The sequence below is a fragment of the Georgenia sp. TF02-10 genome (assembly GCF_022759505.1).
GTDB lineage: Bacteria > Actinomycetota > Actinomycetes > Actinomycetales > Actinomycetaceae > TF02-10.
In genome coordinates, this window is record NZ_CP094289.1 from 1,942,970 (window position 1) to 2,000,640 (window position 57,671).

Annotated in this window: 51 protein-coding genes (1 of these 51 cut by a window edge); 29 read left to right on the forward strand and 22 right to left on the reverse strand. The window is 74.2% G+C overall.

The genetic code is table 11. The features are described from left to right. From MF406_RS08760 to MF406_RS08795, 8 genes are all read left to right on the forward strand, one after another. Positions 1–812 carry the 3' portion of a hypothetical protein gene (locus MF406_RS08760; RefSeq protein WP_242897634.1) on the forward strand. Its footprint begins 106 nt before the window's first position, so only the last 812 of its 918 coding nucleotides appear in the window; its start codon lies beyond the left edge, outside the window; the stop codon is at positions 810–812. Continuing rightward, positions 809–1,525: an aspartate/glutamate racemase family protein gene (locus MF406_RS08765; RefSeq protein WP_242897635.1), complete on the forward strand. Its 717-nt coding sequence runs from the start codon at positions 809–811 to the stop codon at positions 1,523–1,525. The genes MF406_RS08760 and MF406_RS08765 overlap by 4 nt, the downstream gene beginning before the upstream one ends. Before the next feature lie 345 nt (positions 1,526–1,870). Further along, positions 1,871–3,262: an extracellular solute-binding protein gene (locus MF406_RS08770; protein ID WP_242897636.1), complete on the forward strand. Its 1,392-nt coding sequence runs from the start codon at positions 1,871–1,873 to the stop codon at positions 3,260–3,262. A 3-nt stretch (positions 3,263–3,265) separates the two neighbouring features. Beyond that, positions 3,266–4,228 carry a carbohydrate ABC transporter permease gene (locus tag MF406_RS08775; protein ID WP_242897637.1) on the forward strand — a complete coding sequence of 321 codons (963 nt, stop codon included), beginning with the start codon at positions 3,266–3,268 and terminating at the stop codon, positions 4,226–4,228. Beyond that, the gene (locus MF406_RS08780; RefSeq protein ID WP_242897638.1) at positions 4,225–5,145 is read left to right on the forward strand and encodes a carbohydrate ABC transporter permease; all 921 of its coding nucleotides are present in this window, start codon (positions 4,225–4,227) and stop codon (positions 5,143–5,145) included. The genes MF406_RS08775 and MF406_RS08780 overlap by 4 nt, the downstream gene beginning before the upstream one ends. 82 nt (positions 5,146–5,227) lie before the next feature. After that, complete coding sequence (locus MF406_RS08785; RefSeq protein WP_242897639.1) at positions 5,228–6,607, forward strand: GH1 family beta-glucosidase; 1,380 nt, start codon at positions 5,228–5,230, stop codon at positions 6,605–6,607. 160 nt (positions 6,608–6,767) lie between these two features. Next, entirely contained in the window at positions 6,768–8,630 is a 1,863-nt protein-coding gene (locus MF406_RS08790; RefSeq protein WP_242897640.1) for a hypothetical protein, read from the forward strand. Positions 8,631–8,815: 185 nt separating this feature from the next. Continuing rightward, positions 8,816–10,333 carry an FAD-dependent oxidoreductase gene (locus MF406_RS08795; protein WP_305853002.1) on the forward strand — a complete coding sequence of 506 codons (1,518 nt, stop codon included), beginning with the start codon at positions 8,816–8,818 and terminating at the stop codon, positions 10,331–10,333. A 102-nt stretch (positions 10,334–10,435) separates the two neighbouring features. On the opposite strand, the gene MF406_RS08800 is transcribed toward MF406_RS08795, so the two are convergent. Continuing rightward, positions 10,436–13,252, reverse strand: coding sequence for a beta-N-acetylglucosaminidase domain-containing protein (locus MF406_RS08800; protein WP_242897642.1), 2,817 nt, complete (start codon positions 13,250–13,252; stop codon positions 10,436–10,438). A 56-nt stretch (positions 13,253–13,308) separates the two neighbouring features. On the opposite strand from MF406_RS08800, the gene MF406_RS08805 reads away from it, so the two are divergent. Together MF406_RS08805 and MF406_RS08810 are read left to right on the forward strand one after the other, a co-directional pair. Further along, positions 13,309–15,222 carry an MBL fold metallo-hydrolase gene (locus MF406_RS08805; protein WP_242897643.1) on the forward strand — a complete coding sequence of 638 codons (1,914 nt, stop codon included), beginning with the start codon at positions 13,309–13,311 and terminating at the stop codon, positions 15,220–15,222. A 15-nt stretch (positions 15,223–15,237) separates the two neighbouring features. Further along, entirely contained in the window at positions 15,238–16,272 is a 1,035-nt protein-coding gene (locus tag MF406_RS08810; RefSeq protein WP_242897644.1) for a LacI family DNA-binding transcriptional regulator, read from the forward strand. Between the two features lie 160 nt (positions 16,273–16,432). Here MF406_RS08810 and MF406_RS18715 read toward each other — a convergent pair whose 3' ends face one another. Next, entirely contained in the window at positions 16,433–16,555 is a 123-nt protein-coding gene (locus tag MF406_RS18715; RefSeq protein ID WP_256463950.1) for a hypothetical protein, read from the reverse strand. Between the two features lie 196 nt (positions 16,556–16,751). On the opposite strand from MF406_RS18715, the gene MF406_RS08815 reads away from it, so the two are divergent. The 5 genes from MF406_RS08815 (at position 16,752) to MF406_RS08830 (ending at position 26,307) form a co-directional block, all read left to right on the forward strand. Next, positions 16,752–19,979 carry a glycoside hydrolase family 38 C-terminal domain-containing protein gene (locus MF406_RS08815; protein WP_242897645.1) on the forward strand — a complete coding sequence of 1,076 codons (3,228 nt, stop codon included), beginning with the start codon at positions 16,752–16,754 and terminating at the stop codon, positions 19,977–19,979. Between the two features lie 232 nt (positions 19,980–20,211). Further along, the gene (locus MF406_RS08820) at positions 20,212–23,004 is read left to right on the forward strand and encodes an alpha-mannosidase (RefSeq protein ID WP_305852997.1); all 2,793 of its coding nucleotides are present in this window, start codon (positions 20,212–20,214) and stop codon (positions 23,002–23,004) included. Beyond that, positions 22,997–25,192, forward strand: coding sequence for a hypothetical protein (locus MF406_RS08825; RefSeq protein ID WP_242897646.1), 2,196 nt, complete (start codon positions 22,997–22,999; stop codon positions 25,190–25,192). Before MF406_RS08820 ends, MF406_RS08825 begins: the two co-directional genes overlap by 8 nt. 228 nt (positions 25,193–25,420) lie before the next feature. After that, on the forward strand, positions 25,421–25,651 hold the full coding sequence (locus MF406_RS19085; RefSeq protein ID WP_371744646.1) for an Arc family DNA-binding protein: 231 nt from the start codon (positions 25,421–25,423) through the stop codon (positions 25,649–25,651). Positions 25,652–26,028: 377 nt separating this feature from the next. Then, positions 26,029–26,307, forward strand: a complete 279-nt coding sequence (locus MF406_RS08830) for a hypothetical protein (protein WP_242897647.1) — start codon at positions 26,029–26,031, stop codon at positions 26,305–26,307. A 112-nt stretch (positions 26,308–26,419) separates the two neighbouring features. Here MF406_RS08830 and MF406_RS08835 read toward each other — a convergent pair whose 3' ends face one another. Continuing rightward, entirely contained in the window at positions 26,420–27,025 is a 606-nt protein-coding gene (locus MF406_RS08835) for a DUF2867 domain-containing protein (protein ID WP_242897648.1), read from the reverse strand. Between the two features lie 503 nt (positions 27,026–27,528). Next, entirely contained in the window at positions 27,529–28,455 is a 927-nt protein-coding gene (locus MF406_RS08840) for a universal stress protein (RefSeq protein ID WP_242897649.1), read from the reverse strand. 332 nt (positions 28,456–28,787) lie between these two features. Here MF406_RS08840 and MF406_RS08845 point away from each other — a divergent pair, with 332 nt between their 5' ends. The 4 genes from MF406_RS08845 to MF406_RS08860 all read left to right on the forward strand — a co-directional run bounded on the left by MF406_RS08845 (position 28,788) and on the right by MF406_RS08860 (position 32,720). After that, positions 28,788–30,020 carry a glucose-1-phosphate adenylyltransferase family protein gene (locus tag MF406_RS08845; RefSeq protein WP_242897650.1) on the forward strand — a complete coding sequence of 411 codons (1,233 nt, stop codon included), beginning with the start codon at positions 28,788–28,790 and terminating at the stop codon, positions 30,018–30,020. Positions 30,021–30,068: 48 nt separating this feature from the next. Continuing rightward, complete coding sequence (locus tag MF406_RS08850; protein WP_242897651.1) at positions 30,069–30,917, forward strand: ribonuclease H; 849 nt, start codon at positions 30,069–30,071, stop codon at positions 30,915–30,917. 372 nt (positions 30,918–31,289) lie between these two features. Continuing rightward, on the forward strand, positions 31,290–31,727 hold the full coding sequence (locus MF406_RS08855; RefSeq protein WP_242897652.1) for a DUF6318 family protein: 438 nt from the start codon (positions 31,290–31,292) through the stop codon (positions 31,725–31,727). A gap of 477 nt (positions 31,728–32,204) precedes the next feature. After that, complete coding sequence (locus MF406_RS08860) at positions 32,205–32,720, forward strand: PKD domain-containing protein (protein ID WP_242897653.1); 516 nt, start codon at positions 32,205–32,207, stop codon at positions 32,718–32,720. 207 nt (positions 32,721–32,927) lie between these two features. Here MF406_RS08860 and MF406_RS08865 read toward each other — a convergent pair whose 3' ends face one another. The 3 genes from MF406_RS08865 to MF406_RS08875 all read right to left on the reverse strand — a co-directional run bounded on the left by MF406_RS08865 (position 32,928) and on the right by MF406_RS08875 (position 34,749). Next, the gene (locus MF406_RS08865) at positions 32,928–33,236 is read right to left on the reverse strand and encodes a hypothetical protein (RefSeq protein WP_242897654.1); all 309 of its coding nucleotides are present in this window, start codon (positions 33,234–33,236) and stop codon (positions 32,928–32,930) included. Positions 33,237–33,589: 353 nt separating this feature from the next. Further along, positions 33,590–33,739 carry a hypothetical protein gene (locus MF406_RS08870; RefSeq protein ID WP_242897655.1) on the reverse strand — a complete coding sequence of 50 codons (150 nt, stop codon included), beginning with the start codon at positions 33,737–33,739 and terminating at the stop codon, positions 33,590–33,592. Positions 33,740–33,759: 20 nt separating this feature from the next. Continuing rightward, positions 33,760–34,749 (reverse strand): LLM class F420-dependent oxidoreductase, encoded by a 990-nt coding sequence (locus MF406_RS08875; RefSeq protein ID WP_242897656.1) that lies wholly within the window; start codon positions 34,747–34,749, stop codon positions 33,760–33,762. Between the two features lie 225 nt (positions 34,750–34,974). On the opposite strand from MF406_RS08875, the gene MF406_RS08880 reads away from it, so the two are divergent. The 9 genes from MF406_RS08880 to MF406_RS08920 all read left to right on the forward strand — a co-directional run bounded on the left by MF406_RS08880 (position 34,975) and on the right by MF406_RS08920 (position 41,590). Beyond that, complete coding sequence (locus MF406_RS08880) at positions 34,975–35,577, forward strand: CDP-alcohol phosphatidyltransferase family protein (protein WP_242892038.1); 603 nt, start codon at positions 34,975–34,977, stop codon at positions 35,575–35,577. Then, positions 35,574–36,524, forward strand: coding sequence for a DUF881 domain-containing protein (locus MF406_RS08885; protein WP_242892041.1), 951 nt, complete (start codon positions 35,574–35,576; stop codon positions 36,522–36,524). The genes MF406_RS08880 and MF406_RS08885 overlap by 4 nt, the downstream gene beginning before the upstream one ends. Beyond that, positions 36,525–36,857: a small basic family protein gene (locus tag MF406_RS08890; RefSeq protein WP_242892044.1), complete on the forward strand. Its 333-nt coding sequence runs from the start codon at positions 36,525–36,527 to the stop codon at positions 36,855–36,857. Beyond that, positions 36,854–37,666 (forward strand): DUF881 domain-containing protein, encoded by an 813-nt coding sequence (locus MF406_RS08895; protein ID WP_242892047.1) that lies wholly within the window; start codon positions 36,854–36,856, stop codon positions 37,664–37,666. The genes MF406_RS08890 and MF406_RS08895 overlap by 4 nt, the downstream gene beginning before the upstream one ends. Before the next feature lie 98 nt (positions 37,667–37,764). Continuing rightward, positions 37,765–38,262, forward strand: coding sequence for an FHA domain-containing protein (locus MF406_RS08900; protein ID WP_242892049.1), 498 nt, complete (start codon positions 37,765–37,767; stop codon positions 38,260–38,262). Beyond that, complete coding sequence (locus tag MF406_RS08905) at positions 38,259–39,140, forward strand: MerR family transcriptional regulator (protein ID WP_242892050.1); 882 nt, start codon at positions 38,259–38,261, stop codon at positions 39,138–39,140. Before MF406_RS08900 ends, MF406_RS08905 begins: the two co-directional genes overlap by 4 nt. Before the next feature lie 60 nt (positions 39,141–39,200). Then, complete coding sequence (locus tag MF406_RS08910) at positions 39,201–39,761, forward strand: bifunctional nuclease family protein (RefSeq protein WP_242892053.1); 561 nt, start codon at positions 39,201–39,203, stop codon at positions 39,759–39,761. Positions 39,762–40,012: 251 nt separating this feature from the next. Then, entirely contained in the window at positions 40,013–40,534 is a 522-nt protein-coding gene (locus MF406_RS08915; RefSeq protein ID WP_242897744.1) for a MerR family transcriptional regulator, read from the forward strand. Between the two features lie 156 nt (positions 40,535–40,690). Continuing rightward, a complete protein-coding gene (locus MF406_RS08920) occupies positions 40,691–41,590 on the forward strand; it encodes an ornithine carbamoyltransferase (RefSeq protein ID WP_242892056.1) in 900 nt (299 codons plus the stop codon). A gap of 125 nt (positions 41,591–41,715) precedes the next feature. Here the strand turns inward: MF406_RS08920 and MF406_RS08925 are convergent, their stop codons facing one another. The 12 genes from MF406_RS08925 to MF406_RS08980 all read right to left on the reverse strand — a co-directional run bounded on the left by MF406_RS08925 (position 41,716) and on the right by MF406_RS08980 (position 53,516). Continuing rightward, positions 41,716–42,480: an ABC transporter permease gene (locus MF406_RS08925; protein ID WP_242892059.1), complete on the reverse strand. Its 765-nt coding sequence runs from the start codon at positions 42,478–42,480 to the stop codon at positions 41,716–41,718. Continuing rightward, on the reverse strand, positions 42,477–43,364 hold the full coding sequence (locus MF406_RS08930) for an ABC transporter ATP-binding protein (RefSeq protein ID WP_242892061.1): 888 nt from the start codon (positions 43,362–43,364) through the stop codon (positions 42,477–42,479). The genes MF406_RS08925 and MF406_RS08930 overlap by 4 nt, the downstream gene beginning before the upstream one ends. A 176-nt stretch (positions 43,365–43,540) precedes the next feature. Beyond that, a complete protein-coding gene (locus MF406_RS08935) occupies positions 43,541–44,383 on the reverse strand; it encodes a DUF4097 family beta strand repeat-containing protein (RefSeq protein WP_242892063.1) in 843 nt (280 codons plus the stop codon). Between the two features lie 95 nt (positions 44,384–44,478). Continuing rightward, on the reverse strand, positions 44,479–45,060 hold the full coding sequence (locus MF406_RS08940) for a toxin-antitoxin system HicB family antitoxin (protein WP_242892065.1): 582 nt from the start codon (positions 45,058–45,060) through the stop codon (positions 44,479–44,481). A 41-nt stretch (positions 45,061–45,101) separates the two neighbouring features. After that, positions 45,102–45,956 carry an AraC family transcriptional regulator gene (locus MF406_RS08945; RefSeq protein ID WP_242892067.1) on the reverse strand — a complete coding sequence of 285 codons (855 nt, stop codon included), beginning with the start codon at positions 45,954–45,956 and terminating at the stop codon, positions 45,102–45,104. 217 nt (positions 45,957–46,173) lie between these two features. Beyond that, on the reverse strand, positions 46,174–46,791 hold the full coding sequence (locus MF406_RS08950) for a LysE family translocator (protein ID WP_242897745.1): 618 nt from the start codon (positions 46,789–46,791) through the stop codon (positions 46,174–46,176). Positions 46,792–46,804: 13 nt separating this feature from the next. Beyond that, positions 46,805–47,674 (reverse strand): NAD(P)-dependent oxidoreductase, encoded by an 870-nt coding sequence (locus tag MF406_RS08955; RefSeq protein WP_242892069.1) that lies wholly within the window; start codon positions 47,672–47,674, stop codon positions 46,805–46,807. A 244-nt stretch (positions 47,675–47,918) separates the two neighbouring features. Then, complete coding sequence (locus MF406_RS08960) at positions 47,919–48,227, reverse strand: hypothetical protein (protein ID WP_242892072.1); 309 nt, start codon at positions 48,225–48,227, stop codon at positions 47,919–47,921. Positions 48,228–48,383: 156 nt separating this feature from the next. Next, positions 48,384–48,728 carry a hypothetical protein gene (locus MF406_RS08965; RefSeq protein ID WP_242892074.1) on the reverse strand — a complete coding sequence of 115 codons (345 nt, stop codon included), beginning with the start codon at positions 48,726–48,728 and terminating at the stop codon, positions 48,384–48,386. 234 nt (positions 48,729–48,962) lie between these two features. Next, positions 48,963–49,958 carry a sulfite exporter TauE/SafE family protein gene (locus tag MF406_RS08970; protein WP_242892081.1) on the reverse strand — a complete coding sequence of 332 codons (996 nt, stop codon included), beginning with the start codon at positions 49,956–49,958 and terminating at the stop codon, positions 48,963–48,965. Between the two features lie 436 nt (positions 49,959–50,394). Then, positions 50,395–51,930 (reverse strand): alpha-N-arabinofuranosidase, encoded by a 1,536-nt coding sequence (locus tag MF406_RS08975; protein ID WP_242892084.1) that lies wholly within the window; start codon positions 51,928–51,930, stop codon positions 50,395–50,397. A gap of 266 nt (positions 51,931–52,196) precedes the next feature. Next, positions 52,197–53,516 carry a YfcC family protein gene (locus MF406_RS08980; RefSeq protein ID WP_242892087.1) on the reverse strand — a complete coding sequence of 440 codons (1,320 nt, stop codon included), beginning with the start codon at positions 53,514–53,516 and terminating at the stop codon, positions 52,197–52,199. 71 nt (positions 53,517–53,587) lie between these two features. Here MF406_RS08980 and MF406_RS08985 point away from each other — a divergent pair, with 71 nt between their 5' ends. Beyond that, a complete protein-coding gene (locus tag MF406_RS08985) occupies positions 53,588–54,628 on the forward strand; it encodes an IS630 family transposase (RefSeq protein ID WP_242892089.1) in 1,041 nt (346 codons plus the stop codon). A gap of 563 nt (positions 54,629–55,191) precedes the next feature. Here MF406_RS08985 and MF406_RS08990 read toward each other — a convergent pair. From MF406_RS08990 to MF406_RS09000, 3 genes are all read right to left on the reverse strand, one after another. Beyond that, on the reverse strand, positions 55,192–55,857 hold the full coding sequence (locus tag MF406_RS08990; protein WP_242892092.1) for an RES family NAD+ phosphorylase: 666 nt from the start codon (positions 55,855–55,857) through the stop codon (positions 55,192–55,194). Continuing rightward, positions 55,854–56,600 (reverse strand): putative quinol monooxygenase, encoded by a 747-nt coding sequence (locus MF406_RS08995; protein WP_242892094.1) that lies wholly within the window; start codon positions 56,598–56,600, stop codon positions 55,854–55,856. Before MF406_RS08995 ends, MF406_RS08990 begins: the two co-directional genes overlap by 4 nt. A 131-nt stretch (positions 56,601–56,731) precedes the next feature. After that, entirely contained in the window at positions 56,732–57,670 is a 939-nt protein-coding gene (locus MF406_RS09000; RefSeq protein ID WP_242892096.1) for a zeta toxin family protein, read from the reverse strand. Position 57,671: the final 1 nt, after the last annotated feature.

Consider the following 57,671-nt stretch of genomic DNA (forward strand, 5'->3'; position numbering starts at 1 on the left):
TGCGGACCATGTTCGCCGAGGCCGGTGTGGGGAGGGTGCCCGACGCCCGCCTGGTCGAGTTCAAGCTCGCCGTCGCCGCGCTCCTCGGCTCACGGGCCTCCGGCTTCCTCATCGACCGGCACTACGGCTTCGACCAGGTCCGGGCGACCGGCCTGCTCCCGCCGACCACCGGGCTCGTCCTGGCCGCCGACGCCCTGACCCAGGAGCCGGGCGGGCCGGTGGAGGAGACCGACCTGGACGACGTCGTCCTGGCCCCCGAGCTGGACCTCACCGGTGTGGTCGCGGTGAAGCTGCTGGTGGTCTGGCGGCGCGACCGCCGGCGCGCGCAGCGGGCGGAGATGGCCGACCAGTTCGTCCGGGCCGCGCGGCGGCTGGGCGTGCTCTCCGTCCTGGAGCCGGTGGTCCGGGCCACCCCCGAGGAGCTGGCGGCCGGCACCTGGGACGCCGACGCCGCCATCGGCGAGGCCGCCGAGGAGCTCTCCGGCCTGGGCCAGAGCCTGTACAAGGTCCAGGTGCCCCGCGCCGGCCAGGGGCCGCCGGCGGAGCTGCGCGCAGCCTGCGCCCGGCTCGACGCGCGGATCACCGGGCCCTGGGTGGTGCTCTCCCAGGGCGTGGACCCCGGCGACTACCTCGGCGCGGTCACCGCCGCCTGCCAGGCCGGGGCGAGCGGCTTCCTCGCCGGCCGAGCCCTGTGGCGCGACGTCGTCGGCGCCGACGACGTCCCCGCCCGGCTCCGGGAGGTCGCGGTTCCGCGCCTGGACCGTCTCGTCGAGGTCGTCGACACCTACGCCCGCCCCTGGGGGCAGTCATGACCGCGCGCCTGGGCATGGTGCACACCGTCCCTGCCCTGGCGGAGCGCTTCGAGCGCCTGGCCGCCCGGCTCGGCGGGCCGGTGGAGGTGCTGCACGTCGTCGACCCCGCGCTGCTCGCCCAGGTGGTCAGGGACGGGGAGGTCACGGCGACCGTGCGGGACCGGGCCGTGGCCCACGCCCGGTACCTGGCCGGGCAGGGCGTCGGCGCGGTGCTGGTGACCTGCTCCTCGATCGGGGAGTGCGCGGACCTGGCCGACGACGGCAGCAAGGTACCCGTGCTCCGGGTGGACCGGCCGATGGCGGCGCAGGCCGTCGCTCGCGCCGCGGCCCCCGGTGCGCGCGGCCGCGTCGCCGTGCTGGCGACCGTGGCGGCCACCCTGGGCCCCACCCGCCGCCTCCTCCAGGCCGAGGCTGCCCGCGCGGGTGCCGTGGTCGACGTGGCGGCGAACGTCGTCCCGGACGCGGCGGAGGCGCGCGCCCGGGGCGACCAGGCCGGCCACGACGCGCGGGTCCGGGCGGCGGTCGAGCGGGCCGTCGCCGACGCCGACGTCCTGGTCCTGGCCCAGGCGTCGATGGCCGACGCGCTCGCCTCCGGCGGGGCAGGTGGGCTGGTGACTGGCGGCTCGGGCGACGGGTACGGCGGCCGGGTGCTCAGCTCCCCGGTCAGCGGGCTGCGGGCGGTGCTCGCCGCCGTCGGCGTGCCGGCCCGGTGACGCCAGCGTGTCTACCGCCGTCGGCGTGCCGGCCCGGACACCAGGCCGTCACCGCCGGGGCCGCGGTGCCCGCCCACCCGCCCGGAATGACCCCTTTACCACAAACGGGAGAACTGTGCCCGGATCGTAACCAGCAGGAGCGTTGACACTTCTTCTCGGGCGTGGGTACGTTCTCACGACCAGGTGACGGTCGACGAGGGACCACCGCCGTCGACGGGCGCAGGGAGGCGCCCGAAGTGCACGCCGGTCCGCCGCACTGGTAGAACCAGCAGTGCTGACGCCCGCCGAGCCCCGGGCGGTGGATGTGGTGCCCCGCAACGGCACCCCTAGCTCGAGGGAGAAGCGATGAGAGTACGAACCGCACGAGGCGTCGCGGTCACGGTCGCGGCCGGCCTCGCCCTTGCCGCCTGCGCCCAGGGCACCTCCGACCCCGGCGGCGGCGGTGAGGCCGCCGAGGACCTCGCGTTCGACTCCGGGTCCGAGCTGTCCGGGGAGATGGAGATCATGGGCTTCGCCCTCGGCGACGACGTCGCGGAGTCCCGCTTCGAGCGCGCCGAGGAGGCGCTCGGCGACGTCACCATCAACCACGTCGAGGGCGCGCTGGACATCCAGCAGTTCCTGACCTCGGTGGCCTCGGGCAACCCGCCGGACGTCATCTACGCCGCCCGCGACCAGATCGGCTCCTTCGCCTCGCGCGGCGCGATCATGCCGCTGACCCAGTGCATCGAGGGCGAGGGCATCGAGATCGACGACTACCGGGACAACACGATCGAGCAGGTGACCTTCAACGACGAGGTCTACGGCATCCCCGAGTTCAACACGGTGCAGATCACCATGGCGAACCAGGACCTGCTGGGCGCCGCCGGGCTGACCATCGAGGACGTCAACGGCAAGGACTGGGACGCCATCACCGCGGCCAACCAGGCGCTCATGAAGACCTCCGGCGGAAAGCTGAGCGTCATCGGCTACGACTCCAAGCTGCCCGAGTTCTTCCCGCTCTGGGCCAAGGCCAACGGCGTGGACATCCTGTCCGAGGACGCCCGGACCGCGCACATCAACGACCCGGCCGCGCTGGAGGCGCTGGAGTTCGCCTTCGGCATCTACCAGGCCCAGGGCGGGTTCGGCAACGTCAAGGCCTTCCGCGACTCCGCGGACTTCTTCGGCGAGGGCAACCAGTACGCCAGCAACACCCTCGGTGCCATGCCGATGGAGCAGTGGTACATCAACATCCTCAACGACGTCTCCCCGGACGCGCCGGTGGCCTTCGACGCCTTCTACGGTCTCGACGGCGAGCCGCTGAGCTACGCCGGCGGCAGCGCGTGGGCCATCACCGCCGACGCCGCCAACCCCGAGGCGGCCTGCCGGTACGCGCGGGTGATGACCGAGGTGGACACCTGGATCGCCGCCGCCGAGAACCGGATCGCGCTGCGGGAGCAGGAGGGCGGCATCTTCACCGGGCTGCTCACCGGCAACGAGCGGGCCGACGAGATGATCCGGGAGATGGTGCCCGACGCCGGCGAGCCCTGGAACACCGCCATCGACGCGATGTACCAGGCCAACGACAACGCCGTCAGCGCGCCGGCGAGCCCCGCCGACGCCGAGGTCAAGACCGCCTGGGAGGACGCGATCAACCGGGTCCTGAACGGGCAGCAGGAGCCGAAGGCGGCGCTGGACCAGGCCCAGGAGGAAGCGCAGGCGGCCCTGGACAAGGCCTGGGCCGCCGTGGACGAGGGCTGACCGGTGGCCACCGCCACCGTCCCGGCCGCGCGCCGGCCGGGCGCGCCCGCCAGCGGGCGGGCGCGCCCGGGGCTGCGGAAGCAGCGCCGCCGCAACACCCTCGCCGCCCTGCTCTTCATCAGCCCGTGGATCGTCGGCGCGCTGATCTTCACGGTCTGGCCGATCCTCTACAGCGGCTACCTGTCGCTGACCGACTACGACGTCATCAACGCGCCGACCTTCATCGGGCTGGACAACTACCGCCAGCTCGTCAACGACCCGAAGGTCGCCGACGCCCTGTGGAACACCACCTTCTACACGGTCCTCGTCGTGCCGCTGCAGATCATCTTCTCGTTGTTCCTGGCGATGCTGCTCAACGAGGCGGGCCGGGCCTCCGGGTTCTTCCGCACCACCTTCTACCTGCCGAACATGACCCCGCCGGTCGCCGTCGGGATCCTGCTGCTGCTCCTCTTCAACGGGGAGCGCGGCCTGATCAACAAGGCGCTCGGGTGGCTGGGCGTCAACGGCCCGAACTGGACCACCGACCCCAACTGGGTCAAGCCCGCGCTGGTCCTGATGGCGCTGTGGTCGGTCGGGTCCACGGTGATCATCCTGCTGGCCGCGCTGCGGAACGTGCCGGCCGAGATGTACGACTCGGCGAAGGTGGACGGCGCGAACTTCTGGCAGCGCACCACCAAGATCACCATCCCGATGATCAGCGGGACGATCTTCTTCCTGGTCATCGTCAACACGATCGCCAGCTTCCAGACGTTCACCGAGGCGTACACGGCCTTCTTCGGGTCGAACTACTCCAACGACGCGGCCCTGTTCTACGCGATCTACCTCTTCCAGCAGGCGTTCGAGTTCCTGCACATGGGGTACGCCTCGGCGCTGGCCTGGCTGCTGTTCCTCATCATCATGATCATCACCGGCGTGCAGTTCATCTTCAGCCGGCGGCTCGTCTACTACGAGGGGGAGCAGCGATGACCTCGACCGAGGCGGGCGCCCGGCTGGAGGTGGCCGAGCGCGCGGTGACGAACGAGCCCCGCCCGCACTACCGGCGCGACCGGTCCAAGCGGCCGCTGCCGGTGAAGATCATCGTCGGGGTGCTGCTGGTCGCCTTCACCGCCCTGTTCATCTATCCGTTCATCTGGCTGATCAGCGCCTCCTTCAAGCCACGCGGGGAGGTCTTCGACAACAAGATCATCCCGGACACCTTCACCCTCGAGAACTACGTGCGGGTGTGGCAGGAGGCCCCGCTCGCGCTGTGGATCTTCAACACGGTCCTGGTGACCGTGCTGGCGGCCACCGCGGTGACGATCTCCAGCGCCATGGTGGCCTGGGGCTTCGCGTACTTCCGGTTCAAGGGCCGCGGCCCGCTCTTCGGGGTGGTGCTGGCCACCATGATGCTGCCCGGGGCGGTCACCATGGTCCCGGTCTTCCTGATCTGGAACCAGCTGGGCCAGGTGGGCACGCTGACGCCCCTGTGGGCGCAGAACATCTTCGGCAGCGCCTTCTACATCTTCCTGCTCCGGCAGTTCTTCCTCGGGCTGCCGCGCGACATCTTCGAGGCCGCCCGGGTGGACGGGGCGAGCAACTGGCGGATGTTCAGCAGGATCGCGGTCCCGCTGTGCCGGCCGGCGCTCATCGTCACCCTGATCTTCGAGTTCCAGGCGTCCTGGACCAACCTCATGGCACCGCTGATCTACCTGCGGGACTCGGACACCTTCACCGTGCCCCGCGGCCTGAAGGCGATGCTCGACCAGTTCGGCTTCGGCGGGAACTGGAACTGGGAGATCGTCGTCACCGCGAGCGTCATCACCACCATCCCGATGATCATCCTGTTCTTCCTGGCCCAGCGGCACTTCGTCGAGGGCATCGCGACCACGGGCGTCAAGGGCTGACCCACCCGCCGCCGTCGGCGGCCGCCCCCCGGCCGGCGGCGCGACCGGCACGAGAAGCACCAGTGATGACGAAGCACCCGCGATGACCCTGCCCCTCCCGCCCGGCTTCCTGTGGGGCGCGGCCACCTCGGCCTTCCAGACCGAGGGCAGCCTGGCCGTGGACGGGCGCGGGGAGTCGGTCTGGGACGTCTTCGCCCGCCGGCCGGGCGCCATCGAGGGCGGCGCCGACGGGTCCGTCGCATGCGGGTCCTACCGGCGGTGGCCCGAGGACCTGGCGCTGCTGACCGAGCTCGGGCTGGGCGCCTACCGGTTCTCCGTCGCCTGGTCCCGGGTGATGCCGGCGGGAACCGGCCGGGTCGAGCCCCGGGGCCTGGACCACTACGAGCGGGTCGTCGACGCGCTGCTCGCCCGCGGGATCGTCCCGGTGCTCACCCTGAACCACTGGGACATGCCGCAGGCCCTGATGGCCGACGGCGGCTGGGCCGGGCGGGGCAGCGTCGCCGCCTTCGCCGAGTACACCCGGGCGGTGGCCGACCGGCTGGCGGACCGGGTGGAGTGGTGGATCACCCAGAACGAGCCGTGGGTGGTCGCGCTCCTCGGCTACCAGCTCGGGCTGCACGCCCCGGGGGTGGCGGACCTGCGGGCCTCGCTGGCCGCGGGGCACCACCTGCTCCTCGCGCACGCCGCCGGCGCCCAGGTCCTGCACGGCTTCCCCCGGACGCGGGTCGGCGCCGCGCTGAACCTGCTGCCCTGCGTCCCGGCCACCGACAGCCCGGCGGATGCGGCCGCGGCCCGGGGCTCGGACGGCTACTGCAACCGCTGGTACCTCGACCCGCTCCTCCGGGGCGGCTACCCGGCCGACATGCGGGCGCACTGGGAGCGGGCGGTCGGGGACCTCGACGTCGTCCACGACGGCGACGAGGCGGCGATCGCCGGGTGCACCGACTTCCTGGGCGTGAACTACTACACCCGCCGGGTGGTGGCCGCCGCCGAGCCCGGCCCCGGCCGCCCGTTCCCGTGGCGGGTGGTCGGGCCGGCCGGGGACCTGACCCGCACCGACGACGGCACCGAGGTGCACCCCGGCGCGTTCGGCGACCTGCTGGTCCGGCTGGCCCGGGACTACCCGGGCACCCCGTTGCTGGTGACCGAGAACGGCGGCGCCTTCGGGGAGACCCCGACCCACGACGGCCGGGTGCACGACACCCGCCGCATCGACCAGATCCGCAGCCACGTGGCGGCGATGGCCGCCGCCGTCGCGGCCGGCGCCGACGTCCAGGGGTACCTGTACTGGTCCCTGCTGGACAACCTGGAGTGGGCCATGGGGTACCGCCCCCGCTACGGCCTGACCTACGTGGACTACCCCACCGGCCGCCGGACCATCAAGGACTCCGGGCGCTACTACGCCGAGCTCGTCCGGACCGGGGACCTGCCCGAGCCCCCCGCCGTCGCCCCGTTCGGCTGACCGGCGCCGAGGAGCCAACGACCACCGCGCGACCAGCGACCCAACCGAGAATCCTCGCCGACTGACCGACCGACCGACCGACCGACCGCCGACCGACCCACTGCCCGCCAACTGCCCGCCGACCGACCACCACCCGCCCGACCACCCGAACCGGAGAACCGTGCAGCTGCAGACCCGCCCCGGAGCCTGGACGATCACCGCCGAGACCTACCGGCTGGAGGTACGCGCAGACCCGCCCAAGGCGGTGCTCGCCGACCCGGACGGCCGCATCTGGTCCCACCTGAGCCTGCTGGCCTCGGCGGACTGCACCGACGGCGCCGACGAGTCCTTCCCGGCCGGCCCGCCGGTCGTGACCCCGACCGCCGACGGCGACGGCATCGTGGTCACGGCCGCCGCCCGCTCCAGCCGGTGGGAGCACAAGGAGGTCCGGCTGCTCTGCCGGCCCACCGCCGTCGAGATCGGCGTCCGCGTCCGCGGCCGCGGGACCCTCACCGACGTGACCCTGCTCGGCGGCCGGGCGGTGCGGGCCAGCGGCGCCGCGGGCGCCTTCCGCTCCTCCATCGACTTCCGGACCGTGTTCAGCCCCGGCCCCACCGAGCCGGTCCAGGTGGTCCGCCCGGCGCACACCGCCACCGTCCTGGGCGTCGTCGGGGACGCCCACGCCGGGCGGCTGCACGCGCTGTTCTCCCCGCCCCCGCTGTGCCTGGCGCTGGGCCGGCGGGAGCCCGCGCATGCCACCGACGTCCCGGCCGGCGGCTGGCTGTCCCTGGCCGTGCGCGCCGGCGCCGCGCAGATGCGCTTCACCGAGGTGCGCTACGAGCCCGTCGACGGCGGCTTCCACCTCGTCCTGGACTACGACGGGCACACCGTGGTCGCCGGGGAGTTCACCAGCCCCACGCTGGTCCTGGCGCCCACCGCCGACCCGCTCACCGCCGTCGCCGAGCACCGGGCGGACCTGGTCGCGCACGGCCTGGCCCCGGCCGGACCCGCGCACGAGCCCGCGCCGTGGTGGACCGAGCCGATCTTCTGCGGCTGGGGCGCGCAGTGCGCCCGCGCCCCGCTGCCCGGCACCCCGGCCAGCCACCCGTACTACCTCGCCGACCTCGCCCCGCCGCAGCTCCCCGCCGGGGTGCCGGTGGCCGCCGACCTCGCCCGCCAGGACGTCTACGACGAGCTGCTGGCCGGCCTCGCCGCGCACGACGTCGTGCCGGGCACGATCGTTCTGGACGACCGGTGGCAGGCCGCGTACGGCACCGCCGACCCGGACCCCGACCGCTGGCCGGACCTGCCGGGCTGGATCGCGCGGCGGCACGCGGCCGGCCAGCGGGTGCTGCTGTGGTGGAAGGCCTGGGACCCCGGCGGCGTCCCGGCGGCGGAGTGCGTGCGCGACCCCTGGGGGCGGCCGGTGGCGGTGGACCCGGGCAACCCGGCGTACCTGGCCCGGCTGCGGGCCATGGTGACGGCGATGGTCGGTCCCGCCGGCCTGGACGCCGACGGCGTCAAGGTCGACTTCACCCAGCGGGCCCCGGCCGGCCGGTCGCTGCGCGGGCACGCGCCCGAGGGGGAGCCGGGCGCTTGGGGCATCAGCGCCCTGCACACCCTGCTCGGCACCATGTACGCGGCGCTGAAGGCCGCCAAGCCGGACGCGCTGATGATCACGCACACCCCGCACCCGGCCTTCGCCGACGTCTGCGACATGGTCCGCCTCAACGACGTCCTCGAGCGGGACCCGGCGACGGCGGTCGTCCCGGTGACCGACCAGGTGTGGTCCCGGCACGCGGTCGTCACCGCGGCCCTGCCGCACCACCTGGTCGACACCGACCAGTGGCCGATGCCGGACCGGGAGCAGTGGCGCGCCTACACCCGCGCCCAGCCGGCCCTGGGCGTGCCGGCGCTGTACTACGCCGAGGCGCTCGACCGCTCCGGCGAGACGCTCCGCCCGGCGGACCTGCGGCTGGTCGCCGAGACCTGGCGCGCCTACCGCGACCGGCGGGCCGCCACAACCACCGGGGCTGCCCGATGACCGCCGAGGCGATGCCGCCGGACCGGCCGTGCTCGGCGGAGCCAGTGGCCCCGGACCGGCCGCCGACTGCCGGACCGGCGGATCGGGGCCGGCCGCCGACTGCCGGACCGGCGGATCGGGACCGGCCGCCGGCTGCCGAACCGGCGGCCTCGGGCCGGCCGCCGTCGGGCGGCGCCGCGGAGGTCCTGGTCTACGCCGCCACCGCGGCCGGGGTGTGCGCGGCCGTCGCGGCCGCCGAGCACGGCGCGCAGGTGCTGCTCCTGGAGCCGGGCCGGCACGTGGGCGGGATGACCAGCGGGGGCCTGGGCTACACCGACCTCGGCGACGTCCGGGCGGTCGGCGGGATAGCCGCCCGGTTCCACCGGGCGGTCGCCGACCACTACGGCGTCCCGCCCGGCCGCTACGCGGGCCCCGAGCCGCACGTGGCCGAGGCGATCCTCCACCGCTGGCTGGCCGCGGCCGGGGTGGAGGTGCTGCTAGACCACCGGCTCACCGCCGTCGAGCGCACCGCCGACGGGCGGATCGTCGCGGTCACGGCTGGCGGGCGGCGGTTCACCGCGGGAGCCTTCGTCGACGCCAGCTACGAGGGCGACCTCCTGGCCGCCGCCGGGGTGCCCTACGCGGTGGGGCGGGAGGACCGGTCGCGCTACGGCGAGCCGCACGCCGGCCGCCAGGAGCTCCTCCCCGGCCGGCACGCCATGCCGCCGTGGATCTCCCCGTTCGCCGACGACCCGAGCGGGGAGCACGCGGGCCCCCTGCTCGCCCAGGTCCGGCCCGGGCCGCTCGCCCCGGTCGGCGCCGGCGACGGCGGGGTGATGTCCTACGGCTACCGGGTCTGCCTGACCACCGCCCCGGACCGCATCCCCGTCCCCCGCCGGGACGGGTACGACGAGAGCCGCTGGGAGCTCGGCCGGCGGCTGTTCGACCACTGGCGCCGCACCGGCACCGACGTCCCGGCCGGCCGGCTCGTCGGCCTGGAGCCGAACCTGCCCGGCGGCAAGTGCGACGGCAACTCCCTCGGCCCGTTCTCGCTCAGCGTCCTGGACGGGGCGGCCTGGGAGTACCCCGACGCCGATGCCGCCCGCCGCGAGGAGCTGCGCCTGCACCACCTGCACCACGCCCAGGACTTCCTGTGGTTCCTCACCCACGACCCGGCCGTCCCCGCCGCCGTGCGTACCGAGATGCGCCGGTGGGGCCTGCCGCCGGACGAGTTCGCCGACACCGGCCACCTTCCGCACCAGCTGTACGTGCGGGAGGCCCGGCGGATGCGCGGGGAGCTGGTGCTCACCGAGCACGACCTGGTCGCCGGCCGCCACCCCTGGGACACCGTGGCGCTGGGCTCCTACCACCTGGACGTCCGGGAGGTGCAGCGGACGTGGCGGTGGGTGCCCGAGCACCCGCGGCCGGTCGGCATGGTCTTCACCGAGGGGTACCTCTCGGTCCCCGTGCCGGTCTACGGGATCCCGTACCGGGCGCTGGTCCCGCGGCACGAGGACTGCCCCAACCTGGTGGTGCCGGTGTGCCTGTCCGCCTCCCACGTCGCGTTCTCCTCGGTCCGGATGGAGCCGCAGTACCAGATGCTCGGGCACGCCGCCGGGCTGGCCGCCGCCGCCGCCGTCCGCACCGGCCGGGACGTCCAGGCCGTCGACGTCGCCGCGCTGCAGGAGCAGCTCACCGCCGAGGGGCAGGTGCTGCGGGTCTGACCGGAGGGTGGCCGGCACTGTCGGTCCGGCGGTCGCCGCCCCGGTCGGGCACGCCGGTCGGCCGGCCCCGGTCCGGGATCCCGGTCGTCCGGCTCCGGTTCTTCAGTCCGGTCGCGCGGCACCCGCGCCGGCGAGCGGCGCCGGCAGGTGGGCGGTGACCTCGTCGACGGCGGCCGCCACCATCGCCCGGCCGTCCTCGGTGAGCAGCCCGGGGGCCAGCGCCGCGGGGCCGAGGAAGACCGCGACCCGCGGCGCCGGGGCCGGCGAGCCGTCGGCGAGCGCGGCGCCGGCCGGGTACCGGAACAGCGCCGGGTGGGCGCCCGGCAGGGTGCGGGCCACCACCGTGGCCGCGGCCGTCGGCGCGCCCCAGGCCACCGTGGCCGGGCCGCGGTAGACCGCCAGGTGGCCCGACCGGCCGGCCGCCAGCGGGTCCTCGGGCGCGACGACGTCCAGCAGGTCCTGGCCCAGGAGGTCCCCCGACGTCGTGGCCAGGCCGAGGTCGACCAGGTGCCCGCACGCCAGCATCGGCACGGCCGCGCCGGCCGCGGCCTGGGCAGCGGCCGGGGAGGCGGTGTGCGTGACGACGAGGAGGCTCGGCGGAGCGGGGTCGTCGACGCCGACCTCGACGGTGGTGCCGAACCGCACCACCAGGCCGCGCCCGCGGAGCAGGTCCGCGAGGTGCTTCTCCCCGGCCCGCGGCTGGTCGGCGGTCACCACGAGCGCCCACGGGGCGGGCGCCCCGGACGCCGGCTGGTCCGCACCGTCGCTGTCACCCGCCGGGGCCGCCGCCGCGTCGTTGCCCAGGGCCGACACCGGGTCGTTGCCCAGGGCCTCCGCCGGGTCGTCGCCCGGGGCCTCCGCCCCGCCATCGGCGGCCGGAGCCGCCGCGGCGTTGCCGCCCAGCCGGGCGTCCATCGCCGAACCGCCCGCCTCTGCAGGGGCGCCGCCCGCCCGGGCCTGCGCTGTGCCGTCGGGAGGCAGGCCGCGCCCACCCGCCGGGCCCGCCGCGGCGGCGGGCCTGATCCCCAGCAGCACCGCCCGCACGAAGGGCGGCACGATGCCGCGGAGCACGTCCGGGTAGTGCTCCTCCGCGGCCCGGAGGGCCGCCTCGACCTCGGGGACCAGGGCGTCCCGGCGCTCGTCGTCGCCACCCAGCTGGGCCAGCCGCAGCCTGGCCGCGAGCCGGCCGGCGCGCGCCATGTCCGCCCCCGCGGCGAGCCACGGACCGAGCTGGCGCACCAGGGCGCCGGCGCCGACCACCGACCGCGGCCCGGCCTCGAGTGCGGCGAGGTCGTCGTCGAGCTGGTGCAGCGCGGCGGTCGCGCGTGGCCTGTCAGGGCTCTCGGCTGCCTCGACCAGCCCGCGCAGGTGCGCGCTCTGCAGGGCCGAGGGGGGCCAGGCGGTGCAGGCCTGGACGAGCGGGGCGAGCGCGGCGGCGTCGGGCCCGGCGACGGCGTGCAGCGCCCGGGCGGCCGCGGCCGCCGGGTCGTAGCCGGCGGGGTTCCAGGCGTACTCGGCAACGGTGGCCAGCGGCAGCTGGGACGGGGCGGCCGCGACCATGGGGTTGGCGCTGATGCCCGAGAGCGCCGTCCCCGCCGTCGCCGCGGGCCGGCCGGTGAGCGGGCCGAGGAAGAGGCGGGTCGGGTCGAAGTCGTTGACCGGGAAGTTGTCCCACAGCAGCAGCCGGTGGCGGTAGGTGGCGGCCGCGGCCGCCACGTCCTCGTCGGTCACCTCCCGGGTCACGATGTCCGCCCCGGTCCACCACACCAGCACCTCGGCGGGCAGGGTGGCGGCCAGGTACTCGCGGTAGGGCGACGGCGCCGTCCCCGCGTAGTCCGTCGGCACCATCAGCAGCGGGTCCGTCACGCCGCGCGGCGCGAGGAAGCCGCGGACGAACTCCGCGCAGGCATGGCCGTGGGCGGCGCCGGCCGCACCGGGGCCCTCGCCGAACGCGTCGCGGTCCGCCGCCTGGGTGAGCTCGAGGGGGATGTCGTCGAAGAGCAGCGCGAAGTCCCGCACACCGATCTCCCACAGCTGGGCGGCCTTGGCGCGCAGCTGCTCGTGCTCGGCCGGGTCGGCGTAGCGCATCGTCAGCCCGGGGGACACCGCCCAGACGAACCGTACGTGTTGGGCCCGGGCGGCGGCCACCAGCTCGGCCAGGCGCGCGAGGTGCCCGGGCGGGTACGGCTCGCGCCACCGGTCGCGGTGGAAGGGGTCGTCCTTGGGGGCGTAGACGTAGTGGTTGAGCTTGTGCCGCCCGGCGAAGCGCAGGTGCTCCAGGCGGTCCTCGTGCGACCACGGCGGGCCGTAGAAGCCCTCGACCGTGCCGCGCCAGCCGAGCTGGGGCCAGTCCCGCACCTCTCCGTCCGGGACGAGACCGAAAGCGGACTCACCATCCCCGGGTGCCTCGCTGACGGGGAACCCAGCGCCGGCAGGGGCCTCGTTGACGGCGAGCCCACCGCGGGCGGGGACGTCATGGCCGGCGGGGGCCTGCCGGAGCAGCGCGAGCAACGTCTGCGCGCCGTAGAACGCCCCGGCCGGGTCCGCCCCCCGGACCACCGCCGTCGGGCGGCCCCTGCTCTGCGCGACCCGCAGGGTGTACCCCTCCGGCGGGAGGCCGGCCGCCCCGCACTCGACGTCCACCACCAGGGCGGGCGGGGCCGGGGCCGCTGCGGGTCGCGCGGCCGACGGGCCGGTTCCGGCGCTCGCCGCTCCGGCGGCCCCGCCGTCGTCGGCGCCGAGGCCCTGGGCCAGCAGCCGGCCGGCCGTCTCGGTGCGCGCGTCCCACCGCACCTCGGCGCCGGCAAAGGCCAGCTCGGCACCGGTGAACCGGAGCTCGCGGGGGAGCGGCGTCAATTCGGTGGGCGACCGCGCCGAGAAGGAGGAGGAATGGACGGCCGACGACGGCTTTCGTGCCATGCGGGAACGTTACCCAGAATCTTGTAGCGGCTCTATGGGATCGATACCATTCCCGGGTGAGCGGACCGGTGCAGGAGCTGGCGCCGGGCGTGTTCCGCGTCCGGGACACGTGCAACGTCTACGTGGTGCGGGCGGCCGGGGAGCGCACCGGCGTGGCCATCGACTTCGGGTCGGGGCTGGTGCTGGACCACCTCGCCGAGATGGGCATTGACGCGCTCACCGACGTGCTGATGACGCACCACCACCGGGACCAGGGGCAGGGGCTGCCGCGGGCCGTCGCCGCCGGCATCAACGTCCACGTCCCGCCGACCGAGCGCGATCTCTTCGACCGGGTGGACGAGATGTGGTCGGCGCGGCCGGTCTACCTGGACTACAACCTGCGCGAGGACCGCTTCTCCCTCCTCGAGCCCGTCCCGGTGGCCGGCGTCGTGCCGGAGTACCGCACCGGGACCTGGGGCGGGGTGCGGCTGGCCGTGCGCCCCACCCCCGGCCACACCACCGGCTCGGTGACCTACCTGCTGGACCGCGACGGCGCCCGCCTGGCGTTCTCCGGCGACCTCATCTACGCGCCCGGCAAGGTCTGCTCCCTCGCCGCGACCCAGTGGAGCTACACCGAGAACGAGGGACCGGCGATGACGGTCCTGTCCTGCTACCAGCTCCGGCGCGAGCGCCCGGACCTGCTGCTGCCCTCCCACGGCGAGCCGATGACCGACCCGGCCGCCGCGCTGGACCTGCTCGCGGCCCGGATGCAGCGCTACGTCGACTCCCGCCGGCCGCACCCGTGGGACCTGCGGGCCCGCCTGGACGAGCCCTTCGTGCGGCTGACCGAGCACCTGCTGCTCAACCGGAGCAGCACCGCCTACGGCTACGTCCTGCTCTCCCGCACCGGCGAGGCGCTGCTCGTCGACTACGGCTACGACATGACCACCGGGCTGCCCGCCGGCGCCGACCGCGCCGCCCGGCGGCCCTGGTTGGCGTCGCTGCCGGCCCTGCGCCGGGGGTACGGGGTCAGCCACGTGGCGGTGGCGATGCCCACGCACTACCACGACGACCACGTCGCCGGCCTGAACCTGCTCCGCGACGTCGAGGGTACGCAGGTGTGGGTCCCGGCCAACGTCGCCCCGGTTCTGCGCGACCCGCTGCACCAGGACCTGCCGTGCCAGTGGTTCGAGCCGGTCCCGGCCGACCGGGAGCTGGCGCTGGGGGAGACCGTCCGGTGGCACGAGTACGAGATCACCGTCCACGAGCTGCCCGGGCACACCCGGTACGCCGCTGCTTACGAGCTCGAGGTGGACGGGGTGCGGGTCCTCCTCACCGGGGACCAGCAGGACGGGCGCGGCGTGCCCGGGCACCGCCGGGAGATCCTGAACTACCAGTACCGCAACCGGCTCGACCTGGCGGACTACCGGGCGAGCGCGGCCCTGTACCGGCGGGTGCGGCCGGCGCTCATGCTCGGTTCGCACTGGGAGCCGCGCTGGGTGGACGACGCCTACCTGGACATGCTCGCCCGGGAGGGCGAGGAGCTGGTCGACCTCCACCGCGAGCTGCTCCCGCTGGCCGAGCACGACCTGGCCGCCGACGGCGTGCTGGCCCGGGTCAGCCCCTACCTCTCGACGGCCGCCGTCGGCACCCCGGTGGACCTGACCGTCACGGTGCGCAGCCCCTCTACCCGGCCGGCGGAGATGTCCGTCCGGCCCGTCCTGCCCCCGGGCTGGACGGCCGAGCCGCCGGAGGTGCACCGGCCGATCGAGCCCGGGACGGAGCGGGCGGTGACCTTCCGGGTGACCACCGGCGGCCGGCCGGCGCGCCGGGCCCGGTTCGCGGCCGACGTCTGCGTCGGCGACCTCCGGCTGGGCCAGGCGGCGGAGGCGCTCGTCGACGTCGTCACCCCGGCCGGCGAGCGCGGCGCCGCCGGCGAGGGGGCCGTGCCGGCCGAGGCCTATAGTCTCTCGGCTGACGTGTACGGGTAGCGAAGGAGGAGCCGCGTGGCTGACCGGCCCACCTCCGCCGCGCCGGCCCGCCGCCCGACGATCCGGGACATCGCCGCGGCCGCCCGGGTCTCGCGGTCCACCGCCTCCCGCGCGCTGAGCGGCCAGGGGTACGTCGCCCAGGCCGCGCGGCTGCGGGTGGAGGAGGCGGCCCAGACCCTGGGGTACGTGCCCGACGCGACCGCCCGCCACCTGCGCCGCCGGGTGAGCGACTCCATCGGCGTGGTGCTCTCGGACCTGACGAACTGCTTCTACGCCGAGCTGGCCGCCGGGGCCAGCCAGCAGGCCCGACGGCGCTCCTACACGATGGTCCTCAGCGACACCGCCGGGCTCGCCGCGGACGAGGTCGAGTCCGCCCGGGCCTTCGTCGGCCTGCGGGTCGCCGGGGTCATCACCACCCCGGTCTCGGCCGAGGCGGGCGCCTACCTGCGCGGCCAGCACGTGCCGACCGTCGAGGTCGACCGCCAGTTCGCCGAGGGCGTGGCCGACGCCGTCGTGGTGGACAACACCGCCGGCGCCTCCCGGGTGACCAGGCAGTTGGTGGAGATCGGGCACCGGCGCATCGCGCTGTTCATCGACGAGACCCGCTGGACCACCGGGCGCGACCGCTACCAGGGCTACGCCGACGCGCTTGCGACCGCCGACGTCGGGCTGGACCCGTCCCTGGTGGTCACCTCCGGCTGGGACGTGCGCGCCGCCCGGGCGGCGGCCGTGCGGCTGCTCGCCGACCCGCGCCGGCCGACCGCCGTGTTCGCCGCGAACAACGTCCTCGCCGAGGGCGTCTGGCGGGCGGCGGCGGACCTGGGCCTCGCCGTCCCGGCCGACCTTAGCCTCGTCTCCTTCGACGACGCGCCCTGGATGTCGATGGTCAGCCCCGGCATCACCGCCGTCGCGCAGGACGTGCGCACCCTGGGGGAGACGGCCGTGGACGTGCTCCTGGACCGGCTCGCGCAGCCGGACGCGCCGGCCCGCACCGTGGTGGTCCCGGCCGAGGTCGTGCTCCGCGGCTCCACCGCGCCGCCCGCCGGGTGAGTGCGCGCGGGTGAGTGCGCGGGTGAGCCATGCGGGGTGAGCCGCGCAGGGCGAGCCCGGGCGGATGGGACGAGCCGCGGCGGGTGAGCCGGGGCCCGGCGGCCGGGTCGCCGTGCGTGCCGCCCCCGGCCACGCCCCCGACCCGCTTCTCCTTCTCGTCTCACCCCTTCTTCTCCTTCTCGGTCTTCCTCCTCCTTCTCCGTTCTCTCCTTCTTCTCTCTCTCCTCCCACTTCTCCTTCTTCTCCGCCCGCACTTCTCCGACACCCCCACTTCTTCGCGCACTTCTCCTCCACCCCCCGCACTTCTCCGCGCGCCACCCCCACTTCTCCGCGCCCCACTTCTCCTCGTCCGCCCCGCCGTCGTCCCGGCCGCCTTTCTCCACTTCTACCCGCCCTCCGCCGCGCCGCTTTGGTTGACCTCTCCGAGAAGCGCTGGGTACGTTCCCATAAGTCCCGCGACGAACCATGGAGGTTCACCCGTGCACCGGTTGTCCAGCCTCGAGGGACGCATCGAGCGGACGCTGCTCGAGCGGCTGGTCCCGGCGGTCTACAGCGGCGCGGTCCCGGTCGAGGTCGCGGCCGTCCACCTCCCGGGCGAGCCGGTGCCGGCGGCCGAGGCGATCGCCATGGCCTACACCCCCTTCGCCGTCGGCGAGCGGTGGGGACCGCCGTGGAGCACCACCTGGTTCCGGCTGACCGGGCGCGTCCCGGAAGCCATGCGCGGCCGGCGGGTAGAGCTGCTGGTCGACCTCGGCTTCGAGGGGTCCGGTCCCGGGTTCCGGTCCGAGGGCCTGGCCTACACCGCCGACGCCGTGCCGATCAAGGGCGTGGAACCGCGGACCCCCTACGTCCCGGTCACCCGCCGCGCCCGCGGCGGGGAGGCCGTCGAGGTCTACGTCGAGGCGGCCGCCAACCCCCGGTTCACCGGCGCCGTCTCGGCCGAGGGGGACCCGCGGACCGCCAGCGCCGCCCCGCTGTACCGGCTGGACCAGGCCGAGCTCGCGGTGCTGGAGGAGGAGGTCTACGGCCTGGTCCTGGACGTCCACGTGCTCAGCGGCCTCGCCGCCACGCTCGCCGAGACCGACCCGCGCCGGCACCAGATCCACCGCGCCCTGGAGGACATGCTCGACGAGCTCGACCTCGGCGACGTCGTCGGCGCCGCCCCGGCGGCGCGGGCCCGGCTGGCCGGGGTGCTCGCCGCCCCGGCCGTGCCCAGCGCGCACCGGGTCACCGCCGTCGGGCACGCCCACATCGACTCGGCCTGGCTGTGGCCGGTGCGGGAGACGATCCGGAAGTGCGCCCGCACCTTCGCCAACGTCACTGCGCTGGCCGAGGACTACCCCGACCTGGTCTTCGCCGCCTCCTCGGCCCAGCAGTACGCCTGGATGCGCGAGCACCACCCGCAGGTCTACCGGCGGATGCGGGAGCAGGTCGAAGCCGGACGGTTCCTGCCGGTGGGCGGGATGTGGGTGGAGTCGGACACCAACATGCCCGGCGGGGAGGCCCTGGTCCGGCAGTTCACCCAGGGCAAGCGGTACTTCCGCGACGAGCTCGGCGTGGAGCCGGAAGAGGTCTGGCTGCCCGACTCCTTCGGCTACTCCGGGGCGCTGCCCCAGCTCGCCCGGCTGGCCGGCTTCCGGTGGTTCCTGTCCCAGAAGATGTCCTGGAACGAGACCAACCCCTTCCCGCACCACACCTTCTGGTGGGAGGGCATCGACGGCACCCGGGTCTTCACCCACTTCCCGCCCGCGGACACCTACAGCGCCGAGCTCTCCGCCGAGGAGCTCGCCCGCGGCGTGCGCACCTTCGCCGAGCACGGCCGGGCGAGCCGGTCGCTGCTGCCGTTCGGGCACGGCGACGGCGGCGGCGGGCCGACCCGGGAGATGCTGGAGATCGCCCACCGGGTGCGGGACCTCGAGGGGTCCCCGCGGGTGACGCTGGGCTCCCCGGCGGAGTTCTTCGCCGCGGCCCAGGCGGAGTACCCCCGCGCCCCGGTGTGGTCGGGGGAGATGTACCTCGAGGCCCACCGCGGCACGTACACCAGCCAGCGGGAGATGAAGCGCGGCAACCGGCGCAGCGAGCACCTGCTCCGCGAGGCCGAGCTGTGGTCCGCCGCCGCGGCCGTGGCCGGGCTGCACCCGTACCCCTACGAGGAGCTGGACCGCCTCTGGCAGGAGACCCTGCTGCTGCAGTTCCACGACGTCCTGCCGGGCAGCTCCATCGCCTGGGTGCACCGCCAGGCCCGGCAGACCTACGCCCGGCTGGCCGCGGACCTGGACCGGCTGGTCGACGCCGCGCAGGCCGCGCTCGCCGGCGCCGGGGACGTCGAGCTGGCCTTCAACGCCGCCCCGCACGTCCGCGACGGCGTGCCCGCCCTGGCCGCCGCGCCCGCCGCGCCGCCGGGCGGGGAGGACCCGGTCCGGGTCACCACCGACGGCGCCGGGACCGTCCTGGACAACGGGCTGCTCCGGGTGCGCGTCGGCCCGGACGGCACGCTGACCTCGGTCCGCGACCTGGTCGCCGACCGGGAGGTCCTCGCCCCCGGCGCCGCCGGCAACGTCCTGCAGCTGCACCCGGACACCCCCAACCGCTTCGACGCCTGGGACCTGGACGCGTCCTACCGGCACCGCCGCCGGGACCTCACCGCGGTAAACGCCATGACCGTGGACGGCACCGACCCGGCCCGGCCGGTCGTGCAGGTGGACCGGTCCGACGGCGGCTCGCGGTACCGGCAGACCGTCGCCCTGGCCGCCGGCCGGCGCCGGGTGGACCTCACCGCCGACATCGACTGGCGCGAGCGCGAGACCCTGGTCAAGGTCGCCTTCCCGCTGGCCGTGCACGCCGACCGGGCCGCCGCCGAGACCCAGTTCGGGCACGTGCTGCGGCCCACCCACACCAACACCTCCTGGGACGCGGCCCGGTTCGAGATCTGCGCGCACCGCTGGGTGCACGTGGCCGAGCCCGGGTACGGCGTCGCGGTGGTCAACGACTCCGTCTACGGCCACGACATCACCGCCCCCGGGCCGGGGGAGGCGCGCGGCGCCGGGCCCACCACCGTGCGGCTGTCCCTGCTGCGGGCGCCGCGCTACCCCGACCCGGAGACCGACCAGGGCCGGCATCGCTTCGGCTACGCCCTGGTCTGCGGGGCCGAGGTCGCCGACGCCGTCCGGGAGGGGTACCGGGCCAACCTGCCGCTGCGCCGTCGCCGGGGGGCGGGACCGGTGGAGCCGCTGGTCCGGGTGAGCCCGACGGCGGTCGTCGAGGCGGTCAAGCTCGCCGACGACCGCTCCGGCGACGTCGTCGTGCGGCTGTACGAGCCGCTCGGCGCCCGCGGGCGGGCGGAGGTGGCGACGTCCTTCGACCTCGCGTCCGCCTGGGTCTGCGACCTCCTCGAGCGCCGGGACGAGGAGGTCGCCGCGCTGGCGCCGCTGACAACGGCCTCGGCCCGCGCCGTGACCCTGGACCTGGGGCCCTTCCAGGTGGTGACGCTGCGGCTGCGGCCGGTCCCCGCGCGCGCCGGGCAGTCGCCCGCTGGCCGGGCGGGCGCAGAACCACTGGCCCAGTCGCGGACCGGGGAGCCGGCCGCCGGTCTGGCGGCCCAAGAACCGGATGCCAGCCCGCCGGCGTCGGGGGAGCCCCGGGTCGGCCCGGCCGACGGGGAGCCCACCACTGCACCGGACCGGCCGCCGTCGGCAGGCCGACCGTGAGGCCCGCACCGTTGACCCGCCCGAGAACCGCTCCCTATGCTCGGTGTGGGAACGATGCCAGAACCGGCGCGCCGACGTGCCGGGCACCCCGCCCAGCGGGCCGGCCCGCTGCCTGCCGCCGCCCCGCCGCGCGCCCCCCGCACCCGCGCCGCAACCCCGAGACGCACACCCCGATGCCGCACCCGACCAGCGACCCGGCAGGCCGGTGGGCCGCCGCGGAGGAGAGCCAGCCGTGACCGCCCTGGAGCCCGCCCGCCGGGCGCCCACCGCCAACGCCCCGACCGGCGCGTCGGCCCGCGACCTGGCCCGCGACCAGCGGCCGGCCGCCACCCCGGACCGGACCGTGCACATGGTCGGCCACGCCCACCTGGACCCGGTGTGGCTGTGGCCCTGGCAGGAGGGCTACCAGGAGGCGCGGGCGACCTTCTGGTCGGCGATCCACCGGATGGAGGAGTACCCCGACTTCGTCTTCACCTCCGACCAGGTCGTCCTGCTGTCCTGGGTGGAGGAGTCCGACCCCGAGCTGTTCGAGCGCATCCGGCAGCGCGTGGCGGAGGGCCGCTGGCAGGTGGTCGGCGGCTGGTGGGTGGAGCCGGACTGCAACATGCCGGCCGGGGAGTCCTTCGTCCGGCAGGGCCTGTACGGCCAGCGGTACCTGCGGGACCGGTTCGGGGTCACGGCCACCGTCGGCATGAACGCCGACCCGTTCGGGCACAACGCGATGCTCCCGCAGATCCTGCGCGGCCAGGGCATGGACTCCTACTGCTTCCTGCGCCCCGCCCCGCACGAGCTCGCGCTGACCGACACGGCATTCTGGTGGGAGTCCCCGGACGGCTCCCGGGTGCTGGGCTACCGCATCCCGCACGAGTACGGCAGCCCGCCCCGGGACGTCTCCGGCCAGGTGGACAAGGCGATGGCCGCCGTCGACCACCGGCTGGGGGACCTGATGGTCTTCTACGGCGTCGGCAACCACGGGGGCGGGCCGACCCGGGCCAACATCGAGTCGATCTACCGCTACGACCGGATGGGCACCTTCGGCCGGATGACGATGTCCTCCCCGCGCCGCTACTTCGACGACCTCCTCGCCCGCGACGGCGGGGCCGCCGTCGCCGACCTGCCGGTGTGGCGGTCGGACCTCCAGCACCACGCGCCCGGCTGCTACTCGGCCCACTCGGGCATCAAGGCCTGGCAGCGGCGCGCCCAGGCCGCCGTCCTCGCCGCCGAGCGGTGGGCCGCGGTCGGCGCCCTGGCGCACGGGCTGCCCTACCCGCGGCAGGAGCTGGAGCGGGCCTGGAAGCAGGTGCTGTTCAACCAGTTCCACGACATCCTGCCCGGCTCGGCGATCGAGCCGGCCTACGACGACGCCCGCGACCAGCTCGGCGAGGCGGTCGCCGTCGCCAAGCGCACCACCACCCTGGTGCACAACACCATCGCCCGGCAGGTCCGGATCCCCGTCGAGCCCGGGACCCAGCCCGTCCTGGTGCTCAACCCGCACCCCTGGCCGGTGCGGGCCGCCGTCGAGATGCAGTACGCGGTGCAGCCGACCGGGGTGCACGTGGTCGACGCCGACGGCGCCCGCGCCGTCTCCCAGCGGATCCAGTCCACCGCCACCACCGACGACAAGGGCCGCGGGGCGATCGTCTTCCAGGCCGAGGTGCCGCCGCTGGGCTACCGGCTCTACCGGATGCGGCCGGGCACGGCGCCGGTCGGGGGGTGGAGCGGCGCCGCGCCGGGCCGGCTGCGGGTCACCGAGACGCTGCTGGAGAACGACCACCTCCGCGTCACCCTCGACCCGGCCACCGGGTGGCTGAGCTCGCTGCTGGACAAGCGCACCGGGGTGGACCTCCTCGCCGGCGCGACCGGCGAGCACACCCAGGTCTGCGCCGACCCCACCGACACCTGGGGCCACCGGGTGGTGTCCTACGCCTGGCCCGGCGAGGCGATGCGGACCGTCCGGGTGGTGCGCCAGGAGGCCGGGCCGCTGCGCGGGCGCATCCGGGTGGAGCGCGCGTGGGGACGGTCCACGCTGGTCGAGGAGCTCATCCTCGGGCACGACAGTCGGGCGGTGGAGGTGCGGGTGACGCTCGACTGGCGGGAGAAGGCACACCTGCTGAAGCTCCGGGTCCCCACCGCCCTGACCGACCCCACCGCCACCTACGAGATCCCCTTCGGGTCGCTGGAGCGGCCGGTGGACGGGGCGGAGCAGCCCGCGCAGACCTGGGTCGACGTGACCGGCACCGCCAGCCGGGACGGGCGCCCGGTGCCCGCGGGGCTGGCCGTGGTCAACGACACCAAGCACGGCTTCGACGTCTCGCCCGGGGACGGCCCGGGCGACGGCTCGCCCGGGGACGGCCCGAGCATCGGCATCACCGCCGTGCGCAGCCCGGTCTACTCCTGGCACGACCCCCGTGAGCTCGACCCGGACGGCTTCTACTCCTACCAGGACCAGGGCGTGCAGCGCTTCCGCTACCAACTGGTCCCGCACGGCGGGGACTGGCGGGCCGCGGACCTGATGCGCCGCTCCGCCGAGCTCGGCGCCCCGGTGCGGGCCATGCTGGAGAGCTTCCACGACGGCGCGCTGCCGGCGGCGACGTCCTTCGCCGCCGACGACGGCGGCCAGGTGATGGTCACCGCCGTCAAGGGCAGCGAGGACGACGGCGCGGACGGAGCGGACCTCGTCGTCCGCGCCGTGGAGACCACCGGCCGGCCCGCCGACGCCCGGATCGCGCTGCCCCTGGTGGGCCGCACCCTGACCACCCGGTTCGGGCCCAGCCAGATCCGCACCTTCCGCGTCCCGGCCCGCCCGGACCTGCCGGTGGAGGAGGTCGACCTTCTCGAGTGGCCACTGGCCGAGCCCGGCGCCCCGGTGCACGTCGAGCCGGCCGACGACGTCCGGCGCCGTCCGGCCCGGGACCGGCCCGGGCAGCCGGCGGACCGCGCCGCCTCCGACGTCACCGAGCCGGCCGAGCGCCTGGCCCCCGGCCAGCCCGACCAGGTCGAGCCCGACCAGGTCGGCGATGGCTGAGCCCGGGGCGCCCGCCCGGCTGGTCGTGGAGATCGTCCGCCCGTCCCGGGCGAGCGTCCCCGTCCCGCTCCGCCGGTGCGGCTCGGAAGGCGGCGAGACCGCCGATGGGGGCCGCGCCGTCGACCAGGATGACGAAGCCGCGGCCACCGGTGCGCTCGACCCTGCCGGCGCGGGTGCGCTCGACCCTGCTGGCGCGGGTGCGCTCGACCCCGCCGGCCCGGCTGCGCTCGACGTCGCCGGCGCGGGTGCGCTCGACCCCGCCGGCCCGGCTGCGCTCGACGTCGCCGGCCCGGGTGCGCTCGACGTCGCCGGCCCGGGTGCGCTCGACGTCGGCGCCCCGCCGGGCCGGTTCCACGGCACCGCGGCGGGCTTCACCGTGGGCGCCGCCCTCGGGCCCCCCGCCGGCGCCGACGGGCGCACCCTCGAGCTTGACGTGCACTACGAGGGCGAGGAGGTCACCGAGGCCACCGTGCGGCTGCGGGCCGAGACCCCCGCCCGGGACCCGTGGTGGCTCATCCCCGGCCTGTTCTACGGCGAGAACCGGCCCGAGGGGTGCGACCGGATCTTTCCCCGCTTCGCCGTCGGCGCCGACGACCCGGCAGGGATGGTGAGCTGCCGCTGGGAGTTCCGGGCCGACCGCGCCGCCACCCCGGCGGTCTTCGCCTGGGGCGGCGGCGGCGGCGTGGCCCTGCTCACCGCCGAGACCAGCCCGCTGGGTACCTCCGGGCTCGGGCTCGCTCACGAGGAGCAGACCGGCAGCGCCAGCGTCAGCCTGCTCTTCCCCTATCGGGAGACCCCGGTGACGTACTACGGCTCCGCGCAGCCGCTGCCCGCCCAGGTGGCCGGGCACCGGTGGCGGCCGGGGGAGCGGGTCCGCCTCGAGGCGCGCGCGTACTCCCTAGGCGGCGACCGGCACGCCTACGCCCCGATCCTGCGGGCGGAGCACGCCCGGCAGCGGCACGAGGCGGGCGTGCAGCCGTGGGTGAGCATCCCGGAGGCGGCCGACCTCACCGCCCACGGCCTGCTCACCTGGCACTACGACCCGGACCCGGGGGTGCTGCTGGAGACCGTCGGGTTCGACCGGGAGGTCACCGGCCGGGACGGCCGGCCGGTGGACCGCCAGGCGATGCACGTGGCCTGGATCAGCGGGATCCCGTGGGCCTACGCCCTGCTCGCCCACGGCCGGCGCACCGGCCGGGCCGCGGAGGTCGAGGCCGCCCGGTCCGTCATCGACCACGTCTGCGCGAACCTGGCCCCGGCGGGGACCTTCTGGGGCCGGTGGGACCGCGCCCTCGGGTGGCGGGCGAGCTGGAGCCCGATCCCGGACGGCCTGCACCAGCGGACCCTGGCCGAGGCCACCCTGTTCCTCCTGCGGGCCCTGGACCTGGAGGGCCCGGGCCGGGCGGCGCCGTCGTGGACGGCCGCCGCCCGTGCCAACCTGCGGGCCGCCGTGCGCCACCAGCGCGCCGACGGCAACCTCGGCTCGGTCGTGCATGCCCGGACCGGGGAGGTGCTCTCCTGGCGCGGGGCGTCCGGGCTCACCTGGGTCGCCGCGCTCGCGGAGGCGGGCGGTCTGGACGACGACGGCGCCTGCCTGGCGGCCGCGGTCCGGGCGGGGGAGTACTACGCGTCCTTCGTCGAGGCCGAGTTCATCAACGGCGCGCCGGAGGACGTCGACCTGGCGCCGACCGCCGAGGATGGGTACGCCGCGGTGATGGCGTACGTGGCGCTGCACCGGCGCACCGGCGCGCCGCGGTGGCTGGACCTGGCCCGCCGGGCGGCCGACTGGATGCTCACCTTCCGCTACACCTACGACGTGCGGTTCGACCCGCGCACCCTGCTCGGCGCCTACGGCTTCGCCACCCGGGGGGCGGACCAGGCCTCGGTGTCCAACCAGCACCTGGGCGCGTACGGCCTGGTGTGCACGAGCGAGCTCGTGGAGCTGTCCGTGGCGCTCGGCGACCCGCACTACGCCGAGCGGGCGATGGAGACGCTGGCCTGCTTCCGCCAGTTCGTCGCCCGGCAGGACGGGGACTTCAACGCCTACCGCGGCATGGTGACCGAGCGGTACTACCACACCACCTGCTTCCAGCCGAAGGGCATGCTGCTGACCCTCTCGCACGCCTGGAGCGTGGGGGTGCTGCTGCTGGCCTGCGAGCAGGCGCTCGCCGCCGACCGGCCCGCCTGACCGGGGCGGCGGCAGCTCGGCGGGCCGGGCCTGCTCGGCCAGCTGGAGGGCAGCCGGCGCCGCCCGTCGTCGGCAGGTGTGACCTTGTCCGGTGAATGATGCGGTTCTTCCGGTGCCTTTGGGCGGCCTCCGCTCCCGGGATAGCAGCGGACGGAGCCCTGCGAGGCAAGTGTTTCGTAAGCCGGTCCCCGGCCGGCAGTGTGCTACCGGTACCGCTACCGTCGCTGCATGGCGGCGCTTCACGTGCGGAACCTGCCGGAGTCAGTGGTGACCGCTCTGCGGCAGCGAGCCGCCAGGAACGGCCAGTCGGTTCAGCAGGAGATCAGGCAGATCCTGGAGGCAGCCGTGTCCGAGCCAGCATCTCACGAGGTTCCCGGCCCAGTCCGCCTCACCACGGTGCGAGCTGCGACTACGTCCACCTGGGGCCGGGAGGAGATGTATGGCGACGCCGGTCGCTGACCGCGCTGTTCTCGGCACGAACGTACTTCTTGCGGCAACGACGAGGCGCGGCACGAGCACGAGCAGGCGACAGCAGCGCTGAACGCGTGGCCGGCAGCCGGAACGGTGCTTGCACCGGCGCGCAGATCCTGCGCGAGGACCTCGTCGAAGCCCGTCCAGAACCCCCGTGTCGTCGACGTCACATGACCCCGAGCCGTAAATCCAGCGTCGGAAGAACGCCGCCGTCCGGGATCGGAAGTCACACCGCCGGCCGTTGCCCGTCGCGGGTCGGCGGTTGCTCCTCTCCGCCGCCGGGATGCGCCGGCGCGGCCGCCGGCCCACCCTAGAGGCCAACGGCCGCGCCGCACCGCGGCCGGCCCGTCCATGGAAGGAGCGACATGGCGTCCGAGACGAGCACCACCACCGACCACGACGAGATCCGCACCTGGGTGGAGCAGCACCAGGGGCGGCCCGCCCGGGTGCGCGGCACGGAGGACGGCGGGTCCGCCGGCGTGCTGCGGATCGACTTCCCCGGCGGTGCCGGGCAGGACCAGCTCGAGCACATCGGCTGGGACGAGTGGTTCGAGACCTTCGACGAGCGCAACCTCGCGTTCCTGTACCAGCAGCACAAGGCCAGCGGCGAGGACAGCACCTTCTTCAAGCTGGTGAGCCGCTGAGGCTCCGGCTGCACGGAGACGTGCGGTCACCCTCCCGGGTTGAGACCGTGGGAGGCGATCACCGCACCGGCGTCTCGATCGTTCCGGGCTCGAGGGCCTTGCCCGGCGTGCGCTACCCCTCGACGCCCGGGACGAGAGTCGCCCGGTCCCGCCAGGCGCGCTCCCATCGGCGCGTCATCAACGGGTATACGATCAGGTATCGAATCGGCTTGATCGCGGCCATGTACGCCCGGCCGAACCGACCGTTGGGCTTGACCAGAGCCGCCATTCGTAGCTCGAACTCGCCGTTGCCGGTCGCCACCCAGCCGAGGTGCAGGAGGTCATGGACCGTCTTGTTGGCCAGTTCCTGGACGCATTCGTTCTGCAGGAGGTAGACGGGCGTGAACGGGATGTTGGGGTCCTTCGGGCCGGTCGGGGCATCGCGAAGGTCCGCCGGCAGCCGCTCGCGCAGCGACCGGACGCGGGCGCCGATGGCCTGTCCGGCATCCTCCCAGCCGAACAGGGCGCCGAGCTTCCAGCGCACGGCGAACAGGAATCGGGTCAGCACGTCGACGCGCCCAGGCTTGTTGGACGCCATCAGCGCGGCGAGCATCGTCGGGAAGTCATCAGGTCCGGCACCGGGGGTGCGGAAGGACCAGACGTCCTCGATCCGGAAGTCCGGCGCGATCTCGTGGATCCGCCACGGCTGCTCCGTGTGCGCTGCGGGCGGGATCCTCATGGTCGCGGTGCCCCTGTCGCGCTACCGCCGACGACAGCGACCACTTCGTGGCCGGCACGCTGCAGGAGTCGAGCCACGGGGTGCGCAGCCGGTTCGGTGGTCCGGCCGATGAGAACGTTCATCCGGTTCCTCCCTTCACCCTCGCAACACGGTAAGGACGAGCGCAGCGGCCCGCATGTGGCAGCCAGGCACAGCGGGCGGGCCGGGCTCGGCGACGCCAGGTGGTGAGCCGGCGACCAGCCCGACCGCGCCGCCCGTGCCGACGACGAGGTGGTCCGGGCACGCCTGGCGGACCGCTCGCCGCCCGACCGCACCGTGACCTCGCCGGCATCGCCGCGGATCTCGGTTACACCGACCACTCACACCTCGCGCGGGACGTCTGCGCCGTCGCCGCCGTCGCCGCCGTCACCCCGAGCAGCTACCGGCGCGACATCGCGGGACTCCACGGCGCCTGACTTCCCCCGTGGTTCGGCATGTGGCCCCGGCACGGTGCCGGGTCCGGTTCACGCCCCGGCGGCTGCCTCCGCCGTGGCGTCGTCGGCCCCGCCGGGTGCGCCCGAGGCCCGCACGGGCACCACCGCCACGACCGGCGCACGGTGCAGCACGCCCTGGCTGACCGAGCCCAGCAGGAGGCCGGCCAGCCCGGCGTGCCCGCGGCTGCCCATCACGAGCAGGGAGGCGTCCGCGGCCGCCCGCACCAGCGCCTCGACGGGTGGCTCCGCCGGCTGGTGCAGCTCGACCGGGACGTCGGGGTAGCGCTGCCGCCACTCCCGCAGGAGTTCCTGGGCGCCCTCGTCGGCGCGCCGGTCCGCCTCGCCCAGCAGCTCCCGTCCGGCGTCGCTGATCAGGGCGGTCGCCTCGCCGCGCCGGGTGGCGTGGACCAGGCGGACGCTCGTGCCCCGCCGGCGCGCGTCGTCCGCCGCGTACCGCATGACCTCCGCGGCGCCGTCGGCGGGGTCCACGCCGACGGCGACCGGCCCGTCCGGCGCCCCCGGCCCACCGCGGACGACGACGACCGGCCCGGCGGCGAGCGCGGCGGCCTTCTGGGACACGGACCCGACCAGGGTGGCGGTGAGCCGGCCCAGCCCGCGGGCGCCGACGACGACGAGCGCCGCCTGGGAAGAGGCGCGGACGAGCTCGGCGGCGGGATCGCCGAGGACCGCGGCGGCGGTGACCGGGATGTCGGGGTGGTCCCGGCGCAGCCGCTCGGCGGCTTCCTCGGCGAGCCGCTCGCCCGCGCTGAGCAGGCCCTCGGGCGCGGTCACGTCGTAGGCGCGCACGTACGCCGGCCATGGGATGGCGGCGAGCAGGTGCACGCCAGTCTGGCGCCGGCGGGCCTCCCCGACCGCCCAGTCCGCGGCGGTGGCCGCCCCCGCCGAGCCGTCGGTCCCGACGACGACCTTGCCCGTCTCTGCATCGGTGGACGCCATGGCGACTCTCCTCACCTCGCGCGAGCCCACCACGGCTCCCTCGCGCGGCGGGCAGTCACCGACAGGTTCCCATGCCGGGAGGCTCCGGCGTGGGCTGTTCGTCCCGCCAGCGTCTGGCCGGCGCATGACGGCGCCGCGCCACCCCGCACCGGCCGGCGCACTACGGCGCCGCGTCACCCCGACCGGTCGCCACCCGGCCCGGCCGCTCCGAGCCGGGCCACCCCCGCACGTGACCACGAGGCTCCGGCCGGCGCCCGGCTCCGGTGGTGCGCCGGCCCCGGCCGGGTCATCGTGGGGGGCCGGACATCCCGTTCCCGAGCTGCAGGAGCACCATGGCCCCGACCCGCACGTTGCTCGTCGTCCTCGCCGGCGGTGCCGGCGGCCGGCTGGAGACGCTCACCGACCACCGCGCCAAGCCCGCGCTGCGGTTCGCCGGCAGCCACCGCCTGGTGGACTTCCCGCTGGCGCACGCGGCGAACTCGGGCATCGCCGACGCCTGGGTGGTGGAGCAGTTCTTCCCCGAGTCGATCAACGTCCACCTCGCCGGCGGCCGGCCCTGGGACCTGGACCGGACCCGGGGCGGCCTGCAGCTCCTCGGCCCGCACCAGGGCGACGAGCGGGAGGGCTGGCACGCCGGGACGGCCGACGCGCTGTGGCGCAAGGCGGAGGCGGTCCGCGCGGACGACCCGGAGGTTGTGCTGGTCGCCTCGGCCGACGCCGTCTACCGGATGGACTACGCGGACGTCGTCGCCCACCACCTGGCGTCCGGGGCGGCGGTGACGATGGTGACCACGCGGCTGGGCGGGGACGTCTCGCGCTACGGCGTGGTCCAGGTGTCCGACGGCCGCATCACCGACTACGCCTACAAGCCGGAACGGCCGGCGAGCGACCTGGTGACCACCGAGGTCTTCGCGTTCCGGCCCGACGCCCTGCTCACCACCCTGGAGGAGGTCCACCGGGCGCACGGCGCCGGGCCGAGCGGACTGGGCGACCTGGGGGACCACGTCCTGCCCGCGCTGGTGGCCGACGGCGACGCGGTGGAGTTCCGGCACGACGGGTACTGGCGGGACGTCGGCACCGTGCCGGCCTACTGGCAGGCCCACCTGGACTGGCTCCGCGACCCGCCGTTCGACCTGGACGACCCGGCCTGGCCCATCGCCACCCGCGGGCTGCACAGCGCCGCCGCCCGGGTGCACGCCGAGGCGGAGGTCGTGGACTCCCTGCTCGCCCCCGGCGCCGTGGTGGAGGGCACGGTGCGCCGCAGCGTGGTGTCCCCCGGGGCGTACGTCGCGCCCGGCGCGGTCGTCAGCGAGAGCGTCCTCCTGGACGGGGTGCGGGTGGAGAGCGGTGCCCGCGTGCACCGGGCGGTCGTGGACGAGCGCGCCCGGGTCGGTGGCCGGGCGCAGGTCGGGGAGGACGACGACGACGCCGAGGTGACGCTGCTCGGCGCCGGGGCGGTGGTGCCGGAGGACGGACGGGTGCCGGCGGGCGGGCGCTACCCCGACCCGGACGCTGAGCCGGAGGCGGACGCGGAGCCGGACGGGGACGGCCGGGCCCACCGGTAGGGTTGGCGGGCAGCTCCCGCCGCACCGGCCCCACTCGAGGAGTCTCGTTTGCCGTCCAGGACCTGGTCGACCCAGACCGAGCTCGGCGCCACGTTCGGGCTCACCGCCCGGGAGATCGGCACCCACCTGACCGCGCTCGGCCTCAAGGACGGCTCGCGCGCCACCGACCGGGCCCTCGCGGAGGGCCTGGCGAGCGCGCGCACGCTGCGCGACGGCACCCCGTTCCACGTCTGGCGCACTGACGCCGTCACCAGCCTGCTGGAGGAGCGTGGGCTGACCCCTCAGGCGGGCAGCGGAGGCCCGACGGCGGCGGGCGGGCCCGGGTTGTCGGCGACCGCCGGTAGGCCGGCCGGCGCAGGCGGAACGGCCGCAGCCACCGCGGCCACTCGCGGTGTGACGCGCGGGACCGGCCGCGACGGCGCGGCCACGGTCCCGGACGCCCGGTACGACAAGGTCATCGCCACCGACGGGTCCGCGCTGGGCAACCCGGGGCCGACTGGTTGGGCCTGGGTGGACCAGACAACGGGGGAGAGCGAGTCCGGCGGGCTGGCGCACGGCACCAACAACGTCGGCGAGCTCCTCGCGCTGCTGCGCGCCCTGCAGCACGCCGGCCCGGACGGCGATCTGCTCGTCCGAGCAGACTCGCAGTACGTCATCAACACCGTGACGAAGTGGGCGCGCGGGTGGCAGCGCCGCGGCTGGCGCAAGGCCGACGGCAAGGTGCCCGAGAACCTCCAGCTGATCCAGGACATCCTCGCCCTGCTCGACGCCCGCACCGGCCGGACGGACTTCGAGTGGGTGCGCGGGCACGCCGGCGACGTGCACAACGAGCGCGCCGACGCGCTCGCGGTCGCGGCAGCGAAGGCGGCCGCAGTGGCCGACGCCGTGCGCGGCTGACGGCGAGAATGCGCCGCCGTTCTTGGGGCGGGGACCTGCCCTCGGCGTGACCCATGGCCTGACTCGGCTTGACCGAACTGTCTGACGAACGGCTGGGCCGCCGGTCAGCGGACTCGTCGGCTCAGATGCTTGTCCACAAGTGTCGCCGAACCTCTGGTGTTGAGCATGGTCGGCTACTACCGTCGCCGCATGGCCGTGGGCGGCAGGCAACGGGGCACCGTTGCGGCAGCGTGCACCGCGCTGGTCCTGGGAGCCTTGCTCGGTTGCTCCCGGGAGCCTGCCGCTGCCCCGGCGCCGACCGAAACGAGCAGTTCGCAGACGTCGGCGGGCACGGACTCCCCGAGCCCCGAGCCCACCGTTACTCGGCCAGAGGTGGAGAAGCCGGAGCGGCCAGGGGCTATGGAGCGCGACGACGTCGAGGGCGCGAAGGCCGCCGCCCTGTACGCCCTGCGACTGCTCCCGTACGCCTACATCACGGGGGATCTCGCCGACTGGAACGCGATGTCGCGGGAAGGCTGCAAGTTCTGCGCGAGCGTGACCGAAGATGTCACCAACCTCCACCGGGACGGCGGGTACTCGACCGGCTCCGACATCGTCGTCGAGTACGTCGACGGGCGTCCCCCGTCTGGCGGCCGAGAGTACTTCGAGATTCTGATTGAAGGAACCGTCATGCCGTCGGTCAACGTAGGTGGGGACGGTGCAGTGTTGGAGGAGTTCGAGGAAGGCAGGCTGACGTTCTTCGTTGCCGTCAGCCGCGTAAACAACTCTTGGGTCATCTATGGAGTAGACACGGAGGACCCAGATGAGTGAGCGCCACGCCACCGGTCGCGGGCGTCACCATGCTGTTTCCACGCTCATCGCTGTTTCATTCCTGGCTGGTCCGTCATCGTTCGCAGCGACTGCCATGGAGGTCCCCCCGCCACAGCCTGAGACGCAAATGCAATACAGGTCACGCGCGAATGATGATGGTATAAATGTTGATGGGTTTTCACGGTCGCACCGTCCTCCCGTACAGGTGCCGGTAGGGCCCCGAGGGCGGCCTGACGGGGCCGCGACCCGGGTCGGGAACGTACACGTGCCGAGCAACGGCCCTGGTTCGGGCGGCGGCGTCGATTCCGGTACCGGTGGCGCGGGCGCCGGCGGAACAGGCGGTGGTGGTGGGGACTGCTACGAGTACGTCCCGCTGCCCTCGGGGGACAAGCGGGTGGATTTCTCCCGGTGCGGCGGTGATCAGGCGGGGCAACGGACGGTGATCAGCCCGACGGCGCCGGCGCCGCCCGAGCGTCGGTGACGGCCCCCGCCCCGCCAGGCGCGCCGGCGGCCCCGGCCCCGCCGGCGCCGCCGCCGGTCGTGGTCACCGCGCAGGACCTCCAGCGGCTGCCGATCGCCCCGGGCACGGTCTCGGTCCAGCCGGACCGTGGGTGGGTGCTGGTCAACATCGACACCATCGTCTTCACCGATGCCACCCCGCAGGTGCTGGACACGGTCGTGCTGGGCACCCCGGTCCGGGTCGGGGTCAGCCCGGTGGACTACACCTGGGACTTCGGCGACGGCTCCGCCCCGGTGACCACCACCGTGCCCGGGGCGCCGTACCCGAACCACACGGTGGCCCACACCTACACCCGGGCAGCAGAGGCGGTCAGCGTGGGACTGACCGTCCGCTGGAGCGGGCAGTTCGAGGTGAACGGCTCGGGGGTCTGGCAGCCGGTCCAGGGCACCGCAGTGACTACCGCCGTCTCCGCGCCGTTCGACGTGCGCACCGTCACTGTCAGCCTCACCGACGGCAGTCTTCCCGACCACTGACCCACCGGCTGGCACGGCATGGGGACAACCAGCCACGAGCCCACCTGCGCGGGTTACACGAGCGCACCTGCGCGGGTTGTAGGCATTTCGCAAGCGCTGAGCAGGTGCGCGCCGCCACGACGCGCACCCGCACTGTCGCGAGCCAAATGAGGGCAGTTGACTGTTGTCGTTATTGCCCTGCAGTCATGCGCCGCAGGGCGCCACCCTTCACTCCTGCCGCTGGCGCTCCTGCAGGTCGACCCAGGACCCGTCCGGCTGCCTGAGCTGGGGGCGGCTGAGCTCGCCGTACATACCGGAGTGGATACGGACCGTGATCTCGGTGCCGTCCGGCAGGCTGGCGCGAAGGTCCTTGTCGCCGTAGAACACCCGGGAGGAGTCCGCGAGTTCGCCGTCGACCCGTAGCCGCGGCCGGTTGAGCACCATTAGCTTCTTGTCGAACTCGAGCTCCACGTCGTGACCACCGGTTGACCCGCCGAAGTAGCGGGTCTGGTAGCTCAGGTCGATGTTCTCGGACACGGGCGTCTCCTCTGCGTCGTTGGTTCAGCGTCGAGAACATAGCGCGGTGGACGCGCTACCGCGCGCGTTGGGCTGACGCGTGCGAACTCCGGTGAGCAGGACCGGGGAAGCCGCCCGGGCATCATCACCTCGCGCACCCGCAGATGCGCACCGTCGGCCTTCAGGATCGGCTGCGTCGCGGCGATCGGCGTGCCGGCCTGGCCGCACCATCGGCGCCTGCGGCTGACCGCCGTCGTCGCCGTCGTCCCGGTCACCGGCCAAGCCGCCGTCGCCGTGGTCACCCGTCAGGGACACCTCTTGGCGCCGCCGGTCGGCCCGTGATGGCGCCGCCGATCCACCCTTGGCGCCGCGGGTCACCCCTTGGCTGCCCCGCCCAGGCCCGCGCTCTGCAGGAACAGCCGCTGGAAGAGGGCGAAGAGGATGACCGGGATGACCGTCGCGATCACTAGCGCGGCGAGGAAGATGCCGAGGTCGGTGGTGGCCTCGATCGAGGGCAGGCGCACCGACAGCAGCTGGACCGCGATCAGCGCAGCGCCGGCATGACCTCGCGCTCGAAGAGCTCGATCGACTCGGTGGTGTAGGCCGCGTCGGGGAAGTAGAAGATCCCGTAGGCCAGGCCCTGCTCGCGCAGCGCGCCGAGCTTCTCCACGATCTGCTCAGGGGTGCCGTAGGCGGGCAGGTCGCGGAACCCGCGGAGCTCGCGGGCGACGGCGTCGGCGTCCATGTGGGCGCTGAGCCGGGCCTCGAGCTGGGCGAGCTTGCCCCGGACCTCCGCCTCGTCCCGGCCGATGGTGACGTTGAAGTTCGCCGAGCGGGTGATCTGGTCGAAGTCGGTGCCCTCGGCCGCGCAGTGCTCGCGCAGGACCGCGCTCTTGCGGGCGAACACCTCGGGTGTGCCGTCGAAGTTGGTGTAGCGGGCGTGCCGGGCGGCGATCCGCAGGGTCACCTTCTCCCCGCCGCCGGCGACCCACAGCGGGATCCCGCCCGGCTGCAGGGGCAGCGGGCGGCACAGGGCGCCGTCGACGTCGTAGTGCTCGCCGTGGAAGGTGACCACGCCCTCGCGCCAGGCCTGCTCGAAGATCTGCACGCCCTCGGCCAGCATCGCCAGGCGCTGCCCGGCGCGGGGGAAGCCGTACCCGTAGGCCCGCCACTCGTGCTCGTACCAGCCGGCGCCGATCCCCATCTCCAGCCGCCCGCCGCTGACGTGGTCGACGGTGGCGGCCACCTTGGCCAGGTACATCGGGTTCCGGTAGCCCATGCAGGTGCACATCTGTCCCAGCCGCACCCGGTCGGTGACGGCCCCGAGCGCCGCCATGAGCGACCAGGCCTCGTGGGTCGCCTCCTCGCTCGGCACCGGGCTGGTGTGGAAGTGGTCGTAGACCCACAGGGACTCCCACAGGTCGCCGCCGTCGACCCGGCGGGCGAGGCCGGACATCACCGGCCAGTGCTGGGAGTCGTCGATCCCGGCCAGGTCGAACCGCCAGCCCTGGGGCAGGAAGAGGCCAAAGCGCATGCGTTTCTCCAATGTCCAGCCGCGGCCGCAGGTCCGGCCGCGGAGAAGCTCACCCTAGCCACGCCCGTGGGGCACCGGCCGGTCGGAGCCGGCCACGCCCATGGACCGGTCTCGGCGGTCGGTGCGCGGTCGGTAGGTCACCGCGCGGTCTCGGTCCGCCGTCGGCAGGTCACGGACCGGTCTCAACGGCCGGTCGGCCACCCGGTGCTGCGTACCCTGGGAGCCGTGAGCACGCAGCCCGCGGGACGCGCCGCGCCCGCCCGGGCCGAGCGCGTCTGGACCGTCCCGAACGCCATCTCCGCGGCCCGGCTGGTGCTCGTCCCCGTCTTCGCCGTCCTCATCTTCACCGAGCGGGACCTCGCCGCCCTGGTCGTGCTGGTCGTGGCCGGCGCCAGCGACTGGGTCGACGGCGTCATCGCCCGCCGCTTCGACCAGGTCAGCCGGCTGGGCCAGCTCCTCGACCCCGCCGCCGACCGCCTCTTCATCTTCGTCACCATCGTCGGCCTGGGCTGGCGCGACATCATCCCGTGGTGGCTCGTCGTCGTCATCGCCGCCCGGGACCTGCTGCTGCTCGCGCTGCTGCCGGTGCTGACCCGGTACGGCTACGGGCCGCTCCCGGTCCACCTCGCCGGCAAGGCCGGGACCTTCGCGCTCCTCTACGCCTTCCCCCTGCTCCTGCTCGCCGGCGCACCCGGCGTGCTCGGGCACGTCGCCTGGACCGTCGGCTGGGCCAGCGCGCTGTGGGGCGTGGGGCTGTACTGGTTCGCCGCCCTGCTGTACGCGGAGCAGGTGGTACGGATCGTCCGGTCTCACCGCGCGGGCACGTGACCGGGCCCCCGCAGCCGGGCCAGGCCCCGCCCCCGGCGGGCTCCGGCGCCGCCGCCGGACCGGGCCCGGCCGCCGGCGCCGGGGGTGCCGCCGGTGGCGCGGGCGACGGCGCGGCCGCCCGTCCCGGGCGGCGGCCGGACGAGTCGATGTCGCTGCTCCGCGACCTGCTGGACAACCCCCTGGACGCGGGGTACCTGGTCGAGCGGGGCGACCGCGCCCGGGCGCCGGCACCGGCGTGGCGCAAGGTGCTGATCGTGCTCGCCTGCGCCGTCATCGGGGCCGGTGCGGTGTGGTCCGCCAAGGCGCTGCGCCCGGCGCAGGCCGCGACGACGGCGCGGGCGGTCCTGCTCGAGCAGATCGAGGACCGCACCGCGCACGGCCGGGACCTGGGCGAGGCCAACGCCAACCGCCAGGCCGAGATCGAGCGGCTGCGCGACGCGGGCCTGGCCGGGCTGGCCCCGGACCGGCTGGAGCGCCTGCGCCACCTCGGCGTGGCCGCCGGCTCCGCCCGGGTCCGCGGCCCGGGCATCACCATCACCCTGACCGACTCCCGCAACGCCACCTCCGGCGCGCCCGGCGCGGAGGAGCAGCGGGTGAAGGACGTGGACCTGCAGGTGCTGGTCAACGCCCTGTGGTCGGCCGGGGCGGAGGCGATAGCCGTCAACGGCGAGCGGCTGGGGCCGATGAGCGCGATCCGGGCGGCCGGCCAGACGGTCCTGGTCAACCTCGTGCCGGTGGTCTCGCCCTACCAGGTGACGGTGGTGGGGGACCCCGCCGACCTGCAGACCGGGCTGGCGCGCACCGCCGCCGCCACCCACCTCGGCGTCCTGCGCACCACCTACGGCATCACCGTGGAGGTCGCCCCGGCGGAGGACCTCGAGCTCGACGGCGCCCCGGCGCAGTCACTCCGCCACGCCGTCCCGGCCGGATCAGGAAGGATGGGGTAGGTGCTCGCAGTCATCGGTCTGCTGATCGGGGTCGTCGCCGGGGTGGCCCTCGAGCCGACGGTGCCCCAGGCGGTGCAGCCCTACCTGCCCATCGCCCTCGTCGCCGCCCTCGACGCGCTCTTCGGCGCGGTCCGGGCCCGGCTCGACGGCGTCTTCGACGACCGCGTCTTCGTCGTCTCCTTCATCTTCAACGTCCTCGTCGCCGCCCTCATCGTCTTCCTCGGCGACCAGCTGGGCGTGGGCTCGCAGCTGAGCACCGCCGTCGTCGTCGTGCTCGGGATCCGCATCTTCTCCAACGCCGCCGCCATCCGCCGGCACATCTTCAAGGCATGACTGCGCCCCGCACGCCCGACGGCGCGCCCGCCCCCGACGCCGGCGGCCCGCCCGCCCCCGGCCGCAAGCCCGACGGCGCGCCCCGCCGCGCCACCGGCGGCTGGCGGAGCCTGCTCGTCCCCCGCCTGACCCGGACCCAGGTCCTCGTCGCGGTGCTGTGCGCGGTGCTGGGCTTCGGCGTCGTCGCCCAGGTCCGCCAGGTGCACGGGGACGCCCTGTCCGGGATGCGCCAGGACGACCTGGTCCGCCTCCTGGACGAGCTCGGCACCCGCAACGACGAGCTCGCCGCCGAGCAGGAGGCGCTCGAGGCCGACCTCGCCGAGCTGCGCTCGGCGTCCAGCTCCCAGGAGGCCGCCCGGCAGGCGGCCGCGGAGCAGGAACGCGTCCAGGGGGTGCTCGCCGGCACCCTGCCGGTGCGCGGCCCCGGCGTCGTGCTCACCGTCGCCGACCCCGACGGGGCGGTCTCCGCCCAGCAGCTGGTGACCATCCTGGAGGAGCTGCGCAACGCCGGCGCGGAGTCCGTGGAGCTGTCCGGGCAGCGGCTGACCGCCAGCAGCTGGATCGTCGACGGCTCGGGCGGTGTCGTCGTCGACGGCGTCACGCTCGCCCCGCCCTACCGGTGGACGGCGGTCGGGGACCCCCGCACGCTCGCCGTCGCCCTGGACATCCCCGGCGGCGCGCTCGCCACCGTCCGCAGCGCCGGCGCGACCGCCACGGTCAGCGAGCGGGAGGAGCTGGAGATCACCGCGGTCCGCACGCTCACCCCGCCCGAGCACGCCACGGTGGTCCCGGCCGACGACGCGGGCTGAGCCGCGCGGGCGGCCGCCGGCGTGCCGCGCCCACCGGCGGGACCTCTACAGTGGTGCCCAGCACGGTGCCCGCCCCCCGAGCAGCAGGAGGCAACTACATGACGCCCACGGAGCAGCCCGGCCAGCGCCGCACGGGGCCGGACGAGCGGCCCGACGCCACCACGACCGCCCGGTACGGCGCCGTCGGCCACGAGCCGGACACCGACCTGGTCGCCCGCGGCCTCAGCCCGGACGACGCCGCCGCCGTCGAGGCCCTCCCGCCCTCCTCCGCCCTCCTCATCGTCCAGCGCGGGCCCAACGCCGGCGCCCGCTTCCTGCTGGACTCCGAGCGGACCACGGCCGGGCGGCACCCGAGCTCGGACATCTTCCTCGACGACGTCACCGTCTCCCGCCGGCACGCCGAGTTCCTCGGGGTGGAGAGCGGGTTCGTCGTCCGCGACGTCGGCAGCCTCAACGGCACCTACGTCAACCGCGAGCGGATCGACACCGCCACCCTGCGGGCCGGCGACGAGGTCCAGATCGGCAAGTACCGCCTCACGTACCACCCCAGCCCCCAGCGCGGCGAGGCCGCGGCGGGCGGCGCGGACCAGCGGTGAGCCCGGCCCCCGAGCGGCGCCGGGAGCCGGGGACGGCCGGCCGCCAGGACGGGGCGCCCGCCCGGGCCGACGGCGCCCCCGCCCGTACCGACGGCCTCGCCCGGCCCGACGGCGTGGTGCGTGCCGACGGCGTCTCCCGGGCCGACGGCGGCCCCGCCCGGGACATCGGCCCGACCCCCTGGCCGCCGGACGTCTCGCACGAGCCGTCGATGAGCATCGGCGCGGTGCTCGGGGTGCTCAAGCCCGAGTTCCCCGCGGTCACCATCTCCAAGCTCCGCTTCCTGGAGGAGCAGGGCCTGGTGAGCCCGCGCCGGACCGGCTCCGGGTACCGGAAGTACTCCCGCGCCGACGTCGAGCGGATCCGCTACGCCCTGACCGCGCAGCGCGACGCTTACCTGCCGCTGCGGGTGATCCGCGAGCAGCTGGCCGACCTCGACGCCGGGCACGCCGTGACCCCGCCGTCCCGGGCCCGGGTGGTCACCCGGGACGGTGAGCTCGTCGCGCCGCCGTCGGGCGCCCGGGTCAGCGCCGCCGAGATCAGCGAGCTGACCGGCGCCACCGAGGCCGAGCTCGACGAGCTGGCCCTGGCCGGGCTGATCACCGCCGACAGCCGCGGCCGGTTCCCCGGCCGGGCCGTCCAGGTCGTCCAGGCCGCCCTGGCGCTGGGCCGGCACGGGATCAGCGCCCGGCACCTGCGGACGGTGCGCACCAGCGCCGAGCGGCAGGCCGACGTCATCGACCAGGTCGTCGCCCCGCTGCGCGCCCAGCGCTCCGGCGCGGCCCGCGAGCGCGGCGCCGCCCGGGCCGCCGAGCTCGCCGAGCTGTACACCCGCCTGCACGCCGAGCTGCTCCGCGGCGCCGTCGAGCAGCTGGGCTGACCGCCCGGGCGCCCGCCGGTTCCCTGCGCGTCGCCCCGCGCGGCGACGTACCGTTGCCGTATGCGTGAGATGGTCGTCCTCGGCGTCCGTGTGTCTGTGCCGGGCAACGAGGTGGTCGTCGTGCTGGGCGTGCCCGGCGGTGACGTGGTGCTGCCCATCGTCATCGGGCCGCGCGAGGGCGCGGCGATCGCCTCGGCGCAGGCCGGGCTCGTCCCGCCGCGGCCCCTCACCCACGACCTCCTCATGAACGTCGTCAAGCGGCTCGGGGCCTCGGTGACCCAGGTGCGGGTGACCAAGGTGGAGGACGGGGTCTTCTACGCCGAGCTGGTCCTCTCCGGCGGGGTCGTCGTCGACTCGCGCCCCTCCGACGCCATCGCCCTGGCGCTGCGCGCCGGCTGCCCGGTGCTGTGCGCGGAGGACCTGCTCGCCGTCGCCGGCGTCCCGGTCCGCGACGCGGGCCTGGAGGTCACCGAGGAGGGGCCGGAGAACAGCCGGGAGATGGAGGAGTTCCGGGAGTTCCTCGCCCGCGTGGAGCCGGAGGACTTCGCCGACCCGGGGGAGGGCGGCGGGCCCGAGGGGCCGGGCGGCCGGCCGGGGGAGAGCGGGCCGCGCGGGCGCTGACCGTCGGGTCGGGAGGACCTGGGCCGGGGCTCGACCGGAGGTCCAGGGTCAGACACGCGGCCGCGACACGCCGACGGAGCTCCCCGGCGAGCCTCGTTGACCCGCCCCCGGCCCGGTCCTAGCGTTTGGCTCATCGGAACCACCGCAGCGGTATCCTGCAAGGCGGGGGTCCACGGACGAAGGAGAAGCCTGTGAGCGGCACTGATGCGACGGCCGGTGCCGTCCCCGGCGTCCCCCAGCGCGCCCAGGGCATGCTCTTCGGCGACACCCTGCCGGACCTGGACCAGGATACTGGCTACCGCGGCCCCACCGCCTGCCGCGCCGCCGGGATCACCTACCGCCAGCTCGACTACTGGGCCCGCACCGGGCTGGTCGAGCCCAGCATCCGCGGCGCCAAGGGCTCGGGGAGCCAGCGGCTGTACAGCTTCCGCGACATCCTCGTCCTGAAGGTCGTCAAGCGGCTGCTCGACACCGGGGTCTCCCTGCAGCAGATCCGCACCGCCATCACCCACCTGAAGGAGCGGGGGGTGGAGGACCTGGCCCAGATCACCCTGATGAGCGACGGCGCCTCGGTCTACGAGTGCACCTCCGCCGACGAGGTCGTCGACCTCGTCCAGGGCGGCCAGGGCGTGTTCGGCATCGCCGTCGGCCGGGTCTGGCGCGAGGTCGAGGGCTCCCTCGCCGAGCTGCCCACCGAGCGCGCGCACGACGACGACGCCCCCGCCGTGGAGGACGAGCTCGCCCGGCGCCGCGCCGCCCGCAGCGCCGGCTGACCCGGCCGAGTCTGGCGCCGTCCCCGGCGGCGGCCGGACGCCGGTCGAACGTGCTGGCACCTGCGCACCGGCGGCGCCGGCTGACCGCCAGCCACTGCGGCCGGCCCCACCCTGGCGGGCCGCGGACGGCCGGACCTCCTGCGATACGTTGACGGGGTGCCGCACGCCCGCAGCCTGCTCTCGCTCCGCCAGCTCGGCCGCGACGACCTGGAGCGGCTCTGGATCGCGGCGGCAGGCTGGCAGGAGCAGCGCACCCGCCGCCGGGCGCGGTTCGCGGACCGACGGGTGGCGACCATCTTCGAGGGCCCTGCGATGCGCACCAGGCTCGCCTTCGACGCCGCCATCGACGCCGTCGGCGCGCACCGGGTGGACCTGCCGCTGACGCTCGGGGCGCGCGAGCCGGTGGCGGACACCGCCGCGGTGCTCTCCGGGGCCGTGGACGCCGTCGTCGTGCGCGTCCCCGCGCACGCCACCCTGCTCGAGCTCGCCGATGCCTGCGCGGTGCCGGTGGTCAACGCGATGACCGACGCCGGCCACCCGGTGGAGATCTTCTCCGAGGCGTTCAGCGTGCTGCAGCGCCGCGGGCCGCTGGACGACCTGGTGGTCGTCTTCGTCGGCGCGGACACGAACACGCTGCGCTCGTGGTGCGAGCTCACCGTGCCGTTCGGGCTGACCGTGCGGCAGGTGTGCCCGCCGGGCCGCGAGCTGCCGGCGCAGGTGCGCGACGAGCTGGCGGGTGGGGGAGCGGCCGGCCGGGTCGAGGTCAGCCACGACCTCGCCGACGTCGCCGGCGCCGACGTCCTCTACACCGACGTCTGGCCGAAGGCGGCCCAGACGCCCGGTGCGGACCGGGAGGCGTTCGTCCCCTTCCGCATCACCACCGAGGTGCTGGACCGAGCCGGCCCGCGGAGCCTGCTCATGCACGCCATGCCGGTGCGCCGCGGGGACGAGGTGTCTGCCGGGGCGTTCGCCGACCCCCGGTGCGTGCCGCTGGCGGCCAAGCGCAACCTGCCGCCCAGCCATGCGGCGATCGTGGAGTGGGTCCTCGGCGGGTGAGCCAGCCCCTGGCACGGGCGGGACGGCGATGCCGCCCGCACGCCCGGACGGCGAGCGGACGGCATCAGGCGGCGGCCTGGCCCTCGTCGAGCTCGGGCCGGGCCGATCTCGCGGGCGGCCGGCGGTCAGCTGATCCTGCGCCGGTAGATCGCGACCGAGACGGCGTAGGCGACGACGAGGATGCCGACGAGCCAGCCGAGCGCGGCCCAGATCTCGCTGCCCACGGGCTGCTCGGCGAACAGGGCCCGGACGGTGTTCACGACCGACGTCACCGGCTGGTGCTCCGCGAACCAGGCGACCGGGCCGGGCATCGTGCCGGTGGGCACGAACGCCGAGCTGACGAACGGCAGGAAGATCAGCGGGTAGCTGAACGCGCTCGCGCCGTCGACGGTCTTCGCCGAGAGCCCGGCGACCACGGCGATCCAGGTCAGTGCGAGGGTGAACAGGACCAGGATGGCGGCGACCGCGAGCCAGGCGGCCACGGACGCGCCGGTGCGGAACCCCATGACCAGCGCGACGCCGACGACGATCGTGATCGAGGCGAGGTTCGCCACCAGGGAGGTGAGCACGTGCGCCCAGAGCACGCTCGACCGGGCGATCGGCATGGACTGGAAGCGCTCGAAGATGCCGCCCTGCATGTCAAGGAACAGCCGGTAGGCGGTGTAGGCGATGCCGGACGCGATCGTGATGAGCAGGATGCCGGGGAGCAGGTAGCTGACGTACGGCTCCCCCGTCCCGGTGTGGATCGCGCCGCCGAGCACGTACACGAACAGCAGCATCAGCGCGACCGGGGTGACCGCGGTGGTGATGATCGTGTCCGGGCTGCGGAGGATGTGGCGCAGCGAGCGACCGGTGAGGACACCGGTGTCGCCGAGGACGTGGCTGGTCATCGGGGGTCCTTTCCTGCTGGGCGGGTGCCGGTGGTCCCGCCGTCGGCGGGGGTCCGGGCGGTGCCGGTCTGGGCGGTGCCGGCAGCGGTGGTCTCGCCGTCGCCGGCGCCGGTCTCGCCCCGGTCACCGACGAGGGCGAGGAAGACGTCCTCGAGCGACGGCTGCTTTTCGACGTACTCGACGGTGGCGGGTGGGAGGAGCTGCTTGAGCTCGGCGAGGGTGCCGTCCTGGATGATCGTGCCCTGGTGCAGGATGGCGATGCGGTCGGCGAGCTGCTCGGCCTCGTCGAGGTACTGCGTCGTCAGCAGCACGGTCGTGCCGCCCCGGGCGAGCTCCTTGACCGTCTGCCACACCTCGATCCGGGCCTGCGGGTCCAGCCCGGTGGTGGGTTCGTCGAGGAAGATGACCGGCGGGTCGCCGATCAGGCTCATCGCGATGTCGAGCCGGCGTCGCATGCCGCCCGAGTACGTCGACGCCTTCCGGTTCCCCGCCTCGGTGAGCGAGAAGCGGGCGAGCAGCTCCTCGGCGACCGCCTCGGGGTCGTCCTGGTGCCGGAGCCGGGCGACGAGGACGAGGTTCTCCCGGCCGGTGAGGACGCCGTCGACGGCGGCGAACTGGCCGGTCAGGCTGATCACCTCGCGCACCGCGCCGGGCTGCGCGGCGACGTCGAGGCCGTGGACCGTGGCGGTGCCGGCGTCGGCCTTCAGCAGGGTGGACAGGCTCCGCACGAGGGTGGTCTTGCCCGCACCGTTCGAGCCGAGCAGCGCGATGATGCTGCCCGGCGCCACGTCGAGGTCGACCCCCCGCAGCACCGGTAGGTCGTTGAAGGACTTCTCGATGCCCCGCACCCGGATCTCCGGCGCGCGGGCCTGGTCATCTGACATCTCTGGTTCTCCGTTCCTCCGGGCGCACGGCATCGCGGCCCGATCGGTGGTGTGTGGTTCCGCCGGGCCCGGTCACGGCCCGGGCGGGGGTTGTGGTTCCACCCGGCCGGATCACGGCCGGGTCGTTGGTGCCTTGCTCCGCCGGGCCCGGTCAGCGGCCCCGGCCGCTGCGTCGGTCAGGGGCGGCGGACGACGACGTCGCCGTAGCCGGTGCTGGCGCGGATCTCGGCGGTGGCCTCGTCCTCGACCGGCCCCTCGGTGGGGGTGAGCTGGTTGCGGACGCTGCCGTGCTGGGAGCTGACGTCGAGCCAGGCGGCGGTGCCCTCGGGCACGCCGACCTCGATCCAGCCGTAGGAGGTGGTGAGCGCGGCCGTGCCGGACTCGATGCGCTCCACGCGGATGCTGCCCGAGGCGGCCTTGGCGGTGAGGGTGCCGCGCAGCCGGCCCACGACGACGTCCGCGTGGGCGCCGGACACGTCCAGGGACCCGGTGACGGCCCCGACGGTGGTGGTCCCGTTCGCGGCGCGGACCGTGCCGTCGCCGGCCAAGGTGGTGATGCGCACGGAGCCGGCGCTCGCCTTGATCTTCGTCGGTCCGGTGGCGCGGCCGACGACGACGGATCCGGCCGAGACGGTGAGGTCGAGGCGGTCGGCGTCGTCGATGCGGGCCTCGCCGCCGTTGAGGGTGAGGTCGACGGCGCCCAGCCGGCCCTCGGCGAGCAGCGAGCCGGCCTTGCCGCTGAGGTCGGAGCCAGCGGGCAGCTCGATGGTGACGATCGCCCCGCCGGCGGCGAAGGGCAGGACGTACTGCTTCCAGGAGGAGGGGTAGGTGATGGTCACGGCGTCGCCGTCGCGGCCGACGCGCGTCTCCTCGGCGGCGCGGACGGAGCCCGACTTCGCCGGGTCGGCGGGCAGGACGGTGACGACGACGTCGTCACGTTCTCCGGCGACGACGTGCAGGTTGCCGAAGGGCACGTCCACGAGGACCGGGACGGGGGCGGGGGCCGGGAAGGTGGGCATGAGGTCTCCAGGGATCGGGTGAGCGGTGGTGCGGGGTCGGTGCGGGAGTCGTGCGGGCGGCAGGTCTCGCGGCTGCCGCGAACGGGGTGCGCCGGTCAGCGCACCCAGCCGGTGAGCCGGGTGGTGCCCCCGGCCTGCGGGTCGGCCCGGCGGGCCGCGGCCGGGCCGGCGGACCGCTCGAGCGCGGCGGCGACCGCGCGGACGAGCCAGGAGTTGACCGAGATGCCGTCCCGGGCCGCCGCCAGCTCGACCTGAGCCTTGAGGTGGTCGGGCAGGCGCAGGGTGGTGCGGGAGGTGGCGCCGGCGTCGGCGTCCGGCCCGGGCAGGCCGGGCAGCGGGGCGGGACCGGTGTGCCCGGCGGTACCGGTGTGGGCGGCGGGCCCGGTCCCGGCCGGCGGTGTGGACGCGGCGGGCTCCGCTGGTCCGGCGACGGCGGCGGGTGGCGTGACGACGAGCTCTGGGTCGCCGCCGCGCAGGCGCACGTCGACCGAGCCGGGGGCGAGCTCGGCGGAGATCTCGCCGGCCGCGTCGGAGAGCGCCTCGAGCAGGACCAGCCGGACCGCGGCGTCCAGCGGCGCCGTCAGCCGCTCGGCGAGCTGTCGGGCCTCCTCGCCCCCGGCGCCCGCCGCCGTGGCCAGGCGGTTCTGGAGGTCGTCGACGTACCGGGTGAGATCCATGGCGTCATCATGACACCACCAATGGTGTCATAGCAACACCATCAGTGGTGTCGGCGTGTTGCCGCCGCCCACCGTCCCGGGGGGAGCCCGTAGGTCCGGGCGAACATCCGGGTGAAGTGGCTCTGGTCGGCGAAGCCGGCGCGGGCGGCCGCCTCGGCCAGGGTGGCCCCGGCGGTGATCGCCGCCCGGGCCAGGTCGAGCTGGCGCATCGTGCGGAACCGGGTCGGGCTGGTGCCGAACGCCGCCCTGAAGTACCGGGCGACGGACCACCGGTCCAGCCCGGCGACTGCCTCGAGCGTCGCGGCGGAATGGTGCACCGTCGGGTCGTCGGCGATGAGGTCGCGGACCCTGAGGAGCCGGGCCAGCGGAATGGGCTGCCGACGGACCGTCCGTGGTCCCGCAAGGGCCCGCAGGAGGTCGGTGGCCGTGACCGTGAGCTCGACGACCTCGATCTCCGACAGCGGTTCGTCCATCCGGCGGACCCACTGGACCAGGGACACCGGGAGCCGAGCAGCGGTGACGACGGGGTCGGCGACAAACGGCAGCGGCTGGCCGCCGAGCGCCTCCTGGACGAGCACGGGGGAGAGGTAGATGATCCGGTACCGGAACCCGGCGTCGGTCCCGGGCCGCCCGTCGTGCGGCACGTCGGGGTGCAGGATGTGCGCCTCGCCGGGCAGGCACACCCGCTGGTCGTTGCGGTAGGAGAACGTCTGGACGCCGGCGAGGGTGACGCCGATGGCATAGGTGTCGTGGCTGTGCGGGGCGAAGGCGCTGCCCACGAGCTCGGCCTCGAGCCGCTCGACGCCGCCCGCGCCGCTCCCGTAGCGCAGCCGGGCCTGCCACGGACGCCCGGGCGGAGGTTCGGGCGCGGGGAGCTGCCCGCGCGGGCTGGTCATGGTCCCGGACGGTACAGCGGCGCCGGCAGGGCATGTGGGCGGTTGCCTCCGGGCGGCGCGGCCGGGAGGGCCGGGCGGGCCGGGAAAGCCGGCACGGCCGGGGTGGTCGGCGACGGGACGGCCCATGTCGCCGGGGTCGGCCGGGCGGCCCAACTCGCCAGGGGCGCCGCGGACCGGCTGGTCGGGGTCGGGCCGGGTCATGAGAGCAGGGGCCGGGTCATCGGAGCAGGGAGAGGATCGCCGGGAGCGTGGAGGCCACCAGCGCGAGGGCCATGACCACGTTGACCACGCGCGCGGTCCGCGGCCGGCGCAGCAGCGTGCCGAAGGCGGCGGCGCCGAGCAGCCAGACGACGTGGATCACGACGACCAAGACCGACAGGACGCCGACCTGGACGGCGGCCTCGAGGGCCGGGTCCGGCAGCGGGAGCTCGGAGCTGGCCAGCACGGTCCCCAGGCCGGCGTACGCCTTGGGGTTCGTGACGGCTAGGCCGACCCCGCTGGCCCAGCTGGGCGGCCGGACGGGCCCGCTGCCGGCGGCGCCCGGGGCGGCGGTCGCGACCTTCACGGCGAGGTAGAGGAGGTAGCCGACGGCGACGACGAGGAAGACCGGCGCGAGGACGGGTTGGGCCAGGACCACGGTGGCCAGGCCGGCCCCGACCACGGCGAGGACCGCGATGGTGCCCACCGTGCTGCCGACGAGGTAGGGCAGCGACGGGCGGACGCCGAACGCGATGCCGCTGGCCATCACGGCGAGCGTGGCCGGCCCGGGACTGCCCATGACGACGAGCGCGACCGCGGTCAGCGACAGGTACGGCTGGACGGCGGTGAGGTCCATGGCGCTCACCACGTCAGCGAGGTCCGCGGACCGCGTCGACGACGGCGGCCATGTCCAGGCCGCCGCGACCGCGCCGCAGCGCGTCCTCGTACAGCCGCAGGCAGGTGCTGACCAGCGGAAAGTCGGCGCCACGGTCCCGGGCCGCCCGCACGACCAGCCTGGCGTTCTTGGCGACGTCCGCGACGGACGCCTCCACCGTGAAGTCCGCCGCGACGATCTTGCTGGCCTTGGCCCGGGAGACGCGCGAGGCCATCGGGCCGGCGTCGAGGATCCGTGCGAGCAGGGCGGCGTCCAGGCCGTACCGCTCGGCGAAGGCGAACGCCTCGGCCAGCCCGGTCACCATGGTGATGAGGAAGTGGTTGACCGCCAGCTTGGTCAGCAGCGCCTGGGGGACCGCGCCGCAGTCGAAGACCTCCCGGGACATGGGCGCCAGCAGCGGTAGCACCGGGTTGACGTCGGCCCCGGCGACCATCGCGACCAGGTCGCCCGACTCGGCCGGCCCGCGCGAGCCCGAGACCGGGGCCTCGACGTAGCGTCCGCCCGCCGCGGTCACGTCGGCCTCGAGCGCCTGGGAGTAGCCGGGTGCGACCGTGCCCATCTGCACCACCGACCGCCCGGCCACCAGCCGTGGGAAGTCGGCGGTGCCGCGGGCGAGCACCTCGTCCACCGCCCTCTCGTCGGCCAGCATGAGCACGACGGCGTCCGACGCGGCGAACACCCCGGCGGGGTCGGCGGCGGCCCGGGCGCCGGCGGCGACGAGCTCGTCGCACTTCGCGGCGGTCCGGTTCCACACCGTCACCGGGGCGCCCGCCCGGACGAGGCGCAGCGCCATCGGCCGGCCCATGACGCCGAGCCCGATGAATCCCACGCGGGACAGTTCCACCTACGTCACCCTCTCCGTGATCCCGCTCGGCTGCCGCCCTCGGTTGTACCCGCCGCCGGCACGCGCGGTCTTGAACGTTCGTGCCGGGTGCCGGCATGAGTGCGTCACGTACTCACCATTCGGGAGGCGAGGTAGGTCGCGCCGGAGCGAACGCGCGGCTGACCGGCAGCGAGACGGACGGCCTAGGCGCACCCGTCCGTGGACGATCGAGGGACCCGTGGGTTTCGATCTGTGAAACACACTCCTATCGCACGACGCGGAACGGGCTGTGGTTCCAGAAGCCGTTGCGGAAGACTATCTGCGGGCGGTGCGATGACCCGCTGTCATGGTCGGCGGCGCTGGAGAGCTCGTCGACGTTGAGTGTCTCGGGCCTACACCCCAGGAGCGGATCCCTGCGGAAGTACCGGACACCGGCGCAGATGCGCACCGGACCGTCGGACAACGGAACGTCCAGCGTCTTTCCCCAGCGCGTCGCAAGCTCCTCTCCATCGATGACCAGGTACGGTCGGGAGAAGAGCCGAAGAAACCAGCCGTTGAACCAGTGCGTCTTCACCCGCACGGAGGCTATCGTGACGTCATTTCCTTGCTGCGAACTCAACGGCGTTACCTCAGCCCGAGATGTTCCGGATGGCCCACGTTGCATGAACCGCCGCCCTGTCAGAACCTGCGGGTCTCGTGCCGAGAGGGAGAGCATAGGTGGCGGTGAGCGTCATTGCGGCTGGGTTCGTCGTTCTCGGGATACGGGTGAACGCGCACGCCACTCCTCTGTAAAGAGCCCATGCGCATCATCGGGGACACTATACCTGGGCCAGGAGTCAGGCCAGGTCGTGGACCAGAAGTCGACACGGTCGACCGGATCGTCCACCTCGATGCTGACGTACGGAGGGTCGACCTCGATGCTGATGTACGGAGGGTCGACCTCGATGCTGATGTACGGAGGGTCGACCTCGATGCTGATGTACGGAGGGTCGACCTCGATGCTGATGTACGGAGGGTCGACCTCGATGCTGATGTACGGAGGGTCGACCATCTCGGCATGCAGGGTTGCGCTCATGCCGAGATCGCCTCGGAGGTACGGAAGTACTGTCGACCCGTACCACCGCCCCGCCGGTTGGGCCGGCGGGGCGGTCGGTGAGCAGCTCAGGCCGGGCGGGCGCCGTCGGGCGAGGTCGAGCTCGAGCGTCACGTACGGGGCCCAGCTCGGGCGTCACGTACGAGTGCGCCGGGATCTCGATCCGGCGTTTGCCGGCCCCGCCGCGAGCCTGCGAGCGATGGGAGCAGGTGGTGTCTACGAGTCGCGCGGCTCGCTCGGTCGACCCTCGCGGCGGTGCTGGTCCGGTGTGGCGTCCTGCGCGACGCTCTGCTCCACGGCCACCGTGCGCCGGGCCTCGGCGGCGATGGCGTCGGCCGACTCGAGCGCCCGGTCCTTGCGGAACTCGAGGAAGGACCACACGACCGCGGCGGCCCAGAGCGCGTAAATGACCGCGTAGACCGTGAAGCGGGTCCCGTCGGGGGCGTCGACCCAGTCGCTCCTGAGCAGCGTTCGGGTGTTGGTCAGGACGATGATGCCGCCGACCAACGAGCCGAGCATCCGCGGCGGGATGTGCCGGACGAGCCAGGCCGCGATGGGCGCCGCGATCAGGCCGCCGACCAGCAGGACGGCGACCCAGGCGAAGTTCACGCCCTGGGACCCGAGCGCGACCAGGAACCCGAGGCTGGCGGCCAGCGCCACGACGAACTCGGAGGTGTCGATCGAGCCGATCACCTTGCGCGGCTCCATCCGGCCGCTGGCCAGGATGGCGGGCGTGCCCACCGGACCCCAGCCGCCGCCGCCGGTCGCGTCGACGAAGCCCGCGACCAGCCCCAGCGGGCCGAGGAAGCGTGCGCGCACCCGCTTGCCCAGGTGGCGCCGGTCGACGCCGCGGAGGGTGAAGCGCACGAGGATGTAGGCGCCGAGGGTCACCAGGATCAGCGACATCACCGGGGCGGCGACCTCGGTGGACAGGCTGGCGAGGAACGTCGCGCCGGCGAAGGCGCCGACGGCGCCGGGCAGGCCGATCTTCGCGACCACCCACCAGTCGACGTTGCCGAACTTCCAGTGCGAGAGACCGGACGCGAGCGTCGTCCCGATCTCCGCGAGGTGGACGGTCGCGGACGCGGCCGCCGGGTTGGTGCCGATGGCGAGCAGCAGGGTGGTCGACGTGACGCCGTAGGCCATGCCGAGGCTGCCGTCAACGAGCTGAGCGGCCAGGCCGACGAGGGCGAGCAGGACGAGGGTCTTCATGGGTGTGACTCCGAGTCTCGGGGCCACGGGCGCACCGGCAGGGGCTGCCCGGGCAGGGAGGGGTACCGAGCGGCAGGGGGCTGCCGAACGGGAGGCTGCCGGGCGGGGGCTGCCGAGAGGGGAGGGGTGAAGCGGAGGTGGTGCGCGGTCAGGGGCGGGGAGTCAGCGGGCCGGACAGGCCGCGCTGCAGACGTGCAGCAGGTCGACGTGGATCCGCCCCACCAGGAGCACCACTGTCGCGAGCACGGGCGGAGCGTACCAGAGCGTCTGTAATGCCGGTCACACGATGCTGGACTACGTGCGAGACCTACGGAGGCGACCAGCTGGGCGAGGATTGCAGCGACTCCCCGCGGCGCCGCGCCGCCGCCTGCGCCCACGTCGTCCTGACGGTGGCGACGACTGCCGAGGCACCGTCAGGCGGGCTGCCGAGTCGCTGTCAGGCGAGGTTGAGCTCGAGGGTGACGTAGGAGTGGGCCGGGATGTCGACCTGGAGGCCGTGCCCGAAGGCCTGGTCGGTCGTCCTCACCCCGTGGAAGTCGTGGACGGCGACGGCGGCGCTCGCCTGGGGGGTGTTGGCCGCCTGCAGGGTGTCGGCGGTGAGGATCCGCCCGCGGGTGCCGGTCACCGCCCGGCCCCGCAGGTCCAGCACGACGGTCGCGGGGCCGTCGGCGTCCAGGTTGGTCAGGGAGACCAGCGCGGTGTCGCCCTTGACCGAGGCGGACGCCGAGACCCGCTCGAGCTCGCCCTCGCCCACCGCCTTGGTGGGGGTGGCGGTGAGGTGGACGTCCAGGGCCGCGGCGTCGTGGTGGCCGGTGTTCATCGCGAAGACGTGGTAGGTCGGGGTGAGCACGAGGGCGCCGGTGCCGGGGTCGGTGAGGATCATGGCCTGGAGCACGTTGACGGTCTGGGCGATGTTCGCCATGACCAGGCGGTCGGCGTGGCGGTGGAAGGCGTCGAAGTGCACGGCGGCGACGAGGGCGTCGCGCAGGGTGTTCTGCTGGTACAGGAACCCGGGGTTGGTGCCCGGCTCGACGTTCCACCAGGTGCCCCACTCGTCCAGGACGAGCCCGACCGTCCGGCCGGGGTCGTAGACGTCCATGACGGCGGCGTGCCCGCGGATGATCTCCTCCACGCGGCGGGCCTGGACCATGGTGGCGTAGTAGTCCTCGGTGCCGAAGTCCAGGGCGCTGCCCTTGTCGTGCCAGGGGCCGGGGACGGTGTAGTAGTGGAAGGAGATGCCCTGGAAGAACCCCCGCGGTTCGCGGGTCCAGCCCAGGCAGCTGATCGCCTTCATCAGGGTCTCGGTCCAGGCGTAGTCATCGTCGGAGGCGCCGGCCGCGATGCGGTAGAGCCTGTTCTCGCCGTGGTCGCGGCAGAACGTGGCGTACTGGCGGGCGAGGTCGGCGTAGGCCTCGGCGCGCATGTTGCCCCCGCAGCCCCACGCCTCGTTGCCGATGCCCCAGAACTTCACCTTCCAGGGCTCGGCGCGGCCGTTCTCCCGGCGCAGCGCGGCCATCGGGGAGTCACCGTCCCGGGTGAGGTACTCCACCCACTCGCTCATCTCGCGCACGGTGCCCGAGCCGACGTTGCCGTTGACGTACGGCTCGGCACCGAGCAGCTCGCACAGGTGCATGAACTCGTGCGTGCCGAAGGCGTTGTCCTCCACCACGTCGCCCCAGTGGGTGTTGACCATCCGCGGCCGGTCCTGCCGCGGGCCGACGCCGTCGCGCCAGTGGTACTCATCCGCGAAGCAGCCGCCGGGCCAGCGCAGGTTCGGGACGTCCAGGGCCCGGAGGGCCTCGACGACGTCGAGGCGGATGCCGCCCTCGTTCGGGATGTCGGAGTCCTCACCGACCCAGAACCCGCCGTAGATGCACCGGCCCAGGTGCTCGGCGAAGTGGCCGTACAGGTGCCGGCTGATCGTGGGTCCGGGGACATCGAGGTCGATGACGGCACGCGCGGTCGAGAGCATGAAACTCCTTGGAGCGTCGGGGTGGAAGATGACGATGGGGGAGTGGCCCGTGCACGTGTCTGCGGTCACGTTGCCGGCCCGGAACGACCGGGCTGCCGGTCGGGAGGGCCCTGCCGGCACGGTCACCTCACCATGCCGGCGAACCTATACGTCGACGGGCATGGTCGTGCGGGGCGCTCGGTTTGCGGGTGGGACGACGTCGCCAGCCGGGTCCACCGCTCCACCGCGATGAGGCCTATGGGAAAGGACCGTTCCCGGGCGATTGGTCAGTTCCAGCCGATGGCCTGGGCGATGATCAGCGCGACGATGGAGATGGTGAGCCAGATGCCCAGCAGCGGCAGGTAGAAGCGAACCCACCGCTGCCAGGGAACACGACCAACGGCGATCGCCGCCATGAAGTAGCCCGAGGTGGGGTAGATCAGGTTCGTCATGCCGTCGCCGAGCTGGTAGGCCAGCACCGTCGTCTGACGCGTGACACCGACCAGGTCGGACAGCGGGGCGAGGATCGGCAGCGTGACGACTGCCTGACCCGACCCGGAGGGGACGATGAGGTTGAACAGCGCCTGCAGGATGAGCATCGCGATCGCGGTCAGCACCGGTGGGACCGCGTCGACCGCGGTGCCCAGACCGTTGACGATCGTGTCCAGGATCTGCCCGTCCTCCAGGACGAGGGCTACCGCACGGGCGAAGCCGACGATCAGCGCACCGCCCAGCACGTCACGGGCACCGGCGTCGAAGCCCTCGGCGATCTGCCGTGTGCTCAGCCCGGCGACAAGACCGACGACGACCGCCATGACAAGGAACAACCCGGCCATCTCCACAAAGAGCCACCCCTGCGTGGTCAGACCCCACACCAGCACGCCGACGAACGGCAGCATCGCCAGGGCCGCGAGCCGCTGACGGTGGCTCATCCGCTCGCCGTGGCCCGTCACAGGCGCAAGCTCGGGGTCCTCGACCGGGACGTCCGCAACGAAAGAACGGGCAGGATCGCTGCGCACCCGGGCGGCGTAGGCCATCGTCCACGCGATACCGGCGGAGATCAGGGCAAGGTAGACCACTACGCGGAAGCTGAGACCGGAGAAGGGCGGCAGGCCGGCAATCTGCTGACCCAGGCCAGTGTTGATCGGATTGAGGAACCCCGCGGCGAAGCCGGCGCCCGTGCCGACCAAGGCAGTGGCGACGGCGGTGACGCGGTCGAAGCCCAGCGCCAGGATGAGCGGCATGATCGCGGGGATGTAGACCAGCGACAGCTCAGGCACCCCGATCAGGCTCGCGATCAGGGAGAAGAGCAGCATGAGGGCGGGGATGACGAGGATGCCCCGGTCGGCGAAGCGCCGGGCAGCGGCTCCCAGGGCTAGGTCGACCACGCCGGTGCGCCGGATGACGGCGAACATCCCCCCGACGACCAGGACGAAGAAGACGATCTGGCTGGCGTCGATCACCCCGCGCGGGATGGCGGTGACGAGCTGGAGCAGCGTCGTGGGCGTTGAGGCCACGGACTGGAAGCTGTCGGGGTCGACCAGCTCACGGCCGCCCGGGCCCGCAACACGCTCGTAGCGCCCGCCGGGGACCGCGTAGGTCAGCAAGGCCGCAACGCCGATACTAAGGCGGTCGTAAGTAGGTCGACTCCGGCGGCCTTTTCTGCCATAATGGTTCTATGCGCGACAACGACGGCCGGAAGCTGGACCACGCCACCTTGGAGCAGATGCGGTTCCGCGCGGTGGACGCGGTAGAGGCCGGGGCCCACCCGGAAGATGTCGCGAAGATGCTGGGGATGCACGCGAAAACGGTGTACGGGTGGTTGGCCAGAGCGCGTGAGGGTGGCCGGGATGCGTTGAAGGCCAAACCGGTCCCGGGTCGGCCACCAAAGCTGGACGGAAGCCAGCTGCGCCGGCTTTACACACTGATCGTCGGGACCAACCCGCGCCAGCTCCAGTTCGACTTCGAGCTGTGGACCCGGGCGATGGTGCGTGAGGTGATCCGGCGCGAGTTCGGGGTGCACCTGTCGGAGGTGTCCGTGGGCCGGTTGCTCAGGAAGCTCGGCCTGTCGCCCCAGCGCCCGCTGTGGCGGGCCTGGCAGGCCGACCCCGAGGCGGTGGAGCGGTGGAAGGCGGAGGAGTTCCCCGCGATCCGGGCGGCGGCCAAGGCCGAGGGCGCGACGGTGTACTTCGCGGACGAGGCCGGCATCCGCTCGGACTACCACGCCGGGACCACCTGGGCCCCGGTCGGGCGCACCCCGGTGGTCAAGGCCACCGGGGCCCGGCACTCCCTGAACATGATCTCCGCGCTCACCCCCGCCGGAAAGCTGCGGTTCGCCACCTACACCGGCTCCTTCACCGCCGACCAGTTCATCAGCTTCTGCAAGAAGCTGCTCGCCGACACCGGCCGCGACGGCGGCGGCGGGGTGTACCTGGTCGTCGACGGTCACTCCACCCACAAGGCCAAGAAGGTCAAGGAGTTCATCGCCTCCACCGACGGCCGGCTGAAGGTGTTCATCCTGCCCGCCTACTCACCACAGCTCAACCCCGACGAGTGGGTCTGGAAGAACGTCAAGCACGACCGCGTCGGGCGCACCGCCCCACGCACCGCCGAGGAGTTCAAGAGCAACGTCATCGCCGCGCTCCACCGCCTCCAGAAACTACCGCACCTGGTACGCGGGTTCTTCGCCGATCCAGATCTCCGCTACATCACCGCATAACGGACCGGAGTCGACTTACTTACGTTCTCCTTAGTAAGGGCGGTGATGATGACGTAGACGTGCGGGAAGCCCAGCCGAGTCCTGGCCGCCGCTAACGGCGTGGTGCGCGATGCCATAGATGTGAACCTTCCGTGAAGTTGTTGCGCGCCGATGTCGGCTGCGAGTAGGTGATGAACGGTTAGGCGTCGGGCCTGTCCCGCGCGGCTGGGATCGCTGAGTGCCCTTCTGAACATGGCGGTGATAAAAGGCCATCCAGACGTCAGCCGAGGGACTCGAATCCGGTGGCGGACGCACAGGCGATTGAGCAGCTCGACATCAGCGGAACCAGTGGATTGCCGCCAGGTGCGCGACACTGAGCCCAGAAATTAGGTGCTCTTGCGTTGACGAGTGAGCCGCTGGGGGCTGCGCCTCAGGGCAAACAGCACCCGGTGTGGACCCGTCCCAGGTCCAGCCAGCGGCGCTCAGCAAGTCGAAGTAGCGAGTGCACCGCACCACCATAGCGTCGGCGCCGCGGCCGAGATGACAGCGACCGCATCGTGGGGCACATCTGTGAGAGCTCCCGGTCACGGTGTGCGGGTCAGCATGTCGACATTGACGAACGCGCACAGGTCCACGAGCCAGTCCCGGTCGGGACCGATGGCGAAGACGCGGCCGTAGTCCGTCACCACGCGCAGGTCGCCGCTGGGGACCCGGTCGCCGAACAGGATGTAGGCCCGGTCGGTGTTGCACCGGGCAGACATCCACACCGCCCCGTCCAGCCCGGCGGCGTGCGCGGCCGCGCCCCACCGCACCGTCTCGCGGTAGGTGCGTGCGGGGGAGGCGGTCAGCTGCGGGGCGTCCACGCCGAGGCGGCGCAGGCCGAGACTATGGAAGGCCGCCAGACGCAGCTCGTGGACGGTCTCCAGCGCCCCGGCGACGGAGCGCTCGTAGTCCTCGGGGAGCAGTCGGCCGCCGGTGAGCGGGACGTCGTGCAGCAACGATTCGCACACTGCAGCTACCTCGGACTGGGCGGCGTAGAGCACCGGCACGGGCGGATTGCGGAAGAACGAGAACCGCTGCGGCCCGCCGAACCCGGGATTGAACGTAGTGACGTGCCGACCAGGGGCGGTGCTGAACGTCCGGTACAGGCGTGACCCGGCGGGCAGCACCTCGACGACGGGGTCGAACGGCTCCGGCGGCGCCGGGACCGTCACCTCGAACCCGGCCGCCGACGTGGGGACCGGGCTCACCACTGCGGCGACATCGCGGAGACAGCGGCGTCGAGCACGAGTCGCGGGTCGTCGCGGAGGAGATCCACCGGCCGGCGGTCCCCGGGCATCCGTGCCGAGGGGGAGCAGAGCCAGAGCACGACGGACTCGTCGCTCCAGTCGTGCTCCCGAGCCACCGCGACGAGCTCGGACACGAACGGGGCGACCTCCGGGTCGAGCTGGAAGCCGGGGTAGCGGTACGCACCGCCGCGGCGGACGCCGAGAAGCCTGCCGGCCCGTCGCTGTGCCGAGGCCCAGGTGCGGTTGCCGCTGTAACCCATGCGCTCGGCCGCCTCGCTGCTGGTGAGCAGCCCGAACTCGTGCTCGATCTCCCGCCAGGCGTTCTCCGTGGCCTGCGCGGCGCGCGCCAGCTGCGGTGATACGGAGGTCTCGGCCGCGGTCATGGCCGGAGCGAGAGACGAGAGCCCCTCGGCCACGTCTTCGAACACCTCGACCCGGGGGCCCGCTGCGAGCAGCCCGTGCCAGCGCTCGAGCAGCGCCCGCATGCGCGGGTCGGTCTCTACGCGTTCCTGGTCCCGCTCGTAGACCTCGAGGTCGCGGTACTCCATGATCTCCGCGAACACGTCTGGGTCGGCGAGCGACCACTGCAACCGCAGCGCGACACCCGCCGGCTCCTCGTACACCGGTCGAGCCTCCTCCAGGAAGCGCTCGAGGTCCTCGCGCCGGCCGGGAAGTACCCGTGCGTGCAGGTAGAGGACGATCATGACGCCGAGGTTCCCACACGGAGGTTGTGCGCCGCGGCGGGGGACGTCGCCGCGGGGACATCGGCGGCGGACGCACCTCGTGGAATGACATAATGTGCATTATCGGATGGTGCTAGGAGTGGCTCCGGTCATCACAGCGGGTCCCGGTTCACGACGAGCGGGCCGCCCTGGACGGCGCGCGCGAGATCGGCCTCGACGATTCGCACAGCCTCGGCATGAGAGGTCCAGAAACGGCGGTATCGGATCACGGCGTCGCACTGCTGGGCCAGGCGCTGCGCCGACTCCTGTGAGCATGCCCGGCCGGTCTCCGGGTTGAAGACCTCGCGCACGTAGACGCTCGGCACCCAACGCCCACCGAGACCTTCGCCGGTGGCGACAGCGTTCTCGTACGACTCGCGCCAACGCTGGACGATGCGCTGGGCGGAAAGCTCGAAAGGAACCTCGACGTCGACCACCTCGATGGTGTAACCGGCGGCCTCCAGGCGCTGCCCGAGCTCGACGGCGCGGTCTGGCTTCGACAGCACGGAGTCGATTACCACGTTGACGCCTTCGGCCAACATCTCGCGCTGCATCTGCTTGGCAAGGTAGGACGACTCCTCGTGCACGAGAGAGGCAAGCTCGAGCGGGTAGAACGGCTCGCCCGCCGCTTCACGGTTCTTGATCGCCTCGGGCTTCAGGAAGGCGTCGTACGACCCGTCCGCCAGAGCCTCGCGCAAGAGCTTCTTCTTGAACTCATCGGCATCTATGGCGATCCACCCGGACGCATCAACCCCGAGGACATCGCGCAGCACCACCGACTTTCCCGCCCCGGGCGGGCCGGCGAGAACGACGGCACGCCGTTCGCGGCGCGCGGCCGGATGCTCAGCGCGCGTCTCGTCCAGCAGACGGCGGTGGAGCGACCGCCGCTCTGGCGTACGCCGACGGACGTCGCTGTCGAAGAACCACTGCGGGTTTGCTGTTGTTGCATTAGGGCCAGTCGGGTCGAGCGGGCCACCTGCCCGCGAGAATGTCCGGACGGTCTCGCGGTGGGCGGCCGTCGGGGCTACATCGTCCTCGCGGGTCTGCATCATC

Excerpts from the sequence above, each read along its gene's own strand:
- MF406_RS08965 (WP_242892074.1), bottom strand. The coding sequence starts at position 48,728 with ATGAGCGCAACCCTGCATGCCGAGATGGTCGACCCTCCGTACATCAGC.
- MF406_RS08900 (WP_242892049.1), top strand. The coding sequence starts at position 37,765 with ATGACGCCCACGGAGCAGCCCGGCCAGCGCCGCACGGGGCCGGACGAG.
- MF406_RS08930 (WP_242892061.1), bottom strand. The coding sequence starts at position 43,364 with ATGTCAGATGACCAGGCCCGCGCGCCGGAGATCCGGGTGCGGGGCATC.
- MF406_RS08935 (WP_242892063.1), bottom strand. The coding sequence starts at position 44,383 with ATGCCCACCTTCCCGGCCCCCGCCCCCGTCCCGGTCCTCGTGGACGTG.
- MF406_RS08915 (WP_242897744.1), top strand. The coding sequence starts at position 40,013 with ATGCTCTTCGGCGACACCCTGCCGGACCTGGACCAGGATACTGGCTAC.
- MF406_RS08785 (WP_242897639.1), top strand. The coding sequence starts at position 5,228 with ATGACCCTGCCCCTCCCGCCCGGCTTCCTGTGGGGCGCGGCCACCTCG.
- MF406_RS09000 (WP_242892096.1), bottom strand. The coding sequence starts at position 57,670 with ATGATGCAGACCCGCGAGGACGATGTAGCCCCGACGGCCGCCCACCGC.
- MF406_RS08910 (WP_242892053.1), top strand. The coding sequence starts at position 39,201 with ATGCGTGAGATGGTCGTCCTCGGCGTCCGTGTGTCTGTGCCGGGCAAC.
- MF406_RS08945 (WP_242892067.1), bottom strand. The coding sequence starts at position 45,956 with ATGACCAGCCCGCGCGGGCAGCTCCCCGCGCCCGAACCTCCGCCCGGG.
- MF406_RS08830 (WP_242897647.1), top strand. The coding sequence starts at position 26,029 with ATGGCGTCCGAGACGAGCACCACCACCGACCACGACGAGATCCGCACC.
- MF406_RS08835 (WP_242897648.1), bottom strand. The coding sequence starts at position 27,025 with ATGAGGATCCCGCCCGCAGCGCACACGGAGCAGCCGTGGCGGATCCAC.
- MF406_RS08840 (WP_242897649.1), bottom strand. The coding sequence starts at position 28,455 with ATGGCGTCCACCGATGCAGAGACGGGCAAGGTCGTCGTCGGGACCGAC.
- MF406_RS08970 (WP_242892081.1), bottom strand. The coding sequence starts at position 49,958 with ATGAAGACCCTCGTCCTGCTCGCCCTCGTCGGCCTGGCCGCTCAGCTC.
- MF406_RS08770 (WP_242897636.1), top strand. The coding sequence starts at position 1,871 with ATGAGAGTACGAACCGCACGAGGCGTCGCGGTCACGGTCGCGGCCGGC.
- MF406_RS08825 (WP_242897646.1), top strand. The coding sequence starts at position 22,997 with ATGGCTGAGCCCGGGGCGCCCGCCCGGCTGGTCGTGGAGATCGTCCGC.
- MF406_RS08995 (WP_242892094.1), bottom strand. The coding sequence starts at position 56,600 with ATGATCGTCCTCTACCTGCACGCACGGGTACTTCCCGGCCGGCGCGAG.
- MF406_RS08780 (WP_242897638.1), top strand. The coding sequence starts at position 4,225 with ATGACCTCGACCGAGGCGGGCGCCCGGCTGGAGGTGGCCGAGCGCGCG.
- MF406_RS08895 (WP_242892047.1), top strand. The coding sequence starts at position 36,854 with ATGACTGCGCCCCGCACGCCCGACGGCGCGCCCGCCCCCGACGCCGGC.
- MF406_RS08985 (WP_242892089.1), top strand. The coding sequence starts at position 53,588 with ATGCGCGACAACGACGGCCGGAAGCTGGACCACGCCACCTTGGAGCAG.
- MF406_RS19085 (WP_371744646.1), top strand. The coding sequence starts at position 25,421 with ATGGCGGCGCTTCACGTGCGGAACCTGCCGGAGTCAGTGGTGACCGCT.
- MF406_RS08940 (WP_242892065.1), bottom strand. The coding sequence starts at position 45,060 with ATGGATCTCACCCGGTACGTCGACGACCTCCAGAACCGCCTGGCCACG.
- MF406_RS08950 (WP_242897745.1), bottom strand. The coding sequence starts at position 46,791 with ATGGACCTCACCGCCGTCCAGCCGTACCTGTCGCTGACCGCGGTCGCG.
- MF406_RS08765 (WP_242897635.1), top strand. The coding sequence starts at position 809 with ATGACCGCGCGCCTGGGCATGGTGCACACCGTCCCTGCCCTGGCGGAG.
- MF406_RS08925 (WP_242892059.1), bottom strand. The coding sequence starts at position 42,480 with ATGACCAGCCACGTCCTCGGCGACACCGGTGTCCTCACCGGTCGCTCG.
- MF406_RS08975 (WP_242892084.1), bottom strand. The coding sequence starts at position 51,930 with ATGCTCTCGACCGCGCGTGCCGTCATCGACCTCGATGTCCCCGGACCC.
- MF406_RS08875 (WP_242897656.1), bottom strand. The coding sequence starts at position 34,749 with ATGCGCTTTGGCCTCTTCCTGCCCCAGGGCTGGCGGTTCGACCTGGCC.
- MF406_RS08845 (WP_242897650.1), top strand. The coding sequence starts at position 28,788 with ATGGCCCCGACCCGCACGTTGCTCGTCGTCCTCGCCGGCGGTGCCGGC.
- MF406_RS08800 (WP_242897642.1), bottom strand. The coding sequence starts at position 13,252 with ATGGCACGAAAGCCGTCGTCGGCCGTCCATTCCTCCTCCTTCTCGGCG.